This window comes from Pseudoalteromonas prydzensis, from assembly GCF_011050055.1.
GTDB classification, from domain to species: Bacteria; Pseudomonadota; Gammaproteobacteria; order Enterobacterales; family Alteromonadaceae; genus Pseudoalteromonas; species Pseudoalteromonas prydzensis_A.
Genome location: NZ_DRGM01000205.1, coordinates 1 through 43,822 on the forward strand (window position 1 = coordinate 1; position 43,822 = coordinate 43,822).

A 43,822-nucleotide genomic window follows, 5' to 3' on the forward strand; every position below is an offset into this window, starting at 1 on the left:
ATCCTATACAATGCGCGCCTCTTTAAATTCGTTGAGGCGTATTAATGTCAGAACCAGTCACGTTTGAATCTCTAAATCTTTCTCCTGCAATTTTGAAGGCCGTTGAAGAGTTGGGTTACAAGACACCATCTGGAATCCAAGCTCAATGTATACCGTTATTGCTAGAAAGAAAGGACGTACTGGGACTAGCTCAAACGGGTACAGGTAAAACCGCAGCATTTGCACTGCCATTACTTAATAATATTGACCCGTCTGTGAAGCAGCCACAGATCCTTGTACTCACACCAACCCGTGAGCTTGCGATCCAAGTAGCTGAGGCATTCGAACAATATGCTAAACATGTTCGTGGTATTGAAGTATTGGCACTTTATGGTGGCCAGAGCTACAGTATCCAACTAAGTGCACTTCGTCGTGGCGCGCAAGTTATTGTCGCGACTCCAGGTCGCTTAATCGATCATATTAACCGTGGCACTATCAAGTTTGACAGCTTACAAGCTCTTGTACTTGATGAAGCCGATGAAATGTTACGTATGGGCTTTATCGATGATGTTGAAAACATCATGGAAAAAACGCCGCGCGAAAAGCAAACATGTCTTTTCTCTGCGACCATGCCTAAGCAAATTCAAAACATCAGCAGCAAATATATGAATAACCCTGAACAGGTTCATATCTCTGCGCGTAACTCAACGGTATCATCTGTTGAGCAAGTGTTTTGGAATGCCAGCGTACACAAGAATAAAGCGATTGTTCGCTTTTTAGAAGCTGAACAATATGAAGGCGCGATTGTTTTCGTACGTACACGTAACGATACAGTACAACTTGCTGAGTTATTAGAGCGTGAAGGTTTCTCTGCCGCTCCACTTAACGGTGACATGAACCAGCAAGCACGTGAACGCACAGTAGAGCGCTTAAAAAGTGGCATGCTGAACGTTGTTATCGCAACAGACGTTGCAGCACGTGGTCTAGATGTTGACCGTTTAAGCCTTGTTATCAACTACGATATCCCACAAGATTCTGAAGCCTACGTTCACCGTATTGGCCGTACAGGTCGTGCTGGTCGTACTGGTAAAGCGATTCTTTTCGTAAAACATAACGAACGCTATTTACTTAAAAATATCATTCGTCATACGAATTCAGATATTGTACAAGTTGAATTACCAACTGCAAAAGTTGTTGAAGAAAAACGTATCGAAGCGTTACAAGCTAAATTAGCGATTGCGCTTGAAAACAAAGATATTACTTTCTTTAATGAAGTTGCAGCTAATATGGCGCAAAAGCTTGAACTTGCTCCTGAAGACCTAGCGGGTGCGTTACTGTGTTTAGCACAGCAACAATCACCAATTAAGGTTGAAGAAGTTAAGATCCAACAACGTGAGCGTAGTGAACGTAATGACCGTAACCCACGTGAGCGAAATGATCGTGGTGACCGTGGTCGTCGTAACGAACGCAGCGAGCGCCCAGCACGTGACCGTGATGCTAAACCACGTGAACGTAATAGCCGTGATGCAGGCCCTATGGATACGTACCGTATCGAAGTAGGTCGTGAACATGGTGTTCAAGTTAAGAACATTGTTGGCGCTATCGCTAACGAAGCTGACATCTCAAGCAAGTTTATTGGTGATATTCGTTTACACGACAATCACAGTACGGTTCAATTACCGCAAAACATGCCTAAAGATGTACTTGATCATTTCCAAAAAGTGTTTATCTGTAAACGTCCAATGGGCTTAACATTAACACAAGATCAAGGTCCTGCTGAGCCACGTGCTGAACGCTCTGAGCGTCCATCAGGTGACAAAAAACGCAGCTTTAACAAAGATGACAGTGCACGCGGTGATAAGCGTAGCGGTCCTCGCAAAGAACGTCGCCCAGTAAGCTTCACCGCTAAATAAGCAACGACTCTTTAATAAAAAAACCTTGCCACGAAAGTGCCAAGGTTTTTTTGTGTTTGGAATAAAGTAAATATTCGTGAGGGGAAGATTTAGTGAAGTCACAATAGTCGTTGATAGCAATTGCATTGAATGAATATTTGAATTCGCTAAAATAATCATGTTTTTAATAAAATTGGCATAAATAACGCTCTAACATCTATTTTTGCTTCTAAGCGAGCCGCAATCAAATATAAACCAGCAAGTTTACGATGAATAAATAATGCATCCACTGGTGGTGTATGCCATTGCTGTGCTTGTGCACTAAGTTGCAACCCAGCATCTTTAATATTTGCTGCCAGTTGGCTATTTTTAAAATCAAAATCACCATCGTAACGCAGTGGCTCACACGCCATTAAAAATAGCTCAATGACATTATCTTTATAACTGTCACGCAATGTATCTTTAAAATAACCAATCTGAGTGGCCGCATTTAATACCCCATCACGATTATTCTCACTGCCTGCTTTAAATAAAGCCAAATAAGCTTGGCTCAACTGAGACGAAATCTCGCGGGTTGCCCCAAAATCAAATAAAACGATTTTTTGTGTGGCTGGTTGATAATGAAAATTAGCAAAGTTTGGATCTGTTTGTATCAGTCTAAATTCAAACATTTCTTTAAAAAATAACGCAATAAGTTGCTGTGCCACAAAGCTTTGCTCTGCTTTGGGTAGATCGGTAATTCCCTCTATAGGCTGGGCCTCAATATACTGCATCGTTAATATTTGTTTAGTACTGTGCTCTTTATAGACGTTAGGAACAATAAAGTGTCGGTTATTTGCCAATGCATTTTTATAACGTAATAAATACTGCGCTTCACGATGATAATCAGCTTCCGCTAATAATTGTATTTTAGCCTCTGCAACGAGTGGCTTGATATCAAGATCTTTAGGTAATAAACGAGATAGTGTAAGCAGCGATATTACATTATCAACATCACTGACCACACTTTTTGCGATCCCCGGGTATTGAATTTTTACAGCTAATTGCTCGCCGTTTTCATGGTAGGCCAAATGCACTTGACCAATAGAAGCGGCAGCAAATGGCCTAAGCTCAATATGTGAAAAGCGCGATAACCAGTCATCTCCCCACTGCTCTTTTAATACAGTAATGAGTTGTTTGTGTGGCATGGGGTTAGCGTCTGATCGAAGTAATGCAAGTAATTGAGCAAGCTCTGGACTTAGTAGCTCCCCAGCATCCATTGACAGTAGCTGTCCTAATTTCATTGCCGCACCGCGTAAGTGTGATAGTTCTGTCGCTAGGTTTTTTATGTTTTTAGGCTGCAGTAATAAGCTTTTATTATCCCAAACCTTTCCTGAAAGAGTACTTTTGGCTCCCTCTAATAACATATTACTCGCGACACTGGTTGCTAATGAGCCTAACTTTGCAAAGCGTGAAAATCGAGATGTAGGAACAGAGCGTTCATTGGCCATACTAAAACCTAGTTAACGAATATATTTACTGGTTTATACGTACCAAGCTGGGTATACGATCGAATTGACAACTGGCTGGATAAAACTAACCACAAAAAAACCTCGCCATTATAATGACGAGGTTTTTACACATAAATATTTAGCCGTGTTTTGTTAAGGCGCGACTGCTGGATACACGTAACTTGCGTCTAAGCCAAGCGGGATACCCAGTGCCCAGTAGCCGAGTAAAAATAAGCTCCACCCGATTAAAAAGGCGATTGAATATGGCAGCATCATCGCGATTAGTGTGCCGATGCCAGTGCCTTTGACGTATTTTTGGCAGTACACCACGACCAGCGGGAAGTAAGGCATCAATGGCGTGATGATGTTTGAACTAGAATCGCCCACCCGATAAGCCGCTTGGGTTAGATCCGGTGAAATGCCCAATTGCATAAGCATAGGTACAAACACTGGGCCAAGTAACGCCCATTTAGCTGAGCTTGAGCCAACAAACAAGTTTACAAAACCGGTTAAAAAGATAATGCCAACCACAGTAACAGCACTGGGTAACTCCATCGCTTTTAATAGTTGTGCACCTTCAATTGCAAGCAGTGCTCCCAAGTTTGATTTACTAAATGCGGCAATAAATAACGAGCAGAAAAACGCCATAACGATGTAATAGGCCATGCCGCCCATTGCTTTACTCATGGCATCGATCATGTCTTTAGAGCTTTTAAAGGTGCCGACTACAAAGCCATACACAGCTCCTGGGATCCAAAACAATAAGAAAATTAGCGGTACGATTGACTGCATTAATGGCGAACTAAAATTAGTTAACGAGCCATCACTACTGCGCATTGCAGAATCTGTTGGCGCTGATACATACGCTAATAAAGCAAGGCCTGCAACCATAACGCTACTTGCAATAAAAAATGCCCGTTTTTCGTCACTGCGCGCATCTGCAAACACGGGCAAGTCTTCTGTATTACCATCAACCGCTGTTTTTTGTAAGCGTGGCTCAATAATTTTATCGGTGATATACCAGCCTAATAAAATAATAAATAAGCTCGAAGCTGAGGTAAACGCCCAGTTATTTAAAGGGTTAATCGACATGGTAGGATTAATTATTTGCGCGGCACTTTGAGTAAAGCTTTGCAGTAATGGATCAATCCCTGAAGGAATAAAGTTTGCCCCAAAGCCACCACTTACCCCAGCAAATGCAGCGGCAATACCTGCCAGTGGATGACGCCCTGCGGCATAAAAAATAACCCCAGCCAGTGGAATAACTAACACGTAACCGGCATCGGTTGCAGTATGGCTGACAATAGCAACGAGGATAATTGAAGGCGTAAGTAGTTGCTTAGGTGTTACTTTAAGCATTAATTTAAGACCAGTATTAATAAAGCCAGAATGTTCGGCCACACCCACACCAAGCATAGCCACTAACACCACACCCAAGGGTGCAAAGCCGGTAAAGGTTTTTACCATCGATGATAAAAAGGTTGCTAACGAATCACTCGCCAACATGTTATTAATAATGATGGCTTCGCCAGTACGCGGATCGATTGCATCAAATGTAACGCCAGAAAACCACCACGACAGTAGCCAAATTAATAACATGGCAAACAAAAAGATGATTGCCGGATCCGGGAGTTTATTACCCACCCGCTCTACAAAATTTAAAAAACGCGCCACAATCCCGGTTGGCATTGCCGCATCATTATTATTATTCATTTCACTTGTTCCCTAGAATTTAGACTGTGCTACTTTAGCGTATATAGGGAATGAGGTAAATTTTAAGTGAACAGAAAATCCAGCCCTCAAGAAATAAATATGCACCAGATACAAAAAAACGGCATAAATGCCGCTTTTTGTGACGTAACTGTAGGGCATCTTTAAGCGAGTGCTTTTACTTCATCCCATAATCTTACTACGAGGGCTTTGTCTTCTTCGTTAAGCTCGCCATTGCGATACGCTTTCACTAAGCTTTTTTCAACGGTCTCGTTCAGTTCATCGATTTCAAGGTTCAGTTCTTCAACTTGCGCATAACCTACCGCTAAATCAAAATGGCCTCGTAAATAACCACCGGCAAATAACTCATCATCAGTGGCTTTGATCACTAAGTCATCAAAATACTGTTGGGCTGCATCTATATAATTAACTAAACTCACTTCTATTTCTCCTGATTTTGCAGGGTCTTATACCAATCACTCTTGATGGCCTACTGCATACATAATATGGTCGTTAAATCCTGTGGTTACACGAATAAAACCGCTTAATTCATCGTCCAGCTCACTATCGCCCGTATCACAAATAAGCGGGCGGCCGTTTAAAGCCTGTAATTTAGTTTTGGTAGCCACCACGATAATATTGTCTTTACCAATAGCGCGGATAAGTGCGGGGCTTAACTGTTGATTGCCACGGCCAAAAATATGCCCTTGGCCACCAATTAACGTGATCACTAATTTAGTGTCGCGTTGATGGGTCATCGCTAATAATTGTTCAGCTGTAAGGTCTTGCGCAATTAAGCTTTGATCTGCAACTAAATCAACACCTAATAAGCTATTTTCAAGCCCCATTTCTTGCATAATGGCTGCAACTGTTGAGCCACTGCCCATTACATATAGCGTATCTTCACCCATTTCACTGACAACATGGGCGGCAATATCAGCCAATACCAGTTCGTCGGTTTCTTTACCGCCATTTTTAACCGCTTGTACATAACGTACTTCACTCGGTACTTGCATTTCGCCATAACGTTTTGCTTTAACAGTACCTTGGCGAAACGCATCTTCGTCAATATCCATCACATCGGCATCGGCTAGGGTCACTAACTCACCTTTGACCAACATTTCAACAACCCGCCCCGCAGCTTTTGGGGTGATGGCATAAACGCCTGAATGAATTTTACAACCGGCAGGAATGCCCAGTGCCGGTACGCTATCTTCAACAACATGGCAAATATTGCGCGCGGTGCCATCGCCACCGGCAAATAAAATTAAATCAACACCAAGCCGTTGCAAGGCCTTGGCTGCACACTCGGTATCATCAGCGCTAGTCTGCTGCTCGCTTTGATACATAACCTCGGTATTAAAACCAAGTTCATTAGCGACGCTTTCACCCATTGAGCCATTAACAGTATAAATTGTTATTTTGTCTTGATAAGGCAATAACACCTCAAGCGCTGCCTTAGTACGTAAATTAGCTTTGGGCTCAGCACCCAGCGCCAGAGCTTTTGCCGCAACGCCATCGCTACCTTTGAGCGCCACACTGCCACCTAAACCAGCAACTGGGTTTACAATTAGACCTAATTTAAACTGCATTACTGAACTCCTGAGGATGTTGCCATACAAACTGCGCTGCAGTTAAAGGCCATGGCGTACTGTAAAATTCACTTAACGCTTTTAAAAGTGTCGTAGTACGGGGATTAAAGCCTATTTTTAGTAACTGTAAAAGTTGCTTATGTACTCGCGCCTGAAAATCAAAGCGACAGGTTTGCTCACCATTTAAATTATCAACCGAGACATTAAACTCAAAACCTGCAGCAACACTCAACGCCCACTCGATTGCTTGCGGTTTTACTTCAACCGCTTCAAATTCTGCTTGCTGGGCTTTATCACGGCCATCTGGGCAATACCAATAACCATAATCCTCAAGCAAACGGCGTTTATCACCCGCCACCAGCCAGTGAGCTATTTCGTGCAATGCACTGGCATAAAAACCATGGGCAAACACAACTTGGTGGTACGGCGTTTTAACATCAGCGGGAATATAAATAGGCTCATGCTCACCTTTGACCAAGCGTGTATTATGGCTATGGTAAAAAGTGCGTTCAAAAATAGATATTAGATCGGCTATTTGCTGCATAAAAGTCTGATTAATTCGCCTCGGTAAAATGCAACGAATGCACATTAAAATCGAGGCGAATTGTACGGGCTTTTCAGGGGAAAGTAAAAAGCCTTAAGGTACCTAGCCCACTTATAAGTTGTAATAGTGAGTATTCAGATAAAACCTGATATTAAATATAAAACTAAACGACTACCCCACTCAGTTACTGGGCTAAATGGCGGGCTAACAAGCGAGTGTTACGGGTGTTTGCTTTAAAGTACGCATCAAAAACATCGCCAATAACCGGTAATAAACCGCCAAAAAAATCAATTAACATATTAATAATAATGCGTAGTTTAATCCCCCAGCCGACACCAAGGCGCTGTGCTTCAAAAAGTACATAGCTAGATAATAGCAAGCCAGCTAAATCGCCAACGACTGGCAGTATACCAATAAGAGACTCGGCGCCAAGCTTAAAATTAGTAAAGGGAACACCAATACTACTATCAGTAAAAAGGCTGAATTTCTCCAACCGTTGCAGTACTTCTTGATGTGATGTTTTAGTGTTCATAACGCCCTCGTTAATAGTCGTAAAGATGAATTTTATCAATAACATATCATCTTATGCGTAAATGAATAACGTATTTATCGCTAAATGAAAAGCGCATAGTATTAGCTTACAGCAACTCCCGCTTCATCGCTCTCTACAATATCGCTCTCTACAATATCGCTCTCGCATAGTGCTTGGGTTATCCAAAGTTGTAATACTGGGCAATTCAGTACTTGCTCACAGTAGCGCATGGCTGGTTCAGATAAGCTAATTTGATAGGTATTTAACCTTAGTACGATAGGCGCATACATAGCATCAGCGATACTAAATTCGCCGAACAACCAGGCATTTGGATAAATACGTTGTTGCTGGCTGAATATGTCATCAATGCGAGTAATGTCTTTTTTAGCCGCGTCTGACAACTCAACCTTTCGCGTAGCGCGGATATTCATGGGCATTTCATTACGCAGCGCCATAAAGCTTGAATGCATTTCTGCACTTAAACTGCGGGCTGCGGCTCGCTGCACAATATTTTTAGGCCAAGCTGCCTGAGACAAATAAGCATCATTGATGTATTCACAGATTGCCAGTGAATCCCACACCTGCAAGTCGCCATCAATTAAGGCTGGCACTTTTTGCACTGCAAAACTGTTTTTAAGCGTTTTATAAAACTCAGGAGTATCGAGTACTAACTGCTGCTCAGCAAATTTAATATTGAATTTACTCATTAAATACCATGCTCTGAGCGACCAGGTCGAATAGTTTTTATTACCGATAAATAATTGCATTTGCGTTCCTTAGTAGTGTTTAATGGTTTTACTATAAAGCAGTGATCAAGTAATTACTTGCCAATAGTTTTTATACAATACATAAGTAAAATTGATAGACGAGTTGAATATGGATTTAGACGCCCTACGTACTTTTTGCGCTTTTGTTGAAACTGGCAGCTTTACCCGTGCAGCAAAACAAGTATGCCGCACTCAATCTGCGGTCAGTATGCAAATGAAGAAGCTCGAACAAGAGCTGGGTAATCCATTATTTATCAAACAAGGTCGGCAGCTGGTGCTATCTACCAGTGGGGTTCATTTAGCCAGTTATGCTAAACAATTATTAGCACTGCACGATGAAGCCTATAAGCAACTTAAAACCGGTGGCGGGCAAACCCGAGTACGCTTAGCTTGCCCAGACGATTATGCGGGTACTGTGTTGCCTAAAGTCGTGGCATTATTACATCAGCACCTGCCACGGCTAGACTTACAAATAAACTGCGCACCAACTGCTCAGCTCAAAGCACAGCTCGATCAAGGCTTGCTTGATATAGTGATAGCGACGCGCTCACCCAGCTCTGAAGAAGGTTATTTTTTACAAACAAGTAAAGGTGTGTGGGTTAAAAGTGCCGAGTTTAACTATCAACCCGATATGACCTTGCCGATGGCAATATTTCAACGAGATTGTAAGTTTCATCAAGCGGCTGTTGAAGGGTTATTAAAGGCTGAACGCCAATTCAACATTATTGCCTGTTGCGGCTCAGTGAGTGCATTAACTGCGCTGGTTAAAGCCAATTTAGCCGTAGGCGTGATGGCTGAAGTAAGTAACATCAGCGGGCTTGACATAATTGCGGACTCAACTCTGCCCGCCCTGCCAATGATTGATATTGTGCTATTACATGCAAGTCACACTCATAACCCAATAAAAAGAGAGTTAGTAAAGCTAATAGCAGAAAATTATAAAATGCTTACTGATGCAGATTAGATTTTCAACATACTTGATCTTTTTAATGACTAAAGTAAAAAATCAAGGTTAAATTATTATCGCAACCGCACTAAAGTACGTTTTCTTTTTGGCTCAGTGAGATACAAAAACTGCTTATTGTCATGGGAAGCATTAATTAGCATGTTCCCTGCATTATTTGCGATGAACCGCTTTTTTGCGTTGCGGCCAGATAAATCCATTGTATTAATTTCATAGCCATCATGTTGTTCCAATGTAACCGTCAATGTTTGTTGATCGACGGCAAGGCCAATAATATCTTTATCATCTGTGTGCCATAATGTCTCCAGATTGCCACCTTGATCAAGCCGAAACACTTGTTGATTGTTAGAAAAATAAATCTGATCGTGTTTATCTAAAGCCATTGCATAACAAGTGAGTCGCTCTCCTGAGCCGCTAAAGGATGTTAAACTTAATGTGTGTAAATCTAATTTTGCAGGGTGAAATGTAACACCATCTTCAGCGCGATATGAAACCAAAATCGCATCCTCATTATTAAACTTTTCTCTGAGGTAAAATGAATGATGCGGGTGAGGTATTGCTTGATAGCCGCCGTTATTTAAATCAATTCGAAACAGTTTATCTTTGCTTGCGGTGATCACTTCATCGCCATTTTTTGACCAAATAACCCCAAACAACTCTTCGTTATTAGGGTTTGCAAAAATCAGCGTTTGTGTACCCTTATCATATAAAAACAGCTGTTTTAAACCAAAGCGATGAGATTCAAAAACAAACCTCGATGAATCGGGCGAGAATACCGGTAAAAAATCCACCGAAGAGGTATCGACGAGTTTTTCATACTGCTGCGGTGCTGTATTTGTTGCCCGAATAATATCCACATCAATATTAACAAGCTCCATTAAAATTTCCTCACCAGAGGGCGTGAAGGCGGCATCGCGAATAATTTGATAGTTATTAAAGGCGATATCAGTTGAGTTACCTAGGCGATCAATGAGCAGTAAATTATTTCTTTTACTTAATAGTAAATGCTCTCCATTAGGATGCCAACTAAGCCCTAGTATGCCATCTTCAACAGTAGCAATCGTTGCAGTACTAGCATCAGCCAGAGTAAGTAACTCAATTCGATACTGATTTTGCCCCGCCTCATAGCCCAGCGCTAACTGTGTTTGATCTGGCGATAACGCATGTAACAGCAACCAATCTTGGCCAACTGAGGGTTTAATTACCTGCTTTTGTTTAGTTTCTAAACTGACAAGCGATAGCTGCGTAGCGTTATCGGCTTTTCGCCGTTCAATAAAATAAATCTGATTGCTATTCGTCCACTGTACTTGCTGACTGGTAACTACATATTCTTCGAATTCAATTACCTTGGCGTAATTTAAACTCGTTAAATTAACCAGATCCAAATTAAAATATGCAAGCTGACTGGTGTTATTTTGTTTATTAATAAACGCAAGCGCCCGATCGTCAGGGCTCCAACCTAAGCCATAATAAGTCGATGGATTTTCTGACAGCGGCACTTCTTTACCCGTTGTTAACTCTTTTAACCAAATTTGCTGATGGCCTTCATCACCGCGTACAAATGCTAAATACTTGCCGTTATGAGATTGCGATTGGTAGGATTCATTTTCTTCATGAGACGTGACCGGCACCAGCACGGAGAAGTCAGTTTTAACAGCCTGCGTTGCAAAAGCGAACCAACCACCGACTAAACATACGATTGTCACCGCAATAAAAACCAACAGAGGCCATTTTACTGTCTGCGAATTTTCTTCTTCATTAAGTTCAAGGCAGTAGCCCCGTTTTGGGTGAGTAATAATATATTGTGGTTTTTTAGAGTCTTCTTTTAATGCCTTTCGCAGCAGGGCAATACTGCGTTGCACATTACTCGGGCTAAACACTGAATTTGGCCACACAGCGTCAAAAATGTCTTCTTGGCTAACCACATTGCCTCTGTGAGAGTAAAGAAATTGCAGCACAGCCATGACTTTAGGTTCGACAATTTGCACGCCTTCAGCAGATGAAACTTTACCACGGCTGGCATCGACAGCAAAACGCCCTATTCGAAATTGACCCACTTAAAAATCCAATAAGTTTTATAAATCAAAGATTAAGGTTTTCTTAAGATAAATTCAAGGGTTATTACATTGTCCTGTAAATTAACTCGCTGAATGATTAGCCATCGTTTAATAATGAACTAAAAAGATGCAACGTATTCTATCCACATTAATCATTTTTGTAAGCGCGTTTTTACTATTTCAAATTCAGCCTATCCTCTCAAAAGAACTACTTCCCATGTTTGGTGGTGGCGCTTCAGTTTGGTCTAGCAGTATGCTCTTTTATCAAACTATGCTGTTAGTAGGTTATTTATATGCTCACCTCTTGAGCCGCTATCCACTCAAACAACAATTACTCATTCACATGCTGCTCGTTGTTTTATCAAGTATGATCACGTTTAACAAACTTGAACTCGGCTCCTTTGTTATACTGACACCTGCTTGGTCAGTCATTGCCAATTTATTCTCTCAAATTGGTTTGGTTTTTATGTTGCTCTCGGCGACGAGTGTACTCATGCAGCGTTGGTATATTGAATCGAGCGATATGGCTGTGCCGTATCATTGGTATTCGTTTTCTAATCTGGGTTCATTGCTTGCCTTAATGAGCTACCCATTTATTTTTGAAGTGCTGTTTTCATTAGATCAACAAAAAAACTATTGGTCCATAGGCTTATTTGCTCACTGTTTTTTATTACTCACACTCGTTGCTGTACTATTTAAAAATAGTCATACTAACCAAAAACCAGTAACACCGCCAAAAACCATACGCTGGGTAAAACCAAATTATTTATGGATTGTGTTATCCGCAACAAGCTCAATCATGCTTATTGCGACAACACAAATGATCAGTACTAATATTCCACCTATGCCACTTGTGTGGACCTTACCATTAGCAATTTATTTACTGACCTTTGCTTACACTTTTGCATCAGCAAAAAACTACTGCCGTACTCATTGGCTATACTTATTATTGTTCGCTGCATTTGCTGGGCTGATCATGTTTTTCCTCGGTAGCCAGTTTAATGCTTTAGCTCAGCTTTTAATGTATAACTTTATTTTATTGATTGTTTGTATGGTCTGTCACGGTGAACTTCGTAAACTCGCTCCAACGGAGTCATTACTCACCACATTTTACCTATACATCGCACTTGGTGGGGCTATTGGCAGTTTACTCAGTACCTTACTCGCACCGCTACTGTTTGCGCAAATAACGGAGTATATTGTCGCGTTAGCTGCTGTACTTTCACTGGCTAGCTATATTCAGTTTACACAATGCAAGCAGCCATCAGCGCTATTAAAAATAAACCTACTTACTGCTGTCGCTATTTGGGGTGGCTGCTATGTCTATCTTTTTCTGAGCTTTAATCAATACAATTTAGCATCAGAGAGAAATTTTTATGGCTATGTGACCGTTAAAGACATTAACACCGCGACTCTTGCTGAGAGACGTTTAATCGATGGCACAACCATTCACGGCTCTGAGCCACTTAATCCTCAAGATGAACTCACAAATAGTTATTACCATCAACATACCGGGGTTGCAAAATCACTGGCAATTCTTAAACAACAAGGCAATTTAAACATTGGTATTGTGGGGTTAGGTGCTGGCGTGTTAGCTAAATTTGGCGATAAACGCGATAAGATCCGTTTTTATGAGCTCAACCCGGCGGTGTATACTATGGCAACAACTTATTTTTCCTATTTAAAAAACAGTCGTGCACAGATAGATATCACCCTTGGCGATGGTAGGATGGCACTGAGCGAAGAGCTAAAAAATAATGCCCCGTTAATGAATGCTTTGATCATTGATGCTTTCTCAAGTGATGTTATTCCTGCTCACTTGCTCACTGAAGAAGCTTTTAGCCTATATTGGCAACGCATTAAAAGCAGTGGCGTATTAATCATTCATATTTCCAATAACCATGTTGATCTAATGCCAGTATTGCAAGCCCACAGTAAGCGCTTCGATAAGTCTCTGATCAAATTTAAATATACGGGTACGCAATTAGGATCTGAATGGGTGGTAATGACTAATAATCAAGCATTTTTAGATGCAATACCCATTGCCGACTTAACAGCAATTAAACCCTATTCAAACACGCGTTTAACTCAGTGGACAGATCAAAAACACAGCCTGATCCCGCTCCTGAAACTTTGATGCCTATCTTAAAATGACCACAATGAAAAGCGCGATTAAAATCGCGCTTTTAAATAACTCTAAATGCTTTTAACTAAACCCTAAACAGAGCCATTTATTGGCCCATGCTCATGATGAACATGGGGGTTTTGGCCGCGTTGGCGCAGTAAGTGATCCATTAGAGTAATGGCCATCATCGCCTCAGCAATGGGTATGGCACGAATACCTACACATGGATCGTGACGACCTTTCGTGATCATCTCAACCGCTTCGTTTTCAGTATTAATACTGTTGCCTGGAATGGTAATACTTGAAGTTGGTTTGAGTGCAATTGAGGCGATAATATCTTGCCCTGTAGAAATACCTGCCAATACGCCACCGGCATGATTTGAGGTAAAGCCTGCTGGGGTTAACTCATCACGATGCTCTGAGCCTTTTTGCTCAACCACATCAAAGCCGTCGCCAATTTCAACGCCTTTTACTGCGTTAATACTCATCAGTGAGTGGGCAAGTTCTGCATCAAGGCGGTCAAATACCGGCTCACCTAAACCAACTGGGACATTTTTGGCCACTACTTTTACTTTCGCACCGACTGAGTCACCTTGTTTTTTAAGGTCACGCATATAGTCGTCAAGGGCTTCAAGCTTACTGGCATCAGGGAAGAAAAATAGATTGTTTTCAACTTCATCCCAATCGTAATTTTCCGCTTTAATTGGTCCTAACTGACTCAAGCACGCGCGTATTTCAATACCATGAAATTGTTTTAAATACTTTTTAGCAATAGCGCCTGCGGCAACACGAATGGCGGTTTCACGTGCCGATGAGCGGCCACCACCGCGATAATCACGCAGTCCGTATTTATGCCAATAGGTGTAATCGCCGTGGCCTGGACGAAAAACGTCTTTAATTTTGCCGTAATCTTTTGAGCGTTGATCGGTATTTTCAATCAGTAAACCAATGCTGGTGCCTGTGGTTTTACCCTCAAATACACCAGAGAGAATTTTTATTTGATCGTCTTCGCGGCGCTGCGTGGTATAACGACTTTGCCCTGGCTTGCGACGATCTAAATCGATTTGTAAATCGGCCTCGGTGATTTCAAGACCTGCGGGTGTACCATCCACAACACCGCCTAAGGCGACGCCGTGGCTTTCGCCAAAGGTGGACACTTTAAATAACTGCCCTATGCTATTACCTGCCATTAACTTTCCTCATTCCTAATGACTACTAAGTACCGAGCCTAAGGCTCGGCTTTAATTCTTGCTGTGACTAATCTGCGAAGTATTCAACCAACTGCTTTTTGCTGATCACAAATACGCCAAATCCACCTTGCTCAAACTCAACCCATTCAAAAGGCGCATTTGGATAAAGGGCATCCATGTGTACCATAGAATTACCAACTTCGACAAATAACAAACCGTTATCAGTTAGATGATCGGCCGCTTCACTTAAAATAGTACGGGTTACATCAAGACCATCATGGCCTGATGCTAAACCCAATTCTGGCTCATGATGGAACTCACGCGGTAAATCAGCCATGTCTTCGGCGTCTACATACGGAGGGTTTGCCACGATCAGGTCATATTTTTGCCCGGGTACACCGCTGAATACGTCAGATTGAATAGGTAATACACGGTCACTTAACTGATAATCAGTGATATTGATATCAGCTACTTCGAGTGCTTCATAAGAAATATCAACAGCATCAACCTGCGCTTCTGCAAAGGTTTGTGCTAATGCAATGGCAATACAACCAGAGCCGGTACATAAGTCTAGAATACGAGTTACCGATTCAGGCTCAGCTAGCCAAGGTGAAAAGCGATTATGTATTAGCTCAGCAAAGGGTGAACGTGGGATCAATACGCGCTCATCGACATAAAATGGCATATTGGCAAACCATGCAATATTGGTTAGGTAAGGTACTGGCGTGAAATCGTTAATACGCTCTGCGATTAAGCCCGCAAGGCGATTTTTTTCAGTGCTAGTCAGCCTTGCATGCATTAATTCTTTTGGTGCATCAATGGGTAAACTTAACGCGGGCAGTAATAGGCTTACCGCTTCATCCCATGCGTTATCAGTTCCATGACCAAAGAAAATACCACTGCTGGCAAATTGACTCGTGGTCCACCGTAGCCAATCGTGTAACGTTGACAGTTCTGCTACAGCTTCATCTAAGGTTGCTTCTTCTATTAATAATTCGCTCATGTTCGTTATCTACCTGCTGCTTTAGAAAATATCAATTCAATCGAGGCGCAATTAAGGCCCCATGATTGCCCTATTGTAACGCCTTTTAACTCGATTTTTAGCGTTTTTTTGTTTAGACTGCCGCTATGAAAAAAGATCCTCTCTCAAACGCAGATATTAGCCCTGACGACATCGATATGTTTCGTCAAAGTATTAATGGTGCCCGTGTATTTAAACAAGACACGCATCGCTTTGCTAATAAGCCTAAAATCTCACAAGCTAAGCTGTTTGCCCAGCAAAAAAAGCAACATCAGGCAGAATTTTTCTTTTCTGATGAATATGTGCCAGATATTGATACCAACGGTACGGTTAATTATGTGCAACACGGCCAAGACCGTTTTTTAGCAAAACAATTACGCCGAGGTGACTTTGTGCCTGATTTAACCCTTGATTTACATGGTTTAAATAAGGAATTGGCAAAAGATGAACTTGCTGGACTGATCCATGAATGCAAAAAAAAGCACTATTACTGTGCCTGTGTAATACATGGTATTGGTGGCCATATCCTCAGACACAAAGTGCCGCAATATTTAGTACAGCATCCCGATGTTATTGCGATACACCAAGCGCCGCTTGAATACGGTGGTAAAGGTGCAGTACTTATTTTAATAAACTTACCACAAAGTGATGAATTTAGACGCTAAGCGTTAACGTTATCACTATTTCAAGGCAACAGTGCAGTGCATATTTTCTCTATCATCTTTCCGCTGATTTTCATTGTTGCGCTTGGTTTTAGTTGTTGTAAATTAAAGTTTTTTCAGCAACAACATATAGCTGGACTCAGTAAATTTACTTTTTACATTAGCCTACCGGCATTTTTGTTGTTAAATATGTCGCAAATCGATTTACAGCAAAGTATTAGTTTATCGGCCTTTCTGAGTTTTTATATTCCTGTACTGAGCATCTTTGCCTTAGGTATTTTGGTTGACCGCTTTTATTTAGCAAAACAAAAGAACTATCAGCAACACAGTGTGTTTGGCTTAGCATCGAGTTATTCAAATATGGTGTTGGTGGGCATTCCTATCATCATCGCCTCGCTTGGCAAAGAAATGATCGCCATCGCTTTTATGATCATTACCTTTCATAGCACGTTGTTATTCGCGCTCACATTTTTAATCGGTGCAAAAGGCAGCCAACACGCGTTCTCCTGGTCAAATTTTGCGAAAAGTATGGTGCTGAATCCGATTGTGTTGAGCATCGCCTGCGGGTTAGCTTTAAATGTCTTAGGGATTAAATTATTTACCAATTTAGCCAATAGTTTAGAGCTATTAGCAACCCCCGCGATTGCCTGCGCGTTATTTGTACTTGGTGCAAACCTGGCATTTTATAAAATTGCAGCAAACTGGCAACCAGCATTAGTAGCCTCGCTGTTAAAGATATTTTTGCTGCCAGCGTCTGTGCTGTTAATTGGTAGTTATGTATTTGCGTTAGAAACACAAATATTGACGGTATTGGTATTACTCAGCGCCTCTCCGGTAGGCGTAAACGCTTACCTTATTGCCTGCCAGGTAGGCCAACATCAAGTGACCCTTGCAAGTGCTGTGGTGTTATCTACGGTGCTGAGTGTAATTAGTTTTACATTCTGGTTAGCGATACTGCTGTGATCTGTTCCCCGTTAAAGCGGTCGTTAGCATGCAATTTTACAAACCGCCAGCAACATCGATAAAGCTAGCTGTTGTAAACGAAGCTTGCGCTGAGGCTAAGAAGTAAATGGCAGCGGCAACTTCTTCTGGTGTACCACCTCGCCCTAGTGGTAAATTCGATTTTAATCTATCAACTCGCCCCGCTTCGCCACCATCACGGTGCATATCGGTGTAAATTAATCCAGGCCGCACTGAGTTAACGCGAATGCCTAACTTAGCCACTTCTTTAGCTAAACCAATTGTTAAAGTATCCATTGCCCCTTTAGAGGCGGCGTAGTCGATATATTCGTTCGGCGAGCCTGTTTTAGCAGCCCCCGATGAAACATTCACGATACTGCCGCCACTGTGCATGCGCTTAATCGCTTCACGGGAACATAAAAAAGCGCTCGTTACATTGGTTGTCAGCACTTCATTGATACGCGAGGCATCCATCTCAAGCAGCGGCATTTGCGGCTTTAAAATACCGGCATTATTTATAAGCACATCTAATTTGCCAAATAACTCGTCTACTTTTGCAAACAGGGTAAGCACTTGCGTTTCATCAGACACATCAGCTTGCACTATTTCAGCTTTGACGCCAATGCCACGTACCTGCTGCGCTATTTTTTCAGCGCTGCGTTGATCCGCTTTATAGTTAATACAAACAGCATAGCCTTGCTGTGCAAAGTGAATAGCAGTTGCGGCGCCTATGCCACGGCTAGCGCCAGTTATCAGTACCACAGGATTAGTATTCATAGTGCTTCCTTGTGTTGGTTTTTATAGACTAGTTTATGCAACAAAGAGCAGTTTGGTTACTGTTTTAATGTTTTGTAACACTAGGTTGGCGCAATCATTTGCATCGACTTCATTGTCACAACAAGCAGGCAGTGTTTGCAGTGAACGGCCCGTCGCTTTATTAAAAGCACCAATCAGCCGCTCAATGGCATGCAAGTTATTTGATTGCAGCGACAACTGAAATCTCAACTAATAAGGCATCGCGTGCCATTTTAGCTTCAACACAAGCGCGAGCTGGTGCATGCCCCTCAGGTACCCAGGCATCCCATACCGCATTCATATCAGCAAAATATTCCATGCTTTTTACGTAAATAGTGGCACTGAGCATATGCTCTTTAGAACTGCCCGCTTCATTAAGTAATACTTCGACTTTATCAAGCATGGTTTGCGTTTGTTCGGTGATGTTTTTTTCTGCGTCAGCACACACTTGACCGCATAAATACACGGTGCCGTTGTGCTTAACGATACGGCTCATTCGCGCACCTGTTTGCAGGCGTTCAATTGTCATAGTTAGTCTCAGCTAAATTAGTGTGACGCTAATTTAGCAAATTTGGTTCTGAACGCAAGGTTGTACGAGGCTAAACTTCAACGTTACTTGGGGCGTGAATACTGAGGTATTGGCTTTTTTGATTGTTTTCGTCATAACTGATCACGGCAACGGCCCCGGTATTAAAGATTGGCATATTTCCGGCACTTAGTTGGTCAACTAAATAACTAACAATAGGCATATGTGCCACCACTAACCAGGTATCACATTCAGGGTGCATTGCTATTAGGGTTTCTAAATAATCCCCGGCAATTTGTGGATTGCCTTCAGGTACTATGTCCGTGCAGGTTTCTTCAAATAAAAAAGCATTATGCTTTTTTACCCCTGCAGCAGTTTGTTGAGCACGAATGTAAGGGCTCACCAACAAGGCGCAAGGTGCATAGCTTGCTTGCAACCATAAACCCATTTTTTCAGCCTGTTGCTGGCCAACCGAGGTCAAATTTCTACTTGCATCGTCGGCTTGCATTGGAGTCGCTTCGCCGTGGCGCATTATTAGGATTGTTTTCATAAAAAATCAACCAATTAAAGAATATAAAACAGTAGCCAGTTTGCCTGTTTGTCCGCTATATTAAAACAACGTCATACATTTTCGCTTATGATATTCAGGTAGAAATCGCTAAGCAATTTAATCGCAGCCCTGAAGTTATCATTGTTGTTAACGAGTAAACTTAACGTCTCAGGAGCATCATTTGAATATCAGCCGCAATGATAACAGAACATACCGTGCCCTTACACTGGACAATGGTCTAAAAGTCCTGTTAGTGCAAGATAAAGATTCAACTAAAGCCGCCGCATCTATGGCAGTAAATGCCGGGCACTTTGACGATCCGCTTGACCGACAAGGGCTAGCGCACTTTTTAGAGCACATGCTCTTTTTAGGCACAGATCAATTTCCTGAATCTGGTGGCTTTGGCAATTTTGTTTCCCAAGCAGGCGGTAATACCAACGCGTGGACTGGTACTGAACACACCTGTTATTTCTTTGATATTAACAGCCAAGAATTTGAGCAGGCGCTGAACCAATTCAGCCGTTTTTTCATTGCCCCTTTACTCAACCCAGCAGAAACCGAAAAAGAACGAAATGCCATTGATGCTGAATTTAAATTAAAAATAAAAGATGATGGCCGCCGTATTTACCAAGCGCATAAAGAAACCGTCAACCCTGCACATCCTTTTGCAAAATTCTCAGTAGGCAATCAGCAAACATTAGCTGATCGCGATGGTTGTGTCAGCAAAGAGTTACGTCGTTTTTTTGAAGACTATTACCAAGCACAATGGATGAGCTTAGTGATCTGCGCAGATGCAGAAATAGACACTATGGTGCAATGGGTCAACACCCTGTTTAGCGATATTAAAGGTCAACCAAAAGCAAAGCCGGCTATTGCTGCATCCCTGTATCGCTCACAAGATCTCTGTAAAGTACTGCATATAGAACCACATAAGCACATGCAAAAGCTCATTGTTAGTTTTGCAATGCCAAATATCGATGAGTTTTATCGGCATAAAACAGTGAGCTTTATTGCCCACTTATTAGGCTACGAAGGACAAGGCTCGCTGTATTCTATTTTAAAAGCACAAGGTTGGATCAATGCACTCTCTGCGGGTGGTGGTATTAATGGCAGTAACTTTAAAGATTTTAATATCAGTATGGCGTTGACCGACGAAGGCATTGAATACTATGAAGACATTGTGGAAATGGTGTTTGAGTATATTTGTTTAATTAATCAAAACATCGATAAATTACCACGCTTATATCAAGATAAAAAAAATCTACTGCAAATTGCCTTTGATAACCAAGAAAAAGCACGGCTGATCGACTGGGTTAGTAACCTAAGTATTAATATGCAGCACTATGATGAAGCCAATTATGTACAAGGCGACTACCTGATGGATGGCTTTAATCAAACCGCGCATCAAACCGCAATGCAATGGTTAACACCACATAATATGCGCTTGGTGTTGATCCACCCAGACGTAGAGCCAGAACATACCACTCAGTGGTACCACACACCGTATCGGGTCGAAAGTATTTCGAGCTGTTGGCTTGAAGCATTATGCGAAATTAACACTCCACTACCAGAAATGCTGTTGCCCACAGCAAACCCTTACTTAAGCAAGGAAGTGTCGCTGTATGCTGTTGGTCAACCGCACTCAAAGCCACGACTGTTAGTAAAAGAGCCTGGCTTTGATTTTTGGTTCAAGCAAGACAACACCTTTCGGGTTGCCAAAGGTCATTTTTATTTAGCAATGGACTCAGACTTTGCCGTTAAAGACATTAAACACATGGCACTGACGCGATTATTTGCCGACTTATTTATGGACAGTGTTGCAGAGCAGTTTTACCCCGCCGAATTAGCCGGTTTAAGTTACCACTTAACCTCACATCAAGGTGGCTTAACCTTGCACACTGCGGGGCTCTCATCAAGCCAGTTAGAATTGGTTGATGAACTACTCGAAGCTTTATTTAATGTTGATATTTGCGCCAAACGCTTTGCTGAGTATAAAAAACAGTTAGTTCGTCATTGGCGTAACAGTAATCAAAATAAACCTGTTGGCGAATTATTTAGCGTACTTGGCGCAAAAATAATGCCATGGAACCCCGAGCCAGAACAACTTGCTGTTGCCCTTAAAGATACCAGTTTTCATCAATTTAATTGTTTTCGTCGCGAGTTTTTTCATGCCTTGCATGTTGAGTCATTTTTACATGGTAACTGGCGCGAAAGTGATGCGATAGAATTTCAAAAGAAAGTAGCTCACCACTTAGCCAAATCAGCCACTATCGAAGATTTGACGCGGCCATTGTTTGAAATTGAACAAATCACCCGCTCACAACTAAGCCTCAATTGTAACGATTATGCGATGGTTATTTATTATCAAGCACAAACCGATGACGTAGTTGAAAAAGTCAAAATGATGGCGCTCAACCACCTTATTAATCAAGACTACTTTAACGAGTTACGGACCAAACAACAGTTAGGCTACTTGGTTGGTGCCGGTTATGCGCCTTTTAATACAAGAGCTGGGATTGCGTTTTATGTGCAGTCACCAAATTATTCAGCAAACGCGCTGCTTGAGCGCCATAATTCATTTATTGCGCATTACCTTGGCTCATTACAACAACTCGACGAACAACAATGGCAGCAGCAAAAGCATGGTTTAATCACCCATATTGCCGAAAAAGATAAAAATCTCCGACTGCGTTCACAACGCTTATGGCTTGCCATTGGTAACCAAGATCATCATTTTCATATGCAACAAAAACTGTTGGCGGCACTCGACAATCTCAGTTTAGAGCAAATGATAGCCTACATTCGCGAGACTTTTTCCGCAGATAGACCAAGATATGAACTAACTAGCGTGCCTAAAGCAAACAAGTCGACAAAAACTATGCTTTCTTCGCAATCTCTTTGACACAACCGCGCGCTTCAATTAGATTATCAGGTGCAAAATACAGAAGTGCCCTATGATAATAAAAATAATATTCAACACATTCATATTCGCCTCATTATTACTCTGCTTTAGCCCATTGGGCTATAGCGAGCAATTAGTCGATCAGCAAACTTTAATGCTTTATTTACCGAGCGCATTTGTTACAATAGTGCTGCCTTATTTATTATTCACAATTTACAAATTACGCCGCTCACGACGCCAATTATGTATTTCTGAACGGCGCTTGAAAAGCACTGTAGAGGGCAGCGGTGACACGCTCTGGGATTGGAATATAAAAACCGGTGAAGTGCTGCGCATTAACGATAAGTACATGATGGATAAAAATACCATCATTGACATCCCCCCTAATAAAGCCCTGATCCACCCAAATGACATAGCTCAAGTAGAACTACTGTTAAAGCAACACTTTGCAGAGCAAACCGCCTTTTTTGAAGCCAGTTACCGAATCAAAGACAGTTTTGACCGCTGGCACTGGGTGCTCGACAGGGGCAAAATAATTGAAAAAGACACCAACTTAAACCCACTGCGGATGACCGGTACGGTGCGTGACATCAGTCAATTAAAGTCAACCGAAGCGCGGCTCAATCTGTTTGCTAAATGCGTTGAATCACTCACCGATGCGCTGGCAATTTATGATAAAAACTTTAATTTGGTTGATCTTAATCCCAGCTTTTTGACTCAGTTTGGCGGTAATCGCGATAATTACTTAAATAAACCGTTTACCCTACCCGGCTACGAACAAAGCTATATTGATGATATTAAAGACACTGTACGCGCCACCGAGCACTGGCAACAAGAAGTAAAATTGCGTAACAGTGAGCGAAAGTTGCTGCCGATTGAAATTTCAATTGATGAAATTAAAAACGAACATAATCAAATTTGTAATTATGTAATTGTTTTTTCAGATTTAACCGAACGGAAAAAAGCAGAATCACAACTACATAACTTATCAAATCGAGACCGCACAACCGGCCTGCCAAACCGAAATCTATTTTTTACCGACTTAAAAAAGCTCGCAAAAAAAGACAACCATCATGCGCTACTGGTTTTTGATTTAGATAACTTTAAAAAGATTAATGACTCATTAGGCCATCAACTCGGCGATAGTTTACTGGCTAAACTGGCAATGCGGTTAAACAAACTGACTCGTGAAAAAGATGTATTTTATCGTTTAGGCGGCGATGAATTTGCACTGGTTATGTCTGGCACTAACGATATTCATACCATCACTCGCATGGCAAAGCAGTTTTTAGCCGCCATTGCCACGCCATTTAAAATGGCTGGTCATGAATTGGTGATCACCTCCAGTGTAGGTATCGTGCTATTTCCTGAAGACGGCAACACCCCTGAATTGTTGCTTAAAAATGCCGACACTGCGATGTACCATGCGAAAAAGAAAGGCAACAGCTACTTATTCTTCAATGACACCATGAATCGCCAAGCCGTTAAACGTTTGCAAATTGAAAACCTGATGCGGTTTGGTTTAAAAGAAGATCATTTTGAAGTGTACTATCAACCAAAAATGAATATTCGCACGGGTAAATTTACGGGTATGGAAGCCTTAGTGCGCTTTATTACCCCGAAAAAAGGCATTATCAGCCCTGGCGTGTTTATTCCCATCGCTGAAGAAACCGGGCAAATTATTGAAATTGGTGAAGTGGTACTTCATAAAGCCTGCCGCGATGTCAAAGCATGGCTAGACGCTGGTTTATTTAATGGTCGTGTTGCGGTGAACTTATCAGCTAAACAATTTAGCCTACCCGATTTAACCACCCGTATTGATGTAATTTTGCAAAACCATGCCCTGCCATCGTACTTTTTAGAACTTGAAATTACCGAAGGGACGGTAATGGACGATCCACAAGATGCTATTACCATCATGCGCTCGCTCAGTGCCCGTGGCATTCATTTAGCGATGGATGACTTTGGCACAGGTTACTCATCATTAGCGTATTTAAAGCAATTCCCGCTTAATACTTTAAAAGTTGATAAAGCCTTTATTGATGATATGCAAACCGAGCGTGGCCGGAATATGGTGGATTCTATTGTTACGATTGCTCATAATTTAGACTTACATGTAGTGGCCGAAGGGGTTGAGCAAGCGGATCAAATAGAGACCTTAAAAGCGCTTAACTGCGAAACAATGCAAGGCTACTATTATTCAAAACCGCTCTCGCGAGTTGAATTTACTGAATTCTTGAAGAAACAACAAAACCAAGCGGCACTGAGTTTAGTACATCAAGCATAACGCGCTTGTTAGGGTCGCCAAACACATGCTTGTATACCCACACAACGTAGTAATGCGCGACGATAATGCAAATTAAACAAACACCACCCAATCGGACCTAACAGCCCTGCAAGCAGTAACCAGCGCTTAATCGGCATACCTTTTTTAATCGCCTCTGAATACATAACGACAATAGATACTACGCTGAGTAAAAAGTACAAAAGCAGCCTCGTTTGTTCGGTTTTAAAAATAAGCGCGCAGTGTAGCCAAAGCATGCACTGATTTAAAGTACTGCGTGCAAATAATGAGCATAAATCATAGTGATATAAAAAAACCGACAGAATGTGTCGGTTTTTTCAATGCACAGGCGTAGTTACTTTTCAGCACGGCCCATGAATTTATGCTCCGCGGTATTAATACGGATGCGGTCACCGGTAGAAATATGCTCAGGTACTTGAATCGTTAAACCCGTTGATAAGCGAGCAGGTTTTGAACGTGCGCTTGCTGAAGCGCCTTTGATTGATGGGTCTGTCTCTTCAACCACAAGTTCAACGCTTGAAGGTAAATCTAAGCCCACTGGCGCGCCATCAATAACAATGACGTGCACACCTTGAGTTTCTTCATTAACGAATAAAATTTCTTCGCTGATCGCTTCTTTATTAAGATTATATGGCGTGTAATCTTCGTTATCCATAAATACGTATTCTTCGCCATCTAAATACGAGAACATTGCTTCACGACGCGTTAAATCAGCTAGTTTTAACATGTCGCTATCTTTGAATGTTTCATCTACTTTGCTACCAGTTACTACATCGTACAAGCGCATACGATACAAACTTCCACCAGCACGGCCTTGTGGTACAGAACGAACAATATCTTTAACCACTAAAACGCGGCCATTAAACTCAATCGCAGTACCTTTTTTAACTTCACTTGCCTTTGGCATCAGTGTATTTCCTATAATTTATAAATCCCCAGAAACATACCACGAACTGGATTTTCTTCAATAAGAAAATATCACATACCGCTATTTTTCTCGTAGGGCCTGTATTTACTCATAAATTTTACCTATTAATCGATTTTTTCATGACTAAACTACGAAAAAGCTGCTATGGTTAAAATACCAAAAATGACTTCAAGGACTGGATCATGGATCAGCACACTGCACATGAGTATTTAGCAAAAAAACCTCTGGTTATGGTTACCCAACCTTTCGGCCAAGAAGTTGATGTATATAAAGTAAACCATAAAATGTTTGCCACTTTATCGGTTGGCAACGAAGGGCAAACCGACGAAGATGGCAACCCTATTTGGTGGATGAATTTAAAATGCGACCCCGATGAAGCGCAAGCACTACGTGATATTTTTCCTTCAGTGATCCCAGGCTATCATATGAATAAACGGTTATGGAATACTGTTATTTTAGATGGCTCAATCCCGCAAGGTGAAATTGAACGTATGATTGATAATTCATTTAATTTAGTGGTTGCCAATATGCCGGAAAAAGATCGCAAAGCGATTGAGATTCATATGTAAGTCAAAATGTTGTACTGCTCAAGCTACTTGCTCAGTACAACTTAGCCCTACTCCATACACGTTAGTAAAAAATGATGATCATCAAATAACACTCCAGCAATTTCGTAAGCTAATGGTGCAACCTTTATTAATTTAAAGCCACATTTTGCCAGCACTTTTTCTGAGCCTACATTCCCTTTCGTAACCACAGCAGTAAATTGTTGAATATTAAATGCTGTCGTCGCCCATGTTAAAAATGCTTGTAGTGCTTCAGTTGCATAACCTTGACCATAAAACTCGGGCATTAACAAATAGCCAACTTCGGGAGTGTTTGATGATGAAGTTGTAAGCCCTGTGACGCCCACTTTTTTGCCTGTTGATGTTTCAATGATCAGCAAACACAAAGGCGTATTGGCTGTAGGATGCCACGGCGCCAACCGCTGCATAAACTTACTACGTATTTGCGTATCTGAGGGCCTGTCAAAGCATTTTTCAATAACGCATGGCTCATCATGCAAAGCTAAAAAGAACGGCCAATCGTCTTGTTCGAGGAGTCTCAATTGTAATCTTGCAGTGCTGATGTTCATTAGCAGTCTTTACACAGTCTCAGTTACGGATGACCCTGTTATAACAACTAAGCCAAATAATTTCAGCAACTAAAATTTTTAATCCTAAATTCTGGGCATAAAAAAACGCACTGCAAACTATTCAGTGCGTTTTTAATAACTAGCAATTAAATACTATTTCACTTTATCACCGCTTGCAGCAGCTGAGTTGGTGTCTGTTACCGGTTCAGCTTCATTAGTTGGCGCTGGCGGAACAATAACCTCTTCAGCCTCAACCGATTCGACAGGTTCTACATCGGTATCGTCTTGCGTAGCCGTCACGGTTTGTTCTACCACGACTTCTGCAGTACTTGGCTGTGCAGGCTCAAGCTGATAAAAGCTCGCACCAGCATCCGCCATCGCCACCAAAGGCGCACACGGCGCAAATACCGGATTAAAATTAGCAAAAGTAGCCATTTCTGAGCTGACTTTGTTTGCGCCAAGTTTATCCATATAGCTAAATGGACCACCTAAAAATGGTGGGAAGCCAATACCGAATATAGCGCCAATATCGCCATCACGCGGACTGGCAATAATGCCTTCATCTAAACAACGTGCGGCTTCGTTAAGCATTTGCGATACACAACGTTTAGCAATTTCGCTTTTATTTAAACGCGGTGATGGGTTCACGCCGAGTAATTCGTAAACAGATGCGTCTACTTTTTTACCTTTCTTATCATAAAGATAAAAACCACGGCCAGTTTTACGGCCTAAGCGTTTGGCATCAATTAAACGTGAAAATGCATCGGGTGCTTTAAAACGATCGCCCAGTTCTTGTTCAAGGATTGGTGCAATTTTAGAGCCGATATCAATACCCACTTCGTCCAATAGCGCTAATGGCCCAACAGGGAAACCAAATTCAACTAATGCCGCATCAATCTTTTCAATCGGTTCGCCAGCAAGTAATAAGTTAGCCGCTTCATTCACATACGGCGCTAAAATACGGTTAACGTAGAAACCGGCTTTATCTTTAACCACAATAGGCGTTTTACCTTGCTTACGGGCAAAATTTACAATTCGTGCGATGGTCTCTTCTGAGGTGCCTTCGTGTGGAATGATTTCAACCAATGGCATTTTCTCAACCGGTGAGAAATAATGCAGGCCAATAACATTCTCAGGACGGGCAGCCTGTGCAGCTATTTGTGAAATAGGCAGTGATGAGGTGTTACTAGCAAAAATGGTGTTGTCTTGGCATTCACGCTCTACATCGGCCACCATACCTTGTTTTAGGCTGAGGTCTTCAAATACCGCTTCGATCACCAAATCAATGTGCTTAAAGCCACTGTAATTAGTGGTACCAGTAATTCTGTTCATGGTTTGTTGCAGTTCAGCTTGAGATAAAATGCGGCGTTTTTGCTTTTTATCTAAAATTTTATAGCTGTAATTCATAGCATTACTAATGCCCTGCTCTGCAACATCTTTAATACGCACTGGCACGCCAGCTTTTACGGCACTCACATGAGCAATACCTGCGCCCATTAAACCGCCGCCTAATACAGCTGTTTTAGTGATTGCTGGTGCATCATCGTTACGCCATTCTTTTTTCATTTCGGTGGTGGCAAAAAAGATCCCACGTAATGATTTAGACTCACTGCTCATTACTAATGTAGCAAAGCCTTCCGCTTCTGTTTTATAGGCTTTAAGCTCATCCAGCTCAACACTTGCGCGTATTGCTTTAATGATAGCCAACGGCGCTGGATAATGACCACCGGTTTTTTTCAGCACATTTTCTTGTGCTTTTTTAAAGATAATATTACGGCCAAACGGATTCGATTCTAGTAATTGGCTAATACGATCAAGCTTTGGCTTGGCCGCTTTCGCTTTACCTTTTAAAGCAAACTCTTTGGCTACTTTTAGCAATACGGTCTGTGGTACACAATCATCTACCAAACCTGCTTTTTTAGCTTGTTTAGCGCGAATTTGTTTACCCGTTAAGGTCCACTCAAGGGCTTTTTGCAAACCAACCAGTTTAGGCAAGCGTTGCGTTCCACCACCACCAGGTAATAAACCAAGTTGCACTTCAGGTAAGCCGAGTTTAGTGATATCGCTGTCTGTACATACGCGATAATCGCACGCTAAGGCAAATTCTAAACCACCACCCAATGCCGCACCATGAATGGCACTGACAGTTGGAAATGGCAGTTTTTTCATATCAAAAAATGCACGGTGGCATAATTCGCTGATCGCCAATGCATCATCACGACTTTGCACGTTATCAAGCATTTTTACATCGGCACCAGCAATAAAGTTATCGCTTTTACCACTAATGAATACCATGCCTTTCACTGACTGCTGTTTTGCGTCATCAAGCAAGGCTTTTAGATCATCTGCAAAGCTGTCGCGCAGGGTATTCATTTTTTCACCCGGCACGTCGATTGTTACAACAGCAAGTTTTTGCTCATCTATTGCTAAACTAAATACTGAATCTGTCATTACGCACTCTCCAATACAAAGGCTGCACCTAATCCGCCTGCAGCACATGCAGTCGTTAGTGCTAAACCACCGCCGCGGCGGTTAAGTTCATGTAAACTTTGGGTGATAAGTCGTGCGCCAGTGGCCGCAAATGGGTGACCATATGCCAGCGAGCCGCCTAAAACATTAAACTTATCCATGTTAATTTCGCCAATCGCTTTACTGCGACCGAGTTTTTCTTGGGCAAACTTATCTGAAGCAAACATTTTCATATTCGCCAGCGTCTGCGCTGCAAATGCTTCATGCATTTCAATTAAATCAAGATCGGCAAGCGTTATGCCTGCTCTTGCTAATGCAATCGGCGTTGAGTGAGCGGGCCCCATCAGCATGTCTTCATTCACACCAATGGCAGAGAATGCAAAGCTACGTACATAACCTAAAATGTTATAGCCTAAAGCTTTGGCTTTGCTTTCACTCATCATTAATACCGCTGCTGCGCCATCGGTTAGCGGGGTTGAGTTTGCAGCCGTAACTGAGCCATGTTGGCGGTCAAACGCTGGTTTTAATTTAGCGTACCCTTCAACCGTTGAATTATGACGAATATTATTATCTTGCTCAATAAAGCTTTTATATGGCGGTAAATGCGCGGTCATCACTTCATCAGCAAGTTTGCCATCAGCCCAAGCTTGGCTGGCAAGTGTATGTGAACGATGGGCAAGCGCATCTTGATCTGTACGGCTAATACTATGGGTTTTTGCCATTTGCTCGGCAGTTTGACCCATAGACAAACCAGTTGAATATTCTGCAACCGCAGGCGGTACTGGTAATAAATCTTTTAAACGCAGCTTTGAAAATATTTTTAAACGCTGACCTAAAGTGCGCGCTTTATTTAAATCAACCAGACTACCGGCTAATTTCTTACTCACGCCGATTGGCAATACTGATGACGAATCAGCACCACCGGCGATACCCACTTGTACTGAACCTGCCATAATTGACTCAGCCACATTGGCAATCGCTTGAAAACTGGTCGCACAAGCGCGTGATACAGAATAGGCATCAACAGAGACTGGCATGCCAGTACCCAAGACGATTTCGCGGGCAATGTTTGGCGCTTCTGGCATTTGTACTACTTGACCAAACACTAATTGATCAATTTCAGATTTATCAAAGTTAAGACGTTCAAGCATTTCGTTAACGACTAACTTACCCAGATCAAGGGCTGGTATATGGTGAAATGCAGTCGCTTGTTTAGCGAATGGTGTACGTAAACCACTGACGATGGCGATACGATCGCCCTTTGCTGTTTTTAGTATGTTTTGCTCAGACATTAATGCTCTCCCGCTGACAGGTCTGACCTGTTTGTTTTCCTCGATTCTAAACAACCCGTGTACTAAAGCCAATAGCGAAATTGAAAATAGTATAATTAGTTACCAACAATAGGCTTTTTTTGGCGTATTTACAAAAAATACCTTTATTTCTATGCTAGGGTAAAAATCCTTAAAAAATAACGAACTATTTTGTAAATTTAAGTCTAACACTTGTGTTATAGAACAATAATCCCAATAACCATTAAAGCTTTTTATAAACCTTGCAAATCAGGACAGTTTTTTTACTATGGCCACTAACGCATTCTCACAATTAAAAACTTATTTAGATAGCCAAATTATTGGCCAACCAGAATTAACGCAAGCACTACTTATTGCTATTTTAGCCGATGGTCACTTATTAGTAGAAGGCCCGCCTGGGCTGGCTAAAACTCGCGCAGTAAATGCATTAGCCAAAGGCGTTGAAGGCTCATTCCAACGCGTCCAGTTTACCCCAGATCTATTACCTGCTGACGTAACCGGTACCGATATTTATCGTCAACAGACCAGCGAATTCGTATTTGAAAAAGGCCCGCTATTTCATAACCTTATTTTAGCCGACGAAATTAACCGTGCCCCCGCTAAAGTGCAATCAGCCTTATTAGAAGCGATGGCTGAGCGCCAAGTCACCGTTGGTAAAAACACTTATCCACTGTCGGATTTATTTATGGTGATGGCAACCCAAAACCCACTGGAGCAAGAAGGCACTTATCCGCTACCAGAGGCGCAATTAGACCGTTTTTTACTGCACCTAAGCATTGATTACCCAGGCGCCGAGCATGAGCTTGATATTTTACGCCTTACCCGTGGCGAAGCGTTGAGCGAGCATCAAGCCCCTGCTCAAAAAATTAGTCAAAGCGATTTATTTGCTTCTCGTAAAGCCATTTTAGGCCTGTACTTAGCCGAACCGCTAGAGCAATATTTAGTGCAACTTATTATTGCTACGCGTGAAGGCGCAAAACTGGACGCTCAATTAGGCAGTTGGATCGAATATGGCGCAAGTCCGCGTGCCACCATCGCCCTTGATAAATGTGCCCGTGCTCACGCATGGTTACAAGGCCGCGATTTTGTTGCTCCAGATGATATTCAAGCTGTGTTACATAATGTGCTGCGCCATCGCATTATTTTAAGTTATGAAGCACAAGCCGATGGCGTTACTAAAGATCAAGTCATTAGCCGTATTTTAGAACTTGTTGCCGTGCCATAAACCATGCAAAGCCAATTAGATAACCAACAGTGGCTCAGCCTAAGTCATAGCCATGGGGTCGACTTAGGCTTGAAAGAGCTGATGTATTATAAAGCGAAAGCTCGCTTATTAGAGCTTGCGCCAAAAGTTAAAATTAGAAATAGCTTAACCGGCCAATATCTCGCGCCTCATAAAGGCCGCGGTATGGAGTTTGCTGAAGTACGTCATTATCAACAAGGCGATGATATTCGCTCAATTGATTGGCGCGTTACAGCACGTACTGGTGAAACGCACACTAAGCTTTTTCAAGAAGAAAAAGAACGGCCAGTGTTTGTGTTTAGCGACTTTTCTAATTCAATGCTGTTTGGCTCAAAGCTGTTACTTAAATCTGTGCAAGCGGCGCATATCAGTGCCTTGGTTGCGTGGTCAGCGTGTCAACGCGGCGATCGCATCGGTGGCATAGTGTTTAACCAACATGGTCATTTAGAGCTCAAACCCAGCGCCCGCGAAAAAGCCGTGTTAAAACTGTGCCACAATTTATGTGCAAGCCACCAACAAGCACTCGCGCAGATTGATGAGCCCGCAGAAAATAAACTCAGTGACAACCTAAAGCGTTTAAATCATTTAGCCAAACCTGGCAGCTTAGTCTATTTAGTGTCAGATTTTAGTGCCTTAGATGATGCCAGCTTTAAACAACTCGAAATACTGAGTCGACATTGTGAGTTAATTGGTTGCCATATTAGCGATCCATTTGAACACCAATTGCCTGCTTTTAAACAAACAGTGACCGTAAGCGCCAATGGCAGTGACTTTGCCCTGCCGCTGATGGATAAAACTTTTCGTGATAAATTTGCGAAAACGGCTGAGCAAGCATTTACTACGCGAATGCAACGCTTAACTAAATCGGGTCTTAATTTAATATCATTCAATGCAGCCACACCGCTTGAGCTGCAATTAGTGAGAAAGTAACATGCAAACCTCTCCATTAGCTGGCCTTCATGATGTGATTGTGCCAAACCATGTTTCTTGGTGGCCATTGGCACCCATTTGGTGGGTCATCATTGCCACACTGCTACTGGCTATTGGCTATATAAGTTACACCTTGTATCAAGCTTACCAGTTTAAAAAAGCCAAACGTCACGCTATTTCCCTCAGTGAACAGCACGCAGAAGATGTTCAGCAACTGCATATTTTAATTAAGCGACTGGTGTTACATTACTACGCGCAAAGTGCGACATCACAGGGTACTAAACAGTGGTGTAACACGCTAAATAAGCTGACCGGACAACAATTTACTGAGCTTGAACTAATGAGCCTTTATCAACCACAAAGTAATCAAACTGCGCTGGCTAATAAATTAAAACTCGCTATTGCGCAATTTAAATTAAAGGAGCCGCTGAATGTTTGAATTTAGCTGGCCTTGGCTATTTGTATTATTACCCTTACCTTGGTTATTGCGCTTACTTAAGCCGTTAGCCAGTGAGGGCAGCACCCGCTTACGTATTCCTGGTTTTGCCAAACATAACTTAGCGTCACAGGTTGCTCAGCAGCATACACGCGGTATCAGTGTGTTCGAATGGTTAGTGTGGGCATTGTTAGTTTGCGCTATTGCTAACCCAACTTGGCTTGATGAACCCATCACACTGCCTAACGAAGGCCGTGACATCATGCTCGCGGTGGATTTATCCGGTTCAATGACCGAGCAAGATATGGCTTATCAGGGCCAATATGTTGACCGTTTAACTATGGTAAAAGCGGTATTGAGTGACTTTATAGAGCAGCGCCAAGGTGACCGTTTAGGATTGATTTTATTTGGTGATACGGCATTTTTACAAACCCCGCTTACCCGGGATGTAAAAACAGTGAGTCAAATGCTTTCAGAAGCACAAATTGGCTTGGTTGGCCGCGCCACTGCTATTGGTGATGCGCTGGGCTTATCAGTAAAACGTTTTGCCAGTAAAGATGAAAGTAACCGCATTGTGGTGTTATTAACAGATGGTCAAAACACCGCCGGTAACTTAGATCCAGAAGAAGCCCTACTGCTTGCTCGCGAAGAAGGCATTAAAGTGTATACCATAGGCGTTGGCTCTGATAACCCCCGTGGTTTTAGCTTGTTTAATATGGGTGGCATGAGCGGCGGTAGTTTAGATGAAACTCTGCTAAAACGTATTGCTGAGCAAACAGGTGGCCTCTATTTTCGTGCCAAAGACGTCGCCGGCTTACAACAAATTTATCAAGAGCTCGATAAGCTCGAGCCGATCAGCGCTGATGAACAAACGTTTCGCCCACAAACGGCATTATTTTATTACCCATTACTCATTGCACTGGCCTTGATTGGTTTGCGCGTTATGTTCACCACCGCCAAAACATTCAGACAGGAGGCCTAATGGACTTTGAATTTATTCGCCCAGCAGTATTATGGCTATTAGTGCCTGTGTGTTTAGTGTTTACTATTGCAATGTTGCAACACAAAAAAAGCAATCAAGGTGAATTAATTGCGCCTCACTTAGCAAAATTTGTGATCAACACCAATAACCAACAGCATAGCCAACCTATTTGGCTGATTGCATTATTTGCAGTTTTGGCCGTTATTTTTAGTGCCGGACCCAGTTTTGAAGAAAAACAAGTGCCGGTGTTTCAAAGCAAAAATGCCCGGGTGATTGTGATGGATATGTCGCTATCGATGTACAGCACCGATATCGCGCCCAGTCGTTTAGTGCAAGCGCGCTTCAAGGCGCTGGATATGATCAAACTATTTAAAGAAGGCGACACTGCGTTAGTGGCCTATGCCGGCACCGCCTATACCATTTCGCCGTTAACTAATGATGCCGCCACGCTGGAAAATTTAATTCCAAGTTTAAGCCCAGATATCATGCCTGATAAAGGCTCCAACGTACTTGCTGGGCTTGATGCAGCAACAGAGTTATTAACCCAAGCAGGCTACCTCGAAGGTGACATCATTTTAGTCACCGATGGCATTGAGCAAAGTGAACAAAGCGATATCAGTCAATTTACGAGTAACAATCCATATCGCCTCAACATTTATGGTGTGGGGACCGAGCAAGGCGCGCCAATCAAACTCCCTGAGGGAGGATTTTTAAAAGATAATTATGGGCAAATTGTGGTGCCTACCATGAATATCAGCATGCTCAATAACCTAGCTAAAAACAGTGGTGGCAAATTTACCACTTACCAACCAAGTGAGCGTGATATTCAAGTATTTGCACCGAGTGCCAACAGTGAAATACTAAAAAATGAGAAACAAAGCCAAGCGTTATGGCGCATTGATGCGGGCATTTATGGGCTAGTGATTTTACTGCCTATGATGCTGTGGGTTTTTCGCCGCGGTGCATTTGCAGCCGCGATTGTGGTGGTGAGTTTTTTACCCCAACAAAACGCCTATGCGCTTGAACTGCCTTCAGTATTTAAAAACCAAGATCAACGCGCGCTGGACGCTTACCAACAAGGTGAGTATGAGCAAGCAGCTAGCGCGCAATCTAGCCAATTAAAAGGCGCGGCGCTTTACCAGCAAGGCAATTTTGATGCCGCATTGGCACAGTTTAGCGAAGATAAAAGCGCCACTGGTTTATATAACTACGGTAATGCTCTGGCCAAAGCAGGTAAACTAGAGGAAGCAATTAGCGCCTACCAACAAGCGCAACAGTTGCAAGATAACTTTACCCAAGCAAAGGAAAATCAAGCCTTAGTTGAGCAGTTGCTGCAACAGCAGGAGCAACAACAGCAAGCAGGCCAAGACGGCGAACAAAATCAAGATCAAGACAGTCAAGATGGCGAGCAAGGTCAAGATCAGCAAAATAAAGATAAATCACAACAAGGTGAGCAGCCCTCTCAAGATCAGCAATCTCAACAAGGGGATGAGTCTGAGCAAAATGAGCAGCAACAAGATGGTAAACCTTCCGATCAACAATCTGATGAAAAAAATGATCCGCAAATGGAAGCTGAACCTGAGCAAGGTGACAGCTCTGATGCGCAGCAACAAGATAAACCAAACGAGCCTAAGGATGACCCTGCAAGCGATGAGCAACCAGCGCAACCACAAATGACCCCTGAGCAACAGCAGCAAGCAGAAGACGCGGCGAAACAGCAAGCGATGCAAGCACAAACCGCAGAGCTGACCAATGAAGAAAAAGAGAAAGCCCAACAGTTGAACCAATTGTTGCGCAAAATACCCGATGATCCCGCAATCCTGTTACGTAACAAAATGCAATTAGAAGCCCAAAAACGAAACCATCAACGCCGTCCACAAGGAGTCGAAAAATCATGGTAATGCGATTAATCTGTTGTTTATTGCTTATCAGCGCTATGCCCTCGTGGGCTATTACACAATTACAAGCCAGTGTTGATAAAAACCCAGTGTTAGCGGGTGAATTTTTTATGCTCAATATCAGTGCTGATGACACCATAAAAAATGATCAACCCGACACCTCAGTGCTATTAAAAGACTTTGTGGTTGGCCGCACCAGTGTCAGCACTCGCACAAATATCATCAATGGTAGTATTTCAAAAGAAACCACTTGGTCTATTAAACTCATGACCCGCACTGCGGGGGATTATACCATCCCAGCGTTTAGTATTGCTGGTGTCAGCTCTGCGCCCATTGCATTAAAAGTGGCTGAACGCAGTAAAGATGCGCAGCAAAATAACGATATTTTTATCAAAGCCTCGCTTGCTAATGACAGCTTATTTGTGCAGGAGGCTGGGGTTTACACTGTTAAGCTCTATCTTGCCAAAGAATTACTTGATGGCAATTTAAGCACTCCCACTATGCCAGACGCGCAGCTAAGCCAAATTGGTAAACAAACTGAAAACTACGAACTGATTGATGGCAAACGTTATTTAGTCATCACTCGTGAATATTTAGTGCAACCGCAAAAAAGTGGCAGTTATACAATTCAAGCCCCTGCCTTTCAAGGGCGCATTCGTCAGGACTATCGCCAATTAGATGTCTCAGCGTTGGGCGAAGATGTAAACATTGAGATTAAACCCATTCCAAATGATTACCAAGGTGCGTGGTTACCAAGCGAATTAGTGAGTTTAGATGAGCAATGGCAACCAGAAGATGACACCGTAGAAGTCGGCACCCCGATTACCCGCACGCTGACTTTAACCGCACTTGGCATTACCAAAGAGCAACTACCCGATATTGAACTGCCTGAAATCAAAGGTATTCGCAGCTATCCAGATGAAAAAGAAAATAATCACTTGGTTCGCGATGGCCGGGTAATATCACAACAAACAGCCTCGTACGCATTGTTACCGCAGATGCCGGGCACTTATACACTGCCTGAGGTGAGCGTACCTTGGTATAATACCAAGATTAACCGTATTAGCTATGCAACATTGCCTGCGCGTACCATTACCGTAACGTCAAGCAGTAACGATGTAGTAAATCCGCTACCAGCAGCGCCGACCTCAGCATTGCCAATCACAGAGGATCCATCCTCGCTAAATCAACAGCCTATATTGGTAAATAACACCCCTGTTTGGTTAATTATTGTTAGTGTTATTGGTTATTTACTGTGGTTTATCACGTTAATTTTATGGTTCCGTAGTCGCTCTCAGCGCACTGTTGTTAGCAGCCAGCCTAAAGTAGTAAGCAAAGAGGCGTCAGCGTCATTAGCTGAGCTTAAGAAAATAAGTAAAAATAATGACATAAATGCGTTCTATCAAGCATTGAACCGTTACGCGATACAGCAGACAAAACAACCGCATAGTGCAATAGACAAGTTAGTGCTAGACATTGATAATATTCAACTTAGTCAACAAATTGCTAAACTGCAGTCTGCCCTCTATAGTCCTAATAGCACCGAGGTGGACTTGGCTGCAATTATACATTTGTTAGAAGAGCAGAATAATATTCAGAAGAAATCTCAACAAGCTGTATTAAAAGGACTTTATAAATAGAGTTTGAGTGTATAGGAACTATCCACGCACTTGGACAGCGAATTACTTAAAATAAATAAAAAAGTGCTTATGCTTGGAAATAAAAACTCTAAAAGTCAGGTCTTAGTTGATATGGCAGAGAAAAAAACACGCTATGAAAAACTTGTTCATGTTTATCATAGCGAATTATATCGCTTTGCGTATTGGTTATGCCGCGACCCTAATATTGCCGAAGATCTTGTCCAAGAAACGTTTTTACGTGCTTGGCGTGCCCTTGATTCATTATTAGATCAAAAAGCAGCAAAGCCATGGCTATTGACGATTTTGCGCCGGGAGAATGCCCGCCGCTTTGAACGCAAACAATTTGATTATAGCGATGTTGAAAACGATACCTTAGTTGATGAAAAAAGCGTCACCTTAGATGACGAAATGGAGCAAACAGTGATCCAACGTCAAATCGCTAAGTTACCTGATGAATACCGTGAGCCATTACTACTACAAGTAGTTATGGGTTGCTCCGGTGATGAGATAGCTGAAATATTAGATTTAAATAAGAACACCGTGATGACGCGTTTATACCGCGCCAGAAACCAGTTAAAAGAGGCTTTAAGCCGTGATGATGAACAACTTAAAGGGGCATCAAATTAATGGATGATCTCGAGTTTCGTCGCCGAATTAGCGCACAGCCAAACAGCACAGAGAAGGAACTTTTGGAGTTTGCAGAGCAACATCCTGAGCGACAAGCATTTATAGATGACATGCAAGCGTTTGATACGCAGCTTTCAGGCGCACTGGATATACCTGTGCCAGCGGGTCTTGCTGAGCGTATTTTAGCTAATACTGCAGCTCATGCACAAAACGACGCACCAATTACTGAGCAGCGTTTTACAGAACAAACTGATGCAACCCCATTGCAACAGCCAACAGATAATGTGGTTGAGGCAAGTTCACGCTTTAAACGTGCTCGTTTACCTCTTGCCATGGCAGCCTCATTATTGGTGGCGGTAGGCGCATTTTTCTTTAGCAGCGAACAAAATATTGCGTATGCCGCAGGCGAACATGCACTTGCCCATGTTTATTATGAAATCAACTCGTTACAGAAAACAGAAGCGATCAGTTTAGCAACAGTCAATGAAAAATTTGCAGTCCTTGGCGGTCATTTAGATGAGCTCCCGGGTAAAGTAACGTATTTAATGTTTTGTGACTTTAAGGGTCAAAAAGGGCTGCATCTGGTGTTTGAATCTGATTATGGCCCGATGACAGTTTTTATCGTGCCATCAAAACAGCAGACTTTTGGCATTGGCGACGACGATTTTCAGGATGACCGTTTTGCAGGCCATATTAACCGTGGTGCTGACGCTGATACTATTTTAGTAGCAAGTCTTGGTGCGCCATTAGAAAATTACAATGATCGTATTAATGGTGCGATCCGCTGGTTAAATTAACCTGCCCTTTGCATGGTCGTCATTATGGCGAATGCAATTTAATTGACGCGTAGCTCTAGGCTTTAGATAAAAAATAAAACCGCACAACAATTGTTAGTGCGGTTTTTTATTATTCAATAACGCTATCTAAATAGAATTATTTACAAACGTCTGCAACAGCATTTGCAAAGTAATCGATATTCGCTTGGCTGATACCTGCCACATTTACACGGCTAGAACCAACAATGTAAATACCGTAGTCTTTTTGTAGACGCTCGATTTGCTCTTTATTAATACCTAAGAAAGAGAACATACCGTGTTGACGGTCAATAAACGAGAAGTCTTGAGCAATATCTTTTGCCGCTAGGCTGTCTTTGATCAACGTACGCAGACCGTTAATACGGTTGCGCATTTCATCAAGTTCACTGTGCCATTGTTGAGTAAGCTCTGTGCTGCTTAAAATGGTGTTTACAATGTCGGCACCGTGCGCAGGGGGCATTGAATAAATACTACGTACCACACTTAACAATACTGAGTTTGAAATATCAGCCGTCGCGCTATCTTTCGCAATGATTGAACATGCGCCAATACGCTCACGGTATAAACCAAAGTTTTTCGAACATGACGAACAAATGAGCAGCTCATCAACCGCGTTCGCTAAAATACGTAAACCGTTGGCATCTTCTTCTAGGCTTGAACCAAAACCTTGATACGCGATATCTATCAGTGGAGTAAAGCCAACATCTTTTGCAAGCTCAGCAACTGTATTCCACTGTGTTTCGTTTAAGTCCATACCACTTGGGTTATGACAACATGCGTGTAATAAAACAACGTCACCTTTCGGCACTTGCGTCAGGGTTTCGATCATTTCATCAAATAACAGGTCTTTGTTTTCGTAATCGTAGTATGGGTATTCTTTAACAGTCAGGCCTGCGGCTTCAAATAAGCTAATGTGGTTTGCCCATGTAGGATTTGTAACCCATACTGTCGCACCGGGATTACAGCGAACGATAAATTCAGCTGCAACACGCAGTGCACCTGTCCCACCTGGTGCTTGTGCTGTACGCACACGATTAGCTAATAATGCTTGGTGCTCACCTAATAATAGGTTTTCCATTTTTTGGCAGTAATCTAAGTTACCCGCCAAACCAATGTATGATTTGCTGGTTTCGTTTTCAAGACGGAACGCTTCAGCTTTTTTTACTGCTTTTAATACTGGTGTATTACCTTGTTCATCTTTATAAACACCAACCCCTAAGTCAATCTTATTTGGGTTAGTATCTTGCTTATAGGCCGCCATAAGGCCAAGAATAGGATCAGTTGGTAATGGTTTTAATACTGAGAACATTGACTATCTCTTTCGTTATTTAGGGGTTAGCTGTTGCACTTAGCTTAACATAAAAGCTCACTAGATTGACTAGTGTTATTTACACTAAAAAGTGAGGAATTTTAATACAGCATGCAATTAATAGCGCTAAAGTTTGCTGGTTGAAAAAATCGTTATTAAAGGCTTCACCATCAACAATACCAACGCAGCGATTTGCACTGTCAAAAAGCGGTAAACAGGCTTCTGATTTTACTTTAGGGTCACAGGTATAATATTCACCACCCGCAGCCAAATACTGCGCAACATTGTTGATCACTCGCCCTTTACTACTCAGTGCCACCTGCACATTATTACTGCCGGCTGCAAATGCTTCGGTGAGTGGAAAAAGCGGTCGACTTGGCGCGCCAAAGTAAGCCAGTTTAAGTAATTGCTGGCCCTCTGGCGTTGCTGTGTTTTGGTAAATGCCATACCAGTCAACCTTGGTTTGCGCTACAACGTAATCAACAATCAGTTGTAATTGAGCAAGCTGTTGCGTGGTATGCTGATCTTGCGGTAAAAAGTCAGTGAGTTTAAACGGCTCATCTTGTAAATAACCAAATAAGCTGCACGCGCCACCCTCGCCCAGCTCTGGGATTTGATACTGCCAACGAACAGCGGGAAGCGACTGGCTTAATAAATAATTTTCGAGCTTAGTGAGCTCAGCAGTGACTAACTGAGCAGGCACATCTAGTTGTGCAAGAGATAAATAAGAAGAAACCATTTAGCCATCCAAACATCTAAAAAATGAATCATAGCATGGCTAAACTACCACGACTAGCTTTGTTACTGCACTAATCGATAACACATTTCAATTTGATTACCCGATGCGTTATAAGTCACCTGCTCTGCTATTTCTTCTAATATCGACAGTCCACGACCATGCTCTCGATTATTGCTGTTTGCAGTGCTATCAGTACTTGCAAAGCCATTACCAGAATCACAAATAGTAAAATAAAGGCTTAAAGTGTCAGGGCAATAACGCATATCTACAATGATCAACGCATCCACCAGCTTAGCAAGCGTGGCTTCTCTAAGTTGATAATACTCAATAAAGCCATCTTCTTTATTTTTAATCTCTGAGTCGAGTCCTAACACGCCATGATCGAGTGCATTATTATAGGCCTCAGAAAGTAGTAGGAAAATATCCGAGCGATGAGCTTTTAAGCCACCGACTTGAGTGAGTACTTCGACGATTTCAAGCACCGGATCGGTTTGTTTTATTTGCCGTGAATTAAGCGTTAAAGAAAAATTAAAGGGTAACCGAGAATAAGCGGTTTGCTCTTCAGCCGCGGGAGGAACCGCCACACAATTAAACAGCACTAGACTAAGATCATCTTGTTGTTTGCTACCATGAGCAAACTGAGTCACTTGAGTGATTATATCTTGGCTAGTCACTTTAGGCTTGCTTGCAAGTGCCTTTATAAAGCGTTGCTCTGCAAAAAATTCACCGTCCGCATTAGTCGTTTCTATAATACCATCGGTAGCCAGTGCCAAACGCATGCTAGTATCGACTTCAAAATGAACTAATTCACGTTCAAATTCATCACCTTCTAAAATCCCTAAAGCCATATGCTGTGACTCTAAGGTCTTTAATACTTTGCCTTGTTGATCGATTAAATAGGCATCTGGCAAGCCGCCAAGCCAAACAGAGACACTCTTCCCTGAACTGCTCAACTCGATAATTGTCGCGGCACAAAACATATGCCCAGGCAGTAATTGCACCAATACAGCATTAACTTCAGCAGCAATATCACTCACCGCCATACCTTTGTTAACCATAGTATAAAAAACTTTAGATGCCGGCAGTGCCCCCACAGCAGCCGCTAGCCCATGGCCGGTAAAATCCCCAAGCATACAATACAGGCTACCAATCGGACTTTGTCCAACTAAGCACATATCACCATTGAACATAGACGCGGGTGATAGGTGAAAATCAATGTTGTCAGTAAACTTATATTGGTTCTCTAACGCATTGTTAAAGATATGCTCAACTATTTCGTGTTCACGTTCGGTTTGATTGTAATGATATTCTAATAACTTATTTTGCTCATGAGTTTTTAGGCTAAGTTTGCGGGTACGACTGTGGGCTTTTATTTTTGCGGTTAAAATTACTTTATCAAACGGTTTATGAATAAAATCATCGCCGCCAACTTCTAGGCAGCGCTCAAAGCTGCTTTGATCTTCTAATGACGTTATAAAAATAATCGGTAGGTGAACATCGTTGTATAACTGCTTAATTTTTTTCGCTGTTTCATAGCCATCCATAATTGGCATGATCACATCCAGTAGCACAATATCAATGCTTTGCTGTGCTAATATCGCTAATGCCTCAACGCCATTGGCAGCAGTCGATACCTCGTAATTTTGTTGCTCCAACATCACCTTTAACAGCGTTAAATTTAGTGGTTGATCATCAACAACGAGAATATGCATCAATCAATATCAAACTTTTTATCAAAACGAGAGATTTGCAGAATTTTCTTCAGTTGCGGCTGACAATTACTGATTTGAATTGCATCGACCGAACTGCCTAGGGTTTTTTTCATATTCAATAACATCCCAAGGGCGGAGCTGTCCATATAATCGGTTTCACGTAAGTCAATGACGACCTTAGCGGTTTTTTCACTGATATCGGAATACGCCTGTCGAAATGACTGCACTAAATTAAAGTCAAACTTCCCTTTAATTTGAATAGTCAGCGTCGCACCATCAGCTGATGCACTCGTACTTAGACTCATTTACTTCACTCCTGCTCAGATTATCCATTCTTATTGCTTTAAATATAACTGCTTAAAATTAATTAGCCAAAAATAAAAACACCTAAGCGCAAATTTGTGCTTAGATTTGATATTATAACTGCCATTGTTATTTAACTTTTTCAATGCAGGTTAAGCATGAGTGATAGTAATCTCGTTTATTCAACCGAAACAGGCCGTATCAGCCAACCAAAACCAAGCACAGAAGTGGCAGGTAAAGTATTTAAAGACGGCGCCCTGCGCATCGAACGCCAAACCAAAGGCCGTAAAGGCAAAGGCGTTATGTTAGTAACCGGTATTGACAGCGAGCAACACGATTTAAAAAAACTCGCCAAAACCATTAAAAGTAAAATGGGCCAAGGCGGCGCGGTAAAAGACGGCATCATCGAAGTACAAGGCGACGACCGCGAAAAACTCAAAGCCATCCTAGAAGCACTTAAATTCAAAGTAAAAATTGCCGGCGGCTAAACCCCGGCTTCTGCGGTTTAGTGATATAAAATGAGTTGTTCATGACAATCTGAAATGCATCGTATTTTCACGTATCAATATTAGCCTTCAAGTTCATCCTCATTTACTTCTCATTCTCTTCTCTTTGTGCAAAAGATCTTTAATTGAATTATTCACAACCCCCTGTGTCAGGATAGTTGTCGCCTCTAACTTTTAATAGAGGCAGATATAATGAGACGTCGATTTACACAAGAATTTAAAGTCCAAGCGGTTGAAAAAGCATTATCTCAATGTGATGATGTTCGTCTAGAAGATA

General features: G+C 42.1%; 40 protein-coding genes. 17 read left to right on the forward strand and 23 right to left on the reverse strand.

Annotation, left to right across the window (positions count from 1 at the left end; all coding sequences use genetic code 11):
- Window positions 1–44: 44 nt before the first annotated feature.
- Window positions 45–1,892, forward strand: coding sequence for a DEAD/DEAH box helicase (locus ENH88_RS20805; protein ID WP_304185245.1), 1,848 nt, complete (start codon window positions 45–47; stop codon window positions 1,890–1,892).
- Window positions 1,893–2,047: 155 nt separating this feature from the next.
- Here ENH88_RS20805 and ENH88_RS20810 read toward each other — a convergent pair whose 3' ends face one another.
- The 7 genes from ENH88_RS20810 to ENH88_RS20840 all read right to left on the reverse strand — a co-directional run bounded on the left by ENH88_RS20810 (window position 2,048) and on the right by ENH88_RS20840 (window position 8,506).
- On the reverse strand, window positions 2,048–3,361 hold the full coding sequence (locus ENH88_RS20810; protein WP_304185248.1) for an ABC1 kinase family protein: 1,314 nt from the start codon (window positions 3,359–3,361) through the stop codon (window positions 2,048–2,050).
- A gap of 153 nt (window positions 3,362–3,514) precedes the next feature.
- Complete coding sequence (locus ENH88_RS20815) at window positions 3,515–5,074, reverse strand: AbgT family transporter (protein WP_304185251.1); 1,560 nt, start codon at window positions 5,072–5,074, stop codon at window positions 3,515–3,517.
- A 161-nt stretch (window positions 5,075–5,235) separates the two neighbouring features.
- Entirely contained in the window at window positions 5,236–5,511 is a 276-nt protein-coding gene (locus ENH88_RS20820) for a YfcL family protein (protein ID WP_064667638.1), read from the reverse strand.
- 36 nt (window positions 5,512–5,547) lie between these two features.
- Complete coding sequence (locus ENH88_RS20825) at window positions 5,548–6,663, reverse strand: ATP-NAD kinase family protein (protein WP_304185254.1); 1,116 nt, start codon at window positions 6,661–6,663, stop codon at window positions 5,548–5,550.
- Window positions 6,653–7,207 carry an elongation factor P hydroxylase gene (locus ENH88_RS20830; RefSeq protein ID WP_304185257.1) on the reverse strand — a complete coding sequence of 185 codons (555 nt, stop codon included), beginning with the start codon at window positions 7,205–7,207 and terminating at the stop codon, window positions 6,653–6,655. The genes ENH88_RS20825 and ENH88_RS20830 overlap by 11 nt, the downstream gene beginning before the upstream one ends.
- Before the next feature lie 184 nt (window positions 7,208–7,391).
- Window positions 7,392–7,739 (reverse strand): DUF4112 domain-containing protein, encoded by a 348-nt coding sequence (locus ENH88_RS20835; RefSeq protein WP_304185259.1) that lies wholly within the window; start codon window positions 7,737–7,739, stop codon window positions 7,392–7,394.
- Between the two features lie 101 nt (window positions 7,740–7,840).
- Window positions 7,841–8,506 (reverse strand): glutathione S-transferase family protein, encoded by a 666-nt coding sequence (locus tag ENH88_RS20840; protein WP_304185261.1) that lies wholly within the window; start codon window positions 8,504–8,506, stop codon window positions 7,841–7,843.
- Window positions 8,507–8,615: 109 nt separating this feature from the next.
- Here ENH88_RS20840 and ENH88_RS20845 point away from each other — a divergent pair, with 109 nt between their 5' ends.
- Window positions 8,616–9,470, forward strand: coding sequence for a LysR family transcriptional regulator (locus tag ENH88_RS20845; RefSeq protein ID WP_304185263.1), 855 nt, complete (start codon window positions 8,616–8,618; stop codon window positions 9,468–9,470).
- A gap of 56 nt (window positions 9,471–9,526) precedes the next feature.
- On the opposite strand, the gene ENH88_RS20850 is transcribed toward ENH88_RS20845, so the two are convergent.
- On the reverse strand, window positions 9,527–11,527 hold the full coding sequence (locus tag ENH88_RS20850) for a winged helix-turn-helix domain-containing protein (RefSeq protein WP_304185264.1): 2,001 nt from the start codon (window positions 11,525–11,527) through the stop codon (window positions 9,527–9,529).
- 127 nt (window positions 11,528–11,654) lie between these two features.
- Between ENH88_RS20850 and ENH88_RS20855 the strand changes: the two genes are divergently transcribed.
- A complete protein-coding gene (locus ENH88_RS20855; RefSeq protein WP_304185265.1) occupies window positions 11,655–13,664 on the forward strand; it encodes a fused MFS/spermidine synthase in 2,010 nt (669 codons plus the stop codon).
- 80 nt (window positions 13,665–13,744) lie between these two features.
- Here ENH88_RS20855 and aroC read toward each other — a convergent pair whose 3' ends face one another.
- Together aroC and prmB are read right to left on the reverse strand one after the other, a co-directional pair.
- Window positions 13,745–14,842 (reverse strand): chorismate synthase, encoded by a 1,098-nt coding sequence (gene aroC / locus ENH88_RS20860; protein WP_304185267.1) that lies wholly within the window; start codon window positions 14,840–14,842, stop codon window positions 13,745–13,747.
- Between the two features lie 67 nt (window positions 14,843–14,909).
- Window positions 14,910–15,845, reverse strand: coding sequence for a 50S ribosomal protein L3 N(5)-glutamine methyltransferase (gene prmB, locus ENH88_RS20865; RefSeq protein WP_064667648.1), 936 nt, complete (start codon window positions 15,843–15,845; stop codon window positions 14,910–14,912).
- A gap of 125 nt (window positions 15,846–15,970) precedes the next feature.
- Between prmB and smrB the strand changes: the two genes are divergently transcribed.
- Both smrB and ENH88_RS20875 read left to right on the forward strand, forming a co-directional pair.
- A complete protein-coding gene (gene smrB, locus ENH88_RS20870) occupies window positions 15,971–16,528 on the forward strand; it encodes an endonuclease SmrB (RefSeq protein WP_304185269.1) in 558 nt (185 codons plus the stop codon).
- A 36-nt stretch (window positions 16,529–16,564) separates the two neighbouring features.
- Window positions 16,565–17,488, forward strand: a complete 924-nt coding sequence (locus ENH88_RS20875) for an AEC family transporter (protein WP_304185271.1) — start codon at window positions 16,565–16,567, stop codon at window positions 17,486–17,488.
- Between the two features lie 36 nt (window positions 17,489–17,524).
- Here ENH88_RS20875 and ENH88_RS20880 read toward each other — a convergent pair whose 3' ends face one another.
- The 4 genes from ENH88_RS20880 to sixA form a co-directional block, all read right to left on the reverse strand.
- The gene (locus ENH88_RS20880; protein ID WP_304185273.1) at window positions 17,525–18,262 is read right to left on the reverse strand and encodes an SDR family oxidoreductase; all 738 of its coding nucleotides are present in this window, start codon (window positions 18,260–18,262) and stop codon (window positions 17,525–17,527) included.
- Between the two features lie 33 nt (window positions 18,263–18,295).
- Window positions 18,296–18,478 carry a hypothetical protein gene (locus ENH88_RS20885; RefSeq protein ID WP_304185275.1) on the reverse strand — a complete coding sequence of 61 codons (183 nt, stop codon included), beginning with the start codon at window positions 18,476–18,478 and terminating at the stop codon, window positions 18,296–18,298.
- Window positions 18,459–18,809 (reverse strand): RidA family protein, encoded by a 351-nt coding sequence (locus tag ENH88_RS20890; protein ID WP_016707934.1) that lies wholly within the window; start codon window positions 18,807–18,809, stop codon window positions 18,459–18,461. Before ENH88_RS20890 ends, ENH88_RS20885 begins: the two co-directional genes overlap by 20 nt.
- Before the next feature lie 70 nt (window positions 18,810–18,879).
- On the reverse strand, window positions 18,880–19,356 hold the full coding sequence (sixA, locus tag ENH88_RS20895) for a phosphohistidine phosphatase SixA (protein ID WP_304185277.1): 477 nt from the start codon (window positions 19,354–19,356) through the stop codon (window positions 18,880–18,882).
- Between the two features lie 181 nt (window positions 19,357–19,537).
- Here sixA and ENH88_RS20900 point away from each other — a divergent pair, with 181 nt between their 5' ends.
- Together ENH88_RS20900 and ENH88_RS20905 are read left to right on the forward strand one after the other, a co-directional pair.
- On the forward strand, window positions 19,538–22,258 hold the full coding sequence (locus ENH88_RS20900; RefSeq protein WP_304185279.1) for an insulinase family protein: 2,721 nt from the start codon (window positions 19,538–19,540) through the stop codon (window positions 22,256–22,258).
- A 154-nt stretch (window positions 22,259–22,412) separates the two neighbouring features.
- The gene (locus tag ENH88_RS20905) at window positions 22,413–24,545 is read left to right on the forward strand and encodes a putative bifunctional diguanylate cyclase/phosphodiesterase (RefSeq protein WP_304185308.1); all 2,133 of its coding nucleotides are present in this window, start codon (window positions 22,413–22,415) and stop codon (window positions 24,543–24,545) included.
- 8 nt (window positions 24,546–24,553) lie between these two features.
- Here the strand turns inward: ENH88_RS20905 and ENH88_RS20910 are convergent, their stop codons facing one another.
- Together ENH88_RS20910 and yeiP are read right to left on the reverse strand one after the other, a co-directional pair.
- Entirely contained in the window at window positions 24,554–24,745 is a 192-nt protein-coding gene (locus ENH88_RS20910; protein ID WP_304185313.1) for a hypothetical protein, read from the reverse strand.
- Between the two features lie 152 nt (window positions 24,746–24,897).
- Window positions 24,898–25,470: an elongation factor P-like protein YeiP gene (gene yeiP, locus ENH88_RS20915; RefSeq protein WP_304185282.1), complete on the reverse strand. Its 573-nt coding sequence runs from the start codon at window positions 25,468–25,470 to the stop codon at window positions 24,898–24,900.
- Between the two features lie 203 nt (window positions 25,471–25,673).
- Between yeiP and ENH88_RS20920 the strand changes: the two genes are divergently transcribed.
- Window positions 25,674–26,060: an MmcQ/YjbR family DNA-binding protein gene (locus tag ENH88_RS20920; protein ID WP_304185283.1), complete on the forward strand. Its 387-nt coding sequence runs from the start codon at window positions 25,674–25,676 to the stop codon at window positions 26,058–26,060.
- A gap of 47 nt (window positions 26,061–26,107) precedes the next feature.
- On the opposite strand, the gene ENH88_RS20925 is transcribed toward ENH88_RS20920, so the two are convergent.
- The 3 genes from ENH88_RS20925 to fadI all read right to left on the reverse strand — a co-directional run bounded on the left by ENH88_RS20925 (window position 26,108) and on the right by fadI (window position 30,387).
- The gene (locus ENH88_RS20925; RefSeq protein ID WP_304185287.1) at window positions 26,108–26,626 is read right to left on the reverse strand and encodes a GNAT family N-acetyltransferase; all 519 of its coding nucleotides are present in this window, start codon (window positions 26,624–26,626) and stop codon (window positions 26,108–26,110) included.
- Between the two features lie 153 nt (window positions 26,627–26,779).
- Window positions 26,780–29,077, reverse strand: coding sequence for a fatty acid oxidation complex subunit alpha FadJ (fadJ, locus tag ENH88_RS20930; protein WP_304185289.1), 2,298 nt, complete (start codon window positions 29,075–29,077; stop codon window positions 26,780–26,782).
- Window positions 29,077–30,387, reverse strand: a complete 1,311-nt coding sequence (gene fadI, locus ENH88_RS20935; RefSeq protein WP_304185291.1) for an acetyl-CoA C-acyltransferase FadI — start codon at window positions 30,385–30,387, stop codon at window positions 29,077–29,079. Before fadI ends, fadJ begins: the two co-directional genes overlap by 1 nt.
- Window positions 30,388–30,673: 286 nt before the next feature.
- Here fadI and ENH88_RS20940 point away from each other — a divergent pair, with 286 nt between their 5' ends.
- From ENH88_RS20940 to ENH88_RS20975, 8 genes are all read left to right on the forward strand, one after another.
- The gene (locus ENH88_RS20940) at window positions 30,674–31,630 is read left to right on the forward strand and encodes an AAA family ATPase (protein ID WP_304185292.1); all 957 of its coding nucleotides are present in this window, start codon (window positions 30,674–30,676) and stop codon (window positions 31,628–31,630) included.
- 3 nt (window positions 31,631–31,633) lie between these two features.
- A complete protein-coding gene (locus ENH88_RS20945) occupies window positions 31,634–32,578 on the forward strand; it encodes a DUF58 domain-containing protein (protein WP_304185293.1) in 945 nt (314 codons plus the stop codon).
- 1 nt (window position 32,579) lies between these two features.
- On the forward strand, window positions 32,580–33,017 hold the full coding sequence (locus ENH88_RS20950; protein ID WP_304185294.1) for a DUF4381 domain-containing protein: 438 nt from the start codon (window positions 32,580–32,582) through the stop codon (window positions 33,015–33,017).
- The gene (locus ENH88_RS20955; RefSeq protein WP_304185296.1) at window positions 33,010–33,996 is read left to right on the forward strand and encodes a vWA domain-containing protein; all 987 of its coding nucleotides are present in this window, start codon (window positions 33,010–33,012) and stop codon (window positions 33,994–33,996) included. The genes ENH88_RS20950 and ENH88_RS20955 overlap by 8 nt, the downstream gene beginning before the upstream one ends.
- Window positions 33,996–35,897, forward strand: coding sequence for a VWA domain-containing protein (locus ENH88_RS20960; RefSeq protein ID WP_304185297.1), 1,902 nt, complete (start codon window positions 33,996–33,998; stop codon window positions 35,895–35,897). The genes ENH88_RS20955 and ENH88_RS20960 overlap by 1 nt, the downstream gene beginning before the upstream one ends.
- Window positions 35,891–37,534 carry a BatD family protein gene (locus ENH88_RS20965; protein WP_304185298.1) on the forward strand — a complete coding sequence of 548 codons (1,644 nt, stop codon included), beginning with the start codon at window positions 35,891–35,893 and terminating at the stop codon, window positions 37,532–37,534. The genes ENH88_RS20960 and ENH88_RS20965 overlap by 7 nt, the downstream gene beginning before the upstream one ends.
- A 69-nt stretch (window positions 37,535–37,603) precedes the next feature.
- Window positions 37,604–38,161 carry a sigma-70 family RNA polymerase sigma factor gene (locus tag ENH88_RS20970; RefSeq protein ID WP_304185310.1) on the forward strand — a complete coding sequence of 186 codons (558 nt, stop codon included), beginning with the start codon at window positions 37,604–37,606 and terminating at the stop codon, window positions 38,159–38,161.
- Complete coding sequence (locus tag ENH88_RS20975) at window positions 38,161–38,958, forward strand: DUF3379 family protein (protein WP_304185300.1); 798 nt, start codon at window positions 38,161–38,163, stop codon at window positions 38,956–38,958. Before ENH88_RS20970 ends, ENH88_RS20975 begins: the two co-directional genes overlap by 1 nt.
- 136 nt (window positions 38,959–39,094) lie before the next feature.
- Here the strand turns inward: ENH88_RS20975 and ENH88_RS20980 are convergent, their stop codons facing one another.
- From ENH88_RS20980 to ENH88_RS20995, 4 genes are all read right to left on the reverse strand, one after another.
- Window positions 39,095–40,285 (reverse strand): amino acid aminotransferase, encoded by a 1,191-nt coding sequence (locus ENH88_RS20980; protein ID WP_304185301.1) that lies wholly within the window; start codon window positions 40,283–40,285, stop codon window positions 39,095–39,097.
- A gap of 79 nt (window positions 40,286–40,364) precedes the next feature.
- Complete coding sequence (locus tag ENH88_RS20985; protein WP_304185302.1) at window positions 40,365–41,024, reverse strand: histidine kinase; 660 nt, start codon at window positions 41,022–41,024, stop codon at window positions 40,365–40,367.
- A gap of 62 nt (window positions 41,025–41,086) precedes the next feature.
- A complete protein-coding gene (locus ENH88_RS20990) occupies window positions 41,087–42,736 on the reverse strand; it encodes an ATP-binding SpoIIE family protein phosphatase (protein WP_304185303.1) in 1,650 nt (549 codons plus the stop codon).
- A complete protein-coding gene (locus ENH88_RS20995) occupies window positions 42,736–43,041 on the reverse strand; it encodes an STAS domain-containing protein (protein ID WP_304185304.1) in 306 nt (101 codons plus the stop codon). Before ENH88_RS20995 ends, ENH88_RS20990 begins: the two co-directional genes overlap by 1 nt.
- Window positions 43,042–43,197: 156 nt before the next feature.
- Here ENH88_RS20995 and ENH88_RS21000 point away from each other — a divergent pair, with 156 nt between their 5' ends.
- Window positions 43,198–43,527: a stress response translation initiation inhibitor YciH gene (locus ENH88_RS21000; RefSeq protein ID WP_304185306.1), complete on the forward strand. Its 330-nt coding sequence runs from the start codon at window positions 43,198–43,200 to the stop codon at window positions 43,525–43,527.
- The last annotated feature ends 295 nt before the right edge of the window (window positions 43,528–43,822 follow it).

What these genes read in the sequence shown, in the direction of transcription:
- ENH88_RS20995 (WP_304185304.1), bottom strand. Translation starts at nt 43,041, where the DNA reads ATGAGTCTAAGTACGAGTGCATCAGCTGATGGTGCGACGCTGACTATT.
- ENH88_RS20840 (WP_304185261.1), bottom strand. Translation starts at nt 8,506, where the DNA reads ATGCAATTATTTATCGGTAATAAAAACTATTCGACCTGGTCGCTCAGA.
- ENH88_RS21000 (WP_304185306.1), top strand. Translation starts at nt 43,198, where the DNA reads ATGAGTGATAGTAATCTCGTTTATTCAACCGAAACAGGCCGTATCAGC.
- ENH88_RS20905 (WP_304185308.1), top strand. Translation starts at nt 22,413, where the DNA reads ATGCTTTATTTACCGAGCGCATTTGTTACAATAGTGCTGCCTTATTTA.
- ENH88_RS20855 (WP_304185265.1), top strand. Translation starts at nt 11,655, where the DNA reads ATGCAACGTATTCTATCCACATTAATCATTTTTGTAAGCGCGTTTTTA.
- ENH88_RS20830 (WP_304185257.1), bottom strand. Translation starts at nt 7,207, where the DNA reads ATGCAGCAAATAGCCGATCTAATATCTATTTTTGAACGCACTTTTTAC.
- ENH88_RS20810 (WP_304185248.1), bottom strand. Translation starts at nt 3,361, where the DNA reads ATGGCCAATGAACGCTCTGTTCCTACATCTCGATTTTCACGCTTTGCA.
- ENH88_RS20890 (WP_016707934.1), bottom strand. Translation starts at nt 18,809, where the DNA reads ATGACAATTGAACGCCTGCAAACAGGTGCGCGAATGAGCCGTATCGTT.
- ENH88_RS20815 (WP_304185251.1), bottom strand. Translation starts at nt 5,074, where the DNA reads ATGAATAATAATAATGATGCGGCAATGCCAACCGGGATTGTGGCGCGT.
- ENH88_RS20880 (WP_304185273.1), bottom strand. Translation starts at nt 18,262, where the DNA reads ATGAATACTAATCCTGTGGTACTGATAACTGGCGCTAGCCGTGGCATA.
- ENH88_RS20940 (WP_304185292.1), top strand. Translation starts at nt 30,674, where the DNA reads ATGGCCACTAACGCATTCTCACAATTAAAAACTTATTTAGATAGCCAA.
- ENH88_RS20920 (WP_304185283.1), top strand. Translation starts at nt 25,674, where the DNA reads ATGGATCAGCACACTGCACATGAGTATTTAGCAAAAAAACCTCTGGTT.
- ENH88_RS20945 (WP_304185293.1), top strand. Translation starts at nt 31,634, where the DNA reads ATGCAAAGCCAATTAGATAACCAACAGTGGCTCAGCCTAAGTCATAGC.
- fadJ (WP_304185289.1), bottom strand. Translation starts at nt 29,077, where the DNA reads ATGACAGATTCAGTATTTAGTTTAGCAATAGATGAGCAAAAACTTGCT.
- ENH88_RS20955 (WP_304185296.1), top strand. Translation starts at nt 33,010, where the DNA reads ATGTTTGAATTTAGCTGGCCTTGGCTATTTGTATTATTACCCTTACCT.
- ENH88_RS20980 (WP_304185301.1), bottom strand. Translation starts at nt 40,285, where the DNA reads ATGTTCTCAGTATTAAAACCATTACCAACTGATCCTATTCTTGGCCTT.
- ENH88_RS20825 (WP_304185254.1), bottom strand. Translation starts at nt 6,663, where the DNA reads ATGCAGTTTAAATTAGGTCTAATTGTAAACCCAGTTGCTGGTTTAGGT.
- fadI (WP_304185291.1), bottom strand. Translation starts at nt 30,387, where the DNA reads ATGTCTGAGCAAAACATACTAAAAACAGCAAAGGGCGATCGTATCGCC.
- ENH88_RS20960 (WP_304185297.1), top strand. Translation starts at nt 33,996, where the DNA reads ATGGACTTTGAATTTATTCGCCCAGCAGTATTATGGCTATTAGTGCCT.
- ENH88_RS20925 (WP_304185287.1), bottom strand. Translation starts at nt 26,626, where the DNA reads ATGAACATCAGCACTGCAAGATTACAATTGAGACTCCTCGAACAAGAC.
- ENH88_RS20845 (WP_304185263.1), top strand. Translation starts at nt 8,616, where the DNA reads ATGGATTTAGACGCCCTACGTACTTTTTGCGCTTTTGTTGAAACTGGC.
- ENH88_RS20950 (WP_304185294.1), top strand. Translation starts at nt 32,580, where the DNA reads ATGCAAACCTCTCCATTAGCTGGCCTTCATGATGTGATTGTGCCAAAC.
- yeiP (WP_304185282.1), bottom strand. Translation starts at nt 25,470, where the DNA reads ATGCCAAAGGCAAGTGAAGTTAAAAAAGGTACTGCGATTGAGTTTAAT.
- prmB (WP_064667648.1), bottom strand. Translation starts at nt 15,845, where the DNA reads ATGAGCGAATTATTAATAGAAGAAGCAACCTTAGATGAAGCTGTAGCA.
- ENH88_RS20965 (WP_304185298.1), top strand. Translation starts at nt 35,891, where the DNA reads ATGGTAATGCGATTAATCTGTTGTTTATTGCTTATCAGCGCTATGCCC.
- ENH88_RS20990 (WP_304185303.1), bottom strand. Translation starts at nt 42,736, where the DNA reads ATGCATATTCTCGTTGTTGATGATCAACCACTAAATTTAACGCTGTTA.
- aroC (WP_304185267.1), bottom strand. Translation starts at nt 14,842, where the DNA reads ATGGCAGGTAATAGCATAGGGCAGTTATTTAAAGTGTCCACCTTTGGC.
- ENH88_RS20975 (WP_304185300.1), top strand. Translation starts at nt 38,161, where the DNA reads ATGGATGATCTCGAGTTTCGTCGCCGAATTAGCGCACAGCCAAACAGC.
- ENH88_RS20985 (WP_304185302.1), bottom strand. Translation starts at nt 41,024, where the DNA reads ATGGTTTCTTCTTATTTATCTCTTGCACAACTAGATGTGCCTGCTCAG.
- ENH88_RS20970 (WP_304185310.1), top strand. Translation starts at nt 37,604, where the DNA reads ATGCTTGGAAATAAAAACTCTAAAAGTCAGGTCTTAGTTGATATGGCA.
- ENH88_RS20805 (WP_304185245.1), top strand. Translation starts at nt 45, where the DNA reads ATGTCAGAACCAGTCACGTTTGAATCTCTAAATCTTTCTCCTGCAATT.
- smrB (WP_304185269.1), top strand. Translation starts at nt 15,971, where the DNA reads ATGAAAAAAGATCCTCTCTCAAACGCAGATATTAGCCCTGACGACATC.
- sixA (WP_304185277.1), bottom strand. Translation starts at nt 19,356, where the DNA reads ATGAAAACAATCCTAATAATGCGCCACGGCGAAGCGACTCCAATGCAA.
- ENH88_RS20835 (WP_304185259.1), bottom strand. Translation starts at nt 7,739, where the DNA reads ATGAACACTAAAACATCACATCAAGAAGTACTGCAACGGTTGGAGAAA.